This window comes from Alphaproteobacteria bacterium (assembly GCA_024244705.1).
Taxonomy (GTDB): Bacteria; Pseudomonadota; Alphaproteobacteria; order JAAEOK01; family JAAEOK01; genus JAAEOK01.
The window spans coordinates 1-40,520 of sequence record JAAEOK010000003.1 but is presented as its reverse complement, the minus strand read 5'-3'; the positions used below and the strand labels follow the sequence as shown (position 1 = coordinate 40,520).

The following is a 40,520-nucleotide window of genomic DNA, read 5'->3' as shown; positions in this document are numbered from 1 at the left end:
TTCAAACGTGGAAACCGAAACCGATCCCGAACGGACAGAAGCGCGCCGCGCCTTCCTCAAGAAGGCCGCGCTGTCGTCGGCCGCGGTGCCGGCGGTCACCCTGATGCTGTCGGCCGGCGCCAAGGCGGGCGCACCAAAGCCGGTGAGTCCGATCTAGCCGGGCCGGCGAAACCGGTCGCGCGGGATTTCGGCGATGGCGGTGATCTCGACCATCAACTCGGGATCGTAGAGCGCCGCCACCTGGACCGTCGTGGTCACCGGATAGGGCGCAGAAAAGAACTCCCGCCGCACCGCGCCCGGTTTCATGAAAGCGCCGATGTCGGTGACGTAGTGGGTCAGCGAAACGATGTCGGCCATCGCGCCGCCGACAATAGCCAGCGCGGATTGAATGTTCTCCAGTACCTGGCGGACCTGGGCCGCCATGTCGCCCCGGCCGACGACGGCGCCGTCGCGGTCGAGCGCCACCTGTCCCTTCAAATAGACGACCTGCCCGTCGCCCTGGACGACGCCCATCGAGAAGGCGCCGAAGGGCGCCCACAGATCCGGCGGATCGAAGGCGTCGATCACCGCGCCATCATCTTGGCCAGGCGCAGGCGCAGCGCGTTCAACTTGATGAAGCCCTCGGCGTCGCGCTGGTCGTAGACGGTGTCGGCCTCGAAGGTCACCATGTCCTCGCTGTAGAGGCTGTTCGGCGACTTGCGGCCGGTGACGATGACGTTGCCCTTGTAGAGCTTGAGCCGCACCGTGCCGGCGACCCGCTCTGCCGCCTCGTCGATCGCCGCCTGCATCATCGCCCGCTCGGGGGCGAACCAGAAGCCGTTGTAGATGAGCTCGGCATAGCGCGGCATCAGCTCGTCCTTGAAGTGCATGGTGCCGCGGTCGAGGGTCAGCGACTCCATCGCCCGGCGGGCGTGGAACAGGATTGTCCCGCCCGGGGTCTCGTAGACGCCCCGCGATTTCATGCCGACGAAGCGGTTCTCGACGATGTCGAGGGCGCCGACCCCGTTGCGGCCGCCGAGCTCGTTGAGCTTGGTCAGGAGCGCGGCCGGCGACAGCTTTGCGCCGTCGATCGCGACCGGATCGCCGGCCTCGAAATCGATGGTGATCTCCTCGGCCCGGTCGGGCGCCGCCATCGGCGTCACCATGCGGCTCAGGACGTGATCGTAGTCGGGTTCCTGCCACGGGTCCTCGAGCGCTTTGCCCTCGGACGAGATGTGCAGCAGGTTGGCGTCCTGGGAGAACGGCGCCTCGCCGCGCTTGTCGCGGGGGATCGGGATCTGGTGGGCGTCGGCGAATTCGATCAGCTTGGTCCGCGAATCGAGGTCCCATTCGCGCCACGGCGCGATCACCGTGATGGCCGGGTTGAGGGCGTAATAGGCGAGTTCGAAGCGGACCTGGTCGTTGCCCTTGCCGGTGGCGCCGTGGGCGACCGCGTCGGCGCCGGTTTCGGCGGCGATCTCGATCTGGCGCTTGGCGATCAGCGGCCGCGCGATCGAGGTACCGAGCAGGTAGGTGCCCTCGTAGAGCGCGTTGGCACGGAACATCGGGAAGACGTAGTCGCGGACGAACTCCTCGCGCAGATCCTCGACGAAGATCTCCTTGATGCCGAGCAGTTCGGCCTTGGCGCGCGCCGGCTCGAGCTCCTCGCCCTGGCCGAGATCGGCGGTGAAGGTCACCACTTCACAGCTATAGCGGTCCTGCAGCCAGCGCAGGATCACCGAGGTGTCGAGGCCGCCCGAATAGGCGAGCACGACTTTCTTGACGTCGCTCATGATAGCTATCCCGAAGCCGGGGTCGAAACGGCGCGCAGTATATGGATCGCACCCGGCGGAGCAAGCGTAGCGTCATTTCCCACGGTGGCGTTGGTGGTAGCGGCGCAACTTGGCGCGGTTGCCGCAGACCTTCATGTCGCACCAGCGCCGGCTGCCGTTCTTCGTCCGGTCGAGGAACACCCAGCCGCAATCGCGTCCCGGACATTGTTTGATCCGATCGCGCTCCGCCGCGCCGAAGAGCGCGATCGCGGACTCGGCGATCGGCCCCAAGACCTGCCACGCCTCGGCCTTCGCCCAGCGCCAGACAAGGCCGTCGCCGCCGGGCACGAGATCAGCTTCCGCCAAGGCACGGCGATAGGTCCGGCCAAGGGTCGCTATCGCCGGCTGCGGCGGCGCCGCGTCGGCGGCGAATGCTGCGGCGATGGCATGGATCGCCTCGCGCAGCTTGACCGCGCGGGCAACGACCTGCGCCTCTGCCCTTCGATCGATGTCGATAACCGCCGCCTGCGCGGGGGTAAGAAGGCCGGCGTGACGCGACCACAAAACCAGGTCGGCGACAGTGCGCAGATGGTCAAGATGTTGAGCGCCGCCGCGGCCGCTCGCGGTGTTGGCGAAATCGAGGCCCGAATGGCCCGCGATCAGTCCCAGGCGGGCGATCCGCGACGGTATTTCATGGGTCGGAGGCGGCGTGATCATTCTAACTGTCTATTTATGTTTTACCGGTTTTGAACCTGGTGTAGTTTACCCCCATAGCATTGTTTAGAACGCGGGTCATGGGACGGATTACGATCGTCATCGCGGCATTGGCGGCCATCGCATTGACCGGTTGCGACGACGATAGCGGCGACCGGCCCTATCTTACGTTCGCCGGCGGCGGCTTCGTCTTCAACTACAACATCGCCGAAGCGTTTTACGGCTTTGTCGCCGTCCCCGATCGGGCGATTCCGCCGGGCACGATCCTGGAGGCCCGCTTCGAGGACCCGGCCGGGGACGAGCCCTATGTGGTTACCCAGACGGCACGCGACGGAATGGTACAATATTCGTTCCGCACACCGGCGGTCAGTGGCGTCGAGGCCGGCCGCGACTACACCGTCGAATTGGATTTGCGGACGCCGGACGGCGCGTTGCTTGCCAGTTACACCAAGACCTTCCGATCCGACATCGGCCAGGACAGTCTGCCCGACCGCCCGTTGACGATCGGGCCCGGCTACCACCCGAACCCGGACTCCGGGTTGCCGCTGCCGGCGAAATGAGGCCGGCTCAGCCACGGTCATGGTCCGGCCGGGTAGTCGGTGTCAGCAGACCGTTGGGACGCCATATCATCAACCCCATCAGGACGCCGAACACCGCAACGTCGCGATAGTCGCCACTGAAATAGGCCGACCAGAAGGATTCAAGGGCCCCGAGGAGGAAGCCGCCGGCGACCGCGCCGGTAACCGACCCGAGCCCGCCGACGACGGCGGCCAGAAGCGTCTTCAGGCCGAGCACCGTGCCCATGTAGAAACTGACATTGCCGTAGTAGAGCGCGATAATGGCCCCAGCGGCACCGGCATAGGAGGCCGAGAGCAAAAAGACCACCGCCAGCACGACGTTGATATTGATGCCGCAAAGCTCGGCCATGCCGAGATCCTGCGAGCAGGCGCGCCATATCCGGCCGAACCGGTGACGCGACACCAAGCCGATCAACGCCGCCGACAGGACCAGCGAGGCGACCAAAATCACAGCCCGCATCGGCGTAATGGTGATCGAAAAACCATCCGCCTCCAAGAGCCGGATCGGGTCGCCGAGCAGCGGCTGTAGCCAGCGCTCGCGGCTGTCCCTCGCCAGGCGGACCACTTCCTCGAGGGTGATCGCGAGGCCCACGGTGGCGATCAGCATGGCCAGCGACGACGCCCGAATCAGCGGCAGAACGACACTATGTTGAACGCCGTAGCCCAGCACCGCGGTGCCGGCAATTGCATAGAGCGCGGCGAAGACGATAGTCGCTGCCAGCCCAAGCGGCGACAGGGCTGCCAGGATCGTGACCCCGGCGACGGTCATGTAGCCGGCCCACATCGCGAGCGCGCCGAAGGCCAGGTTGATGCGGTTGCATATGCCGTAAATTAGGACATAGGCGGCCGCCAGCAGGCCGTAGAAGGCGCCGACTTGAACCGCGTTCAGGCATTGTTGCAGGACATAGAGTCCACTTTTTCCCCACCCGTCGGCGGCGGCGACCGCGGCAGACGTGGGCAACAGGACGCCGGTGAGGACGACGGGAAGCACGGCGAGCAGCGGGCGGACGATGCGCATCGCCGGCTATCTGTCACGCGGCGGCTAAACCTGTCAATTGAATTTAGCCGGTTAGATCGCGTCCAATGAATTGGGCCACCTCCCGCCACGGGCCGAGATCCCAATAGGCCACAGCACGGCCCGAGGTCGACGGCAGGACGAACACCGAAGAGCCACCGATGGCATCCGCCTGGCGCCCGTAGGCGACCTTGCGGCCGAGCGTCAATTGGGCCGCGTTCTTGCTGTTGAAGGCGACCGCCCGCGGCCGCCAGCGGCGGATTTTGCCGAGCACCGCGGCCGCATCGTGGTTGGCGCGGTCGAGCTCGTGGTCGGCGCCCGACTGCGCTTTGCAGACGTCGGTCAAGCCGATTCCGAAGCCGGGCAACAGGTCGAACTCTTCGGGCGCCAACCGCCGCGGCGTCAGCCCAACCGCCGCGAGAGTGGGCCAGAAACGATTTCCAGGATGGGCATAATAGGCGCCGCGGCGTGCCGATTCGGCGCTCGCCGCCATGCCGACGATAATAAGGTCGAGGCCGGGCGCGAGAACGTCGGGCAGGACCGGTGACGGCGGTGAATTCACGAAAGCATCCTGTAAACCGGTATGCTATGCGAATTGGCCCCACGGAACCAGGAACAGGAAGAGACGAATGATCGACACCAGTCTGATGCAGGCATTCTTCGATAGCGCCGATACCGTGATCTACATCAAGGACGCCGAGGGCCGCTTTCTCTTCGTCAACCGGAAGGGGGCGGAGATGCTCGATATGAGCGCGGCGGATTGTGTCGGCCAGACCGCCTATGACCTCATTCCCAGGGACCAAGCCGACCGCGTTACCCAGATCGACCGGCGCGTCGCGGAAAGCGGAACGCCGACCAACTTCAAGGACGCCGTCAACCTGCCCACCGGACGGCGCGTCCTGCTCGATCATAAGTTTCCGGTCTCGGTCGCGGACCATCCGGGCGCCGTCGCCGGCATCGCCATCGACGTGACGGACGCGGACTGAAGCCGCTGAGCCAATCGAGCGACTGACGCGACGCCTACTCCATCGTCGGCGATCAGCCCGCCAACTCCGCCGCCATCCGGCGCCTACTGGCGCGCTCCTTAACGCTGTCCGACTTGAGCTGGCCGCAGGCGGCCATGATGTCGCGGCCGCGCGGCGCGCGCACCGGCGAGGCGTAACCGGCGTCGCGCACGATCGCGGCGAAGGCCTCGATGGCGGCCGGCGTCGCGCACTCGTGCGGCCCCCCCGGCCATGGGTTGAAGGGGATCAAATTGACCTTGGCCGGGATGCCGCGGATCAGGCGGACCAGGGCGCGGGCGTCGGCGGTCGAATCGTTGACCCCCTTCAGCATGACGTACTCGAAGGTGATGCGCCGCGTCGCCTTGCTGGTCGGATAGTCGCGGCACGCCTGCAGCAATTCGGCGATCGGATATTTGCGGTTGAGTGGCACGATCTGGTCGCGCAGCGCGTCGGTCACGGCGTGCAGCGAGACCGCCAGATTGACGCCGAGCTCGCGCCCGACACGCTCGATCAGCGGGACCACGCCAGACGTCGACAGCGTGATGCGGCGGCGCGAGATCGCCAAACCCTCGCCGTCCATCACGATGCGTAGGGCCTTGGCCACGTTGTCGTAGTTGTAGAGCGGTTCGCCCATGCCCATCATGACGATGTTCGACAGCATGCGGCCATGGACCGGGGTCGGCCATTCGCCGAGGCCGTCGCGGGCGACCATCACCTGGCCGACGATCTCGGCGGCGTCGAGGTTGCGCACCAGACGCTGGGTGCCGGTGTGGCAGAAGGTGCAATTGAGGGTGCAGCCGACCTGCGACGAGACGCACAGCGCGCCGCGGTCCCGTTCCGGGATATGGACGGTCTCCACCTCCTGCCCGTCGGCCGTGCGGACCAACCATTTGCGCGTCCCGTCGGCCGAGGCCAGGTCGCGCACGATCTCCGGCCGGCGGACGGCGTAGCGGTCGGCCAGCGCGGCGCGAAACGACTTGGCCAGGGTGGTCATGGCGGCGAAGTCGCTCTCGCCGCGATAGTAAATCCAGTGCCACAGCTGACGGGCGCGCAACGGCGGCGCGTCGAGCGTCGCCATTTCGGCGCTCAACTCGTCACGGGACAGGCCGATGAGATTGGGGCGCCCGGTTGGGTCGTTTCCACATGAACCCATAGTGTTCCGGGCCGGGCGGCCCGGCCTCCTCGAGCGTCGCCGGCGTTACTTGCAGGCGGCGCGGACCGCGTTGTAGGCGGCGGTGAATCCCTTGAGCGAATATGTATCCGTCGTCTTCGTCCCGCGTTTCGAAAAGCCGGTCACGACCATGGTCGAGCCCGCCTTCATGGCGCCGATCAGTTTCTCGTCGCTGTCGGCGCTCGCCGCCCAGGCGGTATCGTCCTGGCTGAACATCTCGAAGCGCTCGCCGGCGATCGCCGCCTCGATCGGGCTGGTCTCCTTGTAGGAGTAGCCGGTGACGATGCTGATCTGGCCGCCGTCGTAATAGTCGTCGCCTTGCGGCACCGGCTTGAACAAGGTGACGAAGGCGAGGATATCGCCACGTTTGGTGTAGTTGCCCTTCGACCTGGTCGGCTTGGTCCAGGCGAAGCAGGTCTTGTTGCCGCTGTCGGCCTTGACGTGGGCGGTCCATGCGTCGTGCCGCGACAGGAACGCGGGGTCCTGGGCCAGCGCCGGCAAGGCTATCAAAGACACGAGAAGATGAGCGAAGACGAGACGCAAAGTTTTCATGGCGCGGTCATACATTCCGGTTGTTGATCCCTATTAATCCGCATCGGCCCGTTCCCGCGCGCGGCGCAGGACGGGTTGTCCAAAAACATGGGGCGGCAGCGCTTCCCGGGCGCCACCTGGAATGAACGGCCGGTTCGCGAAGCGGCCCAGTGTGATCATCCGGTCGTACATCACGATCGCCCCGGCGACGCCGACATTGATACAGAATTTTGTCGGAATCTTGACCACAAAATCGCACCGCGCCGTCATTTCCGGCGACAAACTACCGCGTTCCGGACCGAAGATATAGGCGGCCTGTCGCGGATGGCGGAACTCCGGAAGATCGACGGCATCGTCCTGGAGCTCGACCCCGACCAAGTTGCACGCTTTCGGCAAACGCAGGGCCGCGGGGTCGTCGAACGCGTAGACCGGCAGCTCGGCAGGGGCGTCGGAGGTGTCGGACCGGCCCCCTTCCCGGGTCGAATAGACCGCCCCGACGGTAAAGAAAAAGGCGGCCTCGAAGGCATGGGCGGAACGCATCAGACTGCCCGCATTCATCTGCTTGCTGATGTGTTCGACGCCGATTCCGAAATAGCCGCGCATGTCCGGCGGAACCTTGCATAAGGCGGGCCGTGAAGGCAAGGTGTTTGCCCCTTTCTGCTCACCGGAAACCCGATGAACGAGATATCCTCCGCGCCGGTCGTGGTCGAAGTATGGCGCGGCGCGGCGATCGAGAGCCGCCATCAGGGCGCCGCCGTGGTCGCCGACGGCGGCGGCCGAATCGTCGGCGCTTGGGGCGATATCGAACGGCCGGTCTTTCCCCGCTCGGCGATCAAGCCGCTGCAGGCGATCTCCGTCGTCGACAGCGGCGCGGCCGCGACCTACGGCCTCGACGAAACCGAAATCGCGCTCGCTTGCGCGTCCCACGACGGCGAGCCGGCGCATGTCGACGCCGTCGCCCGGTGGCTCGCCCGGCTCGACCTGTCGGCGGGCGATCTCGAATGCGGGGTTCACGCGCCCTACAACGCCGAGGCCAATGCGGCCCTGGTCCGCGCCGGCCGGCCGCCGACCGCCTTGCACAACAATTGCTCCGGCAAGCACAGCGGCATGCTGACCCTGGCCCGGCACGCCAAGGCCGCGACCACGGGCTATATCGACCTCGACCACCCGGTACAGCGGGCCTGGCGGCAGGTGCTCGAGGAGATGAGCAATGTCGACCTCGCCGCCGCCCCGGCCGCGATCGACGGCTGTTCGATCCCGACCATCGCGCTGCCCCTCACCGGCCTCGCCCGCGCCGCCGCCAGATTCGCGTCGTCGGGGCCCGGCGACTCACCCTTTGGCGATGCCTGTGCCACGATCCGCCGGGCAATGGCGGCGGCGCCGTTCATGGTCGGCGGCAGCGGCCGGTTTTGCACCCGGGTCATGGAGGCTACGGCCGGCGCGGCGCTGGTCAAGGTCGGCGCCGAGGGTGTCTATTTCGGTGCCCTGCCCAAGGCCGGCCTCGGCATCGCGGTCAAGATCGACGACGGCGCCACCCGTGCCGCCGAGGTCGCGGTGGCGGCGCTGCTGGCGCGCTTCGGCGATTTCGACGACGACGGGCTGGCGGCGATCGGGGGCCTCGCCGAGGTTCCGCTGTACAACCGTCGCGGGATCCATGTCGGCGACATCAAGCCGTCCGTCGCGTGGATCGACGGTTCTTAGGAGGACTTGCATGCGGGCCATTTTGTGCACCGACTGGGGTACGCCCGACGACCTGAAGCTCGCCGATGTCGAGCCGCCGGCGCTAATGCCCGGCCATGTCCGCATCGCGGTCGAGGCGTCGGCGGTAAACTTCGCCGATACCCTGCTCATCGCCGGCACCTACCAGGAGCGTCCCGACCGGCCGTTCAGCCCCGGTCTCGAATTGGCCGGGACGGTGGCCGAAATCGGCGCCGGCGTCGCGGCGGTCGCGCCCGGCGACCGGGTCATGGCGGTGGTTCCCTATGGCGCCTTCGCCGAGCAGGTCATGGCGCCGGAGGAGAATGTCTTTCGCATTCCCGACGCGATGGATTTCGATACCGCCGCCGCGTTTCCGGTCGCCTATGGCACCTCCCATGTCGCGCTCACCGTACGGGTGCCGATCCGGGCCGGCGAAACCCTGCTCGTTCACGGTGCCAGTGGGGGTGTCGGTCTGACCGCGGTCGAGATCGGCAAGATTCTCGGCGCCACCGTCATCGCCACCGCGAGCAGTCCCGAAAAACTGGAGATTGCGAAATCGGCCGGCGCCGACCATCTGATCGATTACAGCCGCGACGACGTGGTCGAGCGGGTCAAGGCGATCACCGGCGGGCGCGGTGCCGAAATCCATTTCGATCCGGTCGGCGGCGATGCCTTTTCGGCGTCGATGCGTTGCGTCGCCTGGGGCGGCAAGATCCTGATCATCGGCTTCGCCAGCGGCAAGGTGCCGAAGATTCCCGCCAACATTCTGCTGGTCAAGGAAATCGCCGTATTCGGGTTCTATTGGGGCGCCTACCGTATCCACGCGCCGGAGATCGTGCGCGATTCCTTTGCCGAGCTCCTCGGCTGGTTTGGGGCGGGCCGGCTGCATCCCCATATCTCCCACCGCTTTCCGCTCGAACGGACCACCAATGCGCTGAAAACCGTATTGGCGCGCAAGTCCAGCGGCAAAGTCGTGATCACGATCTAGGCTTTAGGTTCCTCGCTGTTTTGACGGTCGATGGAGACCCATCGGTCAATCAAGCTGTTGCCAGCGCAGTGTACTGCTGTAGCAACCCGACCGCGATTCGTTGCCAGGAAAATTTGGGCACGATGTCGTCATAAGCCGTCCTGGCGAGGCGGGCGGCAAATCCATGGTCGTGCAGTAACCGGCAAACCGCCTCGGCAAGGGCATCGGGATCGCCACGCGGAACAAGCAGGCCCGTTCGGCCCTCGTCGACGATTTCGGAAACACCGCCGCCGTGCGTGGCAACAACGGGCACGCCACAGGCCATGGCCTCGATGATTGGCATGCCGAAGGCTTCCTCCCACAACGAGGGAAATACAAAGACCGAGGCGGACCGGTAGCGGTCGGGCAATTCGGCGAGGGGCAGCGGAGGTGAATGAACGATGGCACTACGCGCCGCCGCGTCGAGGTCGAGTAAGCGATCCTGGTAATAGCGATCCCGCCGCCCTACGGTTCGCCGGTAGAAACGGGCGCCTAGGGTCTGGCCGTAGAATGCGGCCACGTCGGCCTCGCTGGCCGGCGGACTGAGTGGCGCCCGCGCGGCGTGAGGCACGACCGCGCCGGTGCCGGAAATGCGCAATATTGTACTGGGACAGCGGGCATGGATTCGGGGCCATGCATCGACCAGAACATGAACGCCTTTTTCCGGCGACAGGCGGCCGAGATAGAGAGATTCGGTTGGGCCAGACTTGGTTTCATCGGCCGGACGGGGCGAGAATTGCTTCGAATCGACGCCGTCGTAGACGACGCCAAATGTTGGCGCGGAACCGGCCCAGTGGTCGCGCAGTCGCCCGGCGACGAATTTGCTGCACCCAACGACATGGTCGGCAGCGCGAAGACTGGCGGCGAAACGCGGATCGGATAGTCGATGCGCCTTGTCGTCATGAAAGTGGAGGATAATCTTCGCCCGCGGATGCGCACGCCGAACGATCGGCGCGAAGTGGGCAAGGCTCATGATATGGATGATGTCGATCCCCTCGCGCGCCGCATCGCGGGCGGCTGCCGTGGCGAATTGGCGGCCATAGAGCGTCGACGCGGCCGCATGAGTTGGAAGACCGGCCGCGGCGATGGCCGCATCGGCGAGGCCCCAGGCGCGGTGATTGAAGGGCAAGCGCTTGACGACAAAACCCTCGCCCGCCCACTCCCGGTCCGGTTCGCCCGGGCGCCGCCGCGCGTAGACCGTAACCTCGGCGAGCGGGGCCAGGGATCGTGCCAGATGATAGGTCACGATGCCGACCGAATCCTCGCCGTCATAGGGTAGCGGCGGTGGCGATGTCGGTTGGCCGAGAAACGCGATCTTCATGCCTGGCCGCCGTCGATTTTATGGCTGTGACCGTGTCCGGGGACTGTACACACGCCGGCGCCTCGCGAAGCAAGTCCAAATGATGGACGGCGACCGGTCCGTCACGAGCGAGGGTCGGGCCGTCTGCCGGGATCGACGAACAAGCGACGCGAGTCTTCCGCGCGTCGTGCTGTTATTATCGCGGCGGGCATCGTCCCAGGGTATCGGGAGGTCATCCCATGAATCAGAGCCTATGGAAAATGCGAAAGGCAATTACCGGTCGGATCTACCGGTCATATGTCTTCCTCGATTCGCGATGCCCGGCATTGCCTGTCCCGAAAACCCGGCCGGGCAACGTCGTAATGATCCATCCCAGACGGGCCGGCAGTACGGTATTGGGGTACATGCTGGCGGCGACGCCCGGGATCTTCTGGGATCACGAAGTCTTTGGTCCGGAGTACGGCTATTGGCGCCACCAAACGACGCCCGAGCAGTTCCTGCGCCGACGCTTGGGGCGCGCGCTGTTTCGCTCTTACGGATTCGAGTGTTCGACCGCCGAGGCACCCAATTTCGGCGCGGATTGGCCACGCGTGCTCGATAAATTGGGCGATCTCGGCATCAGTCGCTTGGTACGGCTCGAGAGACGCAATATTCTGCGCGGTATCGTCTCGAATACGATCGCGCATACCGGCGGTCGATCCAAGCTGCGTGCTCGGGCGGCCCCGATCTTTCAACCGATCCACCTCGACCCCGAGCGCGTATGGACCGCCGAGGGACAAAACGCGCTGCTGCCGGCCCTGGCCAAGGTCAGCGCACAAATGACTGGCCTCGCGCATGCGCTCGAAAATCGGCCTCACCTTTCGCTCACCTACGAGGATGATGTCGCCCGCGATCCGGTGGTTGGATATCAGCGAATCTGCGCATTCTTGGGAGTCGCCGCCGCCGATCTTGCTCCCCGGTACCGGCCGGTCAATCCATACCCCTTGAGCCGCTTGCTCACGAACTTCGAGGCGATCGCGGCGCATTTGGGCGGAACGCCCTATGCCTGGATGCTGGAGGAATAGAATCGCTTGATGGTCGCAAGCGGCCGTCGATTAGATTTGCGTTGCATGTTTGCGACTGACGCGGCCGACGACTTCCGCTTTCAACGGTGTTGCGGGGCACGGAAAGTGCAATTTCATCATCCGGGCCGGTCGGAAACTATCGTTTTCCGTGACGAAGAATTCGGTTCGGCTTTTGCGCCAACGGCGTTACCATTGCGGCGCGGCGTACCCTGGCTGCCATGCCGCGCCATCATTCACAAACCCATAGTCGAGGAGGCTTCGATGATATTTAGAAAGACCTGTTGTGTGATTGCAATCGTGGGTCTGACCGGCGCCTCCGTCGCCAGTTGCACCTGGGTCGAGGAACAGACCGGCCTCGGCCAGAAGACCCAGATCGGTGCCGCCGGCGGTGCCGCGGCCGGCGGTTTGCTGGCGGCGGCAGTCGGTGCCAGTCCCTTGGGCCTCGCCGCCGGCGTCATCCTCGGCGGTCTCGGCGGCGGTGCGATCGGTAGTTTGCTCGACGACAACGACAAGGATGAGGCGCTCAAGGCCCAGCAACAGTCGTTGGAAAAGAACAAAGCGGGCCAGACGACGACCTGGAACGATCCGAAGGACGGCGACACCGGCACCTACACGCCGCACAACACCTACACCACGAAGGATGGTCTCACCTGCCGCGATTACGAGCAGACGGTGACCATCGACGGCAAGACCGAAAAGGCCACCGGCACGGCCTGCAAGACAGCCGACGGCTCGTGGCGGGTTCACAACCCGGCCTGACCGCGTCTCCGGTCACCCCAACGGTCAAGGTTGACGACCGTTGGGGTGAACCGAACTGACCAAATCATCAATCAAGCTCTCCAGAACGGCTTGGCGGCTTCGTGGGCCGCCTCCGCGTGACCGACCCCGATGTCGCTCAGCAGCCGTCCATCGAGCTGGGCCAAGGCCCGCCGTTCGCGCGCCCGCTCCATCCACAGGAAGACCGTCGCCACCGCCGTCTCGATTCTGGCGGCAACGGTCTGCTTGGCCCGCGATAGATCGAAGGTCACCGCCGCTGTGCGCGGTGCCGGGAACCGGCCGATACCGTTGCCGGCCGTCTCGGCCGCCACCCAAAAATCAGAGAAATTATGAGAAATATTGATGTGTTTGCGCATTGGTGGTCTCCTCGTCAAAGCGCTGATCTCATTAGCTTGAAGAGGGATATAGGTCCGAATTTAGACCTGGACAAACGACGATTTCTTATATATCGGATTAGAAAAACTTATCCGTTGCCATGGCCAGACGCCTGCCGCCCTTGAATGCTTTGCGCGCCTTCGAAGCGGCGGCGCGCCACCTCAGCTTTACCCGCGCGGCGGCCGAGCTGAACGTGACCCAGGCGGCGATCAGCCATCAGGTCAAGACGCTCGAGGAGCGCCTCGGGGTCGTCCTGTTCCGGCGCCTCAACCGGGCGCTGAGGCTCACCGACGCGGGCCAGGCCTATCTGCCGACGGTGCGCGACGCCTTCGACGCGATCGCCGCCGCCACCGACCGCCTCTATGCCGACGATTCCGCCGGCCGGCTGACGGTGAGCACGCTGCATTCCTTTGCCGCCGCCTGGCTGCTGCCCCGGCTGCCGCGATTCCGCGCCCTCCACCCCGATATCGACGTGCTACTCGACGCCGAGGACAAGCTCGTCGATCTCGCCCACGCCGGTGTCGACGTCGCCATCCGCTATGGCCAGGGCGACTGGCCCGGGGTCCGCGCCGAGCTGTGGATGACCGAAGAAATCTTTCCGGTGTGCAGCCCCAGCCTGCTCGAGGGTGCGGCGCCGATGCGGGTCCCCGCCGACCTCAACCGTCACACGCTTCTGCACGACGACATGCGGGTGAATTGGGGGGTCTGGTTGCGCGCCACCGGCGCCGGCGATGTCGACGCGACGACCGGCCCGGGTTTCACCGATTCGCGGCTGGTCGTGCAGGCGGCGATCGCCGGCCACGGCGTCGCCCTGGCGCGCAGCCATCTGGTCGCCGACGATATCGTCGCCGGCCGCCTCGTGCGTCCGTTCGACGACGGGCTCCCGGCAGGCTACGCCTATTACATCGTGGCCGAACCCGGCAGTTGGGAGCGGCCCAAGGTCAAAGCGTTCCGTGATTGGCTCAAGGCCGAAGCCGCCGGCGCGCCGCTGCCCGGTCCGGCGGCGACGCCGGACCGCCTGAGCGGTCCGATCAAGACGACCTGAGCGGCCGCCCATCCGGATCGAGCTTGGCGCGCATTCACGCCGGCGGTGATGCCGGCTGCCGCCCGCGGCGGCTATGGTGCCGGATGGCGACGGTGACGACGAAGGACGCACAGACCACGGTCAGGAAGGCGGGCAGTCCGTGCGGGTCCCACAGATCCATGGCGACCCCCGCCGCCGCCGGACCGCCCATGCTGGCGATGCCCCAGATGGCGCCGAAGGCGGCATTGGCGGTGACGAGATCGGGTCCCTTGAAGCGCTGGCCCTGCAGCACCAAGGCGACCGTGTAGATGCCCGACGCGACGCCGCCCCACAGAAACAGCGCCCCATAGAGCAGCCACGGCCACATCACCACCAGCGGCAGCAGGGACACGCCGAGCGCGCTCAGCACGCCGAGGCCGCCGATCAGGCGGTAGCGGTCCATGCGGTCGGCCAGCCATCCGATCGGCCATTGCATGGCCATCGCACCGGCCAGCACAACGGTCAGCATCAGTGCCGCCGCGTTGTCGGAGTAGCCCGCGCGCACGCCATAGACCGGCAGCAGGGCGCTACCCGCGCTCTCGATCACGGCGAAGGCGAAAACCGCCATCGTCAGGCTCGGCGCGATGCGGACGAAGGTCCAGATCGAGAACGACGCATGGCCCTCGAGCCGCGGCGCCACGCTGCCGATGACGATGAACGGGATGATACCGACCAGGTTGCACAGCGCGCCGGCGACAAACGGCGCCCAGCCGTCGATCCCGGTTATCGTTATGATGATCGGGCCCAACGCGAGTCCGCCGCTGAGCGCGATGCTGTAGATCGCCATCAGCCGGCCGCGGCTGTGATCATCGGCGATCTGATTGATCCACGTCTCGCCGGCGACGAACAGGCCGGCTGCGGTCACGCCCATGAAGAAACGCAAGACGAACCAGTAATAGATCCCGTCGAACGCCTTGAGCCCGAGGATCAGCGCGGCCTCGAGGAGAATGCTACCGATCAGGAACGGTTTCAGCCCGATGGCGCGGATGGCGCGCGGCAGGAACGGCGACAGGATAATCATGGCGAGCGCCGGCATCGCCGCGTTGAGGCCGATCACGGTGCCCGAATAGCCGCGCTCTTCGAGCAGCAGCGACAGCAGCGGATAGGTGAGGCCGATGGTGACCCCGACCAGCGTCATGCAGGTTATGACGGCGGTCAGGCTGCGCCGCTTCTCGGACGCGCTGAGGGCGAGCTCGGCCATAACCGTCTACTCGGGCGGTAGCCGTCAGGTCTGCAATTCGGGCCGGTCGCGGAACTCCTCGAGCGCGACCGGATTGGCCAGCGCTTCGACGTTCTTCACCGGTCGGCCATGGACCACTTCGCGCACCGCCAGCTCGACGATCTTGTTGCTCTTGGTGCGCGGGATATCGTTGACCTGAACGATCTTCGCCGGCACATGACGCGGCGATGTATTGGCGCGGATGGTCTGACGAATCTTCTGGATCAACGCATCGTCGAGCTCGCCCCCGTCGCGGACCACGACGAACAAGACGACCCGGGTGTCGTCGTCCCAGTCCTGACCGATGACGATGCTCTCCTGGATTTCGTCGAGCTTCTCGACCTGGCGGTAGATCTCCGCCGTGCCGATGCGCACGCCGCCGGCGTTGAGCGTCGCGTCCGAGCGGCCGAAGATGACGATGCCGTTGTGCTCGGTCAGCATGACGTAGTCTCCGTGGCACCAAACGTTGGGAAAGCGGGCGTAGTAGGCGTCATGGTAGCGCGCGCCGTCGGGGTCGTTCCAGAAACCGAGCGGCATCGACGGAAACGGCTTGGTACACACCAGCTCGCCTTTCTCGCCGCGCACCGGCCGCCCCGATTCGTCGAACACGTCGGCGGCCATGCCCAGCGCCCGCGCCTGAATCTCGCCGCGCCACACGGCGCCGATCGGGTTGCCGCCGACGAAGCAGGCGAGGATATCGGTGCCGCCGGATATCGACGCCAGATGAATGTCCGCCTTGATGTGCCGGTAGACGTAATCGAAGCCCTCGGGCACCAGCGTCGAACCGGTCGAGGTCATGACCCGGAGGGTGTCGAGCTTGTGGGTCTCGGCCGGGTGCAGGCCCGCCTTGTTGCAGGCGTCGATGTATTTGGCGCCGGTGCCGAACAAAGTCATGCCGGTGGCGTCGGCGAAATCGTAAAGCACATTGCCGTCGGGATGGAACGGCGAGCCGTCGTAGAGCAGCAGCGTCGCCTCCGAGGCCAGCACCGAGGCCAGCCAGTTCCACATCATCCAACCGCAGGTGGTGAAGTAGAAGACGCGGTCGTCGCGCCGAATATCGCACAGCAGCCGGTGCTCCTTGAGGTGCTGCATGAGCGAGCCGCCGACGCCGTGGACGATACATTTGGGCACCCCCGTGGTGCCGCTGGAAAACATGATATAGAGCGGGTCGTTGAAACCGACGCGAACGAAGTCGATGGCCCCGGCTTCGCGTCCCGCGATGAACGCGTCGAGCGTCACGGCGTTGGGTATCCGCGACAGGTCCGGGTCCGCTTCGGTGTAGGGAATTACCACGACCTTCTCCACGGACGGCATCTGCGCCAGGATTTCCGGCAGCTTGGTCAGCACGCTGTGGGTCTTGCCGTTGTAGTGGTAGCCGTCGACGCAGAACAACACCCGAGGCTCGATCTGGCCGAAGCGATCGACCACACCCTGGACGCCGAAATCGGGCGAGCACGACGACCATACGGCGCCGCGGCTAGTCGTCGCCAGCATCGCCATGATGGTTTCGGGCATGTTGGCGACGATTCCGGCGACGCGGTCACCGGGGGCAATGCCGATTTCGTCGAGCGCGCGCGCCAACCGCGAAACCCCATCGTAGAGCTCGGCCCAGCTGAGCTCGCGCTTCACTTTGTCCTCGCCCCAGAATATCAGCGCCGCGCCGTCGTCGCGGCGGCGCAGCAGGTTCTCGGCGAAATTCAACCGGGCGTCGGGAAAAAATCGCGCCCCCGGCATCTTGTCGCCGTCGACGAGCACCCGCTCGCCCGGCCCGTCGCCGATGACGCCGCAGAAATCCCAGACCGCGAGCCAGAACTTCTCGATCTCGGTGATCGACCACGCCCACAGCGACTCGTAATCGTCGAGGGTGATGCCGTTCTCGGCCTCGACCTGGCGCATGAAGGCCCACAGATTGGTGCCGCGCTTGCGCTCGTCGGACGGCTGCCAAAGCGGTTGGTCCACGGTTCTTCTCCTCTCGCTCGCTGGCGGCAATGTCCTATCTATACGCCGACCCCATCGGCCGGCGAAAGGGCCTGCGTGCGGCGCGTGGCAGCGATGCGTATGCCATCCTGGTCGCCGCTACGGTGGTCGTCTACAACAACGGGATGCCGCGAACAATGGAAGATGGCGCGGGACCCCGGTCGTCGACCGAGTCCTTCATCGCCGGTGCGTTGTGGATGTTGCTGGCCGCCCTCGGCTTTGCGCTGATGTCCGGTATCATCCGTCACGTTTCGGCGCAACTGGATCCCTTCGTCATCGTCTTCTTCCGCAACCTGTTCGGGCTCATGTTCATGATGCCGTGGTTGCTGCGCAGCGGTCTTTCCGGGTTGAGAACCGGGCGTCTCAGACTGCACCTGCTGCGCGCGGTCATGGGGCTCGGCGGCATGCTGTGCTGGTTCTGGGCGCTTTCCAACATGCCGATGGCGGAGGCGGTGGCGCTCAATTTCACGGCTCCACTGTTCACCACTGTGCTGGCCATTCCGCTGCTCGGCGAGGTCGTCCACTTGCGCCGCTGGACGGCGACCATCGTCGGCTTTCTAGGGGTCCTCGTCATCCTTCGTCCCGGCATGGCGGCGATCAGCGAGCCCGCCATTGTCGTGCTCATGGCATCGGTATTCATGGCTGGCGCCGGTATCCTGATCAAGACGCTGTCGCGCACCGAAGGCGACGGCGCCATGGTCACCTATGTGGTGCTGTTCCTGACCCCGATGTCGCTGGTGCCGGCGCTGTTCGTCTGGACCATGCCGTCGTGGACCACGCTGTTGTGGCTCGCCGCGATCGGCGGCCTGGCGACTTTGGCCCACCAATGCCTGACCCGATCCTTCCGCGCCGCCGACGCTTCGGCGATCATGCCGTTCGACTATGCCCGGTTGCCGTTCGTCGCCGCCATCGGCTACGTCGCCTTCGACCAGAGCGTCGACGTCTGGACCTGGGTCGGCGGCGGCATCATCGCCGCCGCGGGCTTGTACATCGCCCATCGCGAGATCGTGCTCGGCCGCGACCCGACGGCCCCGCTCACCGTCGGCGACCGCGCCGCCAGCGGCGTCTTTCGCGGCACCCTGAAACGCTTCGGCTATTGGAAATAGGCGGAATCAGCCGCTAATTAGCGCGCATCGGCGCAATTTCTTCTAGAGCTGTACGGCCTGACAATAATCTCCCCTTGCCTCCATCTCGGCGCAAATCGCATCCGATTCGGATTCCGTGAGACCAACGCCGTAGAGATGGTACAGGGAACTGCCTCCCGCACCTTCGACGGGTGTAACCTGCGCTCTCCCCATCGCGAGCTTGGGATATGTCACGACATACGAATCCCAAGACTTCAAGGCGACTTCTGCATCATGATAACTGGCCAGGGCGACGCCGAATTTCTCATTCTGGGCCATTGGAGGTGACTCGCCGCCATCGGTTGGTTCGTCCTCTTTGACGTCTCCGACCGGGAACAACGTAACCGTTAGGTGCTCATCGTAATGGTTGTCCGCCCCGGTCGACGAATCGATCACCCAGCCAACGACCCCGCCTAGAATGAGATTTCCGAATGTTGCGCCCTCGATCTCGGAATCGATGACGTTAGATGTGTCATGGTAACCATCTTTCGAGCAGGTGACTTGAATATCGTGCTTCGTCTTCTTGACCTCGACGGTCGACGGCGTCTTTACCCGGCCAATAACCAATTCCTCGCGTTTCAGCGTGCAATCGGCCCCTTGCGGGTTTGAATCGAAGGACAGCGTCTGCGACGTACCCGAGGCGATTGACGCGCATCCTCCGGTAAGCAGCAGAAGTGGCAAAGCCAGGACAAGAAGGAATTTGTGCATTGTGGCCACCCCTATGATCATGTCCGCGAAATTCACGCAGCGACATAAATTTTGAAATCCAGCGAGCGAGCGCTGAATAACATTCAGCCCTTGGTTGCGCAATATCCAATAATACTGGAAATCTATCTAAGTTAGGACTCGCCCGAGCTGCTTGCTTCAGCCGCCCAGATGTCCCGACTTGACGTAGAGCGTGCAGCCGCCGGTCGAACGCGCGGCATGGCTGCTGCCGGCGGGATAGCGGATCCAGCTGCCGGCTTCATAGGACCCGTGTTCATCATGCAGGTCGCCGGAGACGACGAAGATCTCCTCGCCGCCCGGGTGGTCGTGGAGTGGGCTCTCGGCGCCGGGGTCGAGGCGGAACAGGCGCATCGTCTCGGGGTAGCCGTCCTCGCCGTAGAGCGGCAGGCGATAGGCGCCCGGCCCCTCGGCGGGCCGCCACTCGGCGGTGGTGGTGTCGATGTTGATCTGGCGCCGCGCCGTGCCCGGATATTGCTGTAGCTTGACGAACAGCACGCAGCCTTTCGTCGAGAACGGCGCGTGGGCGAAGCCTTCGGGATTGAGCAGATAGGTCCCGGCCGGATAGTCGCCGTGCTCGTCCGAGAACACGCCGTCGAGGACCAGGATCTCCTCGCCGTCGGGATGGGGGTGGGACGGGAAGGCGCTGTCGCGGTCGTAGCGGACGACCGACGTCACCCGGCTCGATTCCGACGGTCCGGTCAGGTCCAGTCGTTTGCGCCAAACGCTCGGGCTCGGGCTCGGCTGCCATTCGGCGCGCGCGGTGTGGACGATTGCGAGGCGGCTGAAATCGGCATTCACGCCTGTGGGCATTTGCGCGGCTCCTAAGTCGAGGCGCGGTCGAGGAAGCGGCGCGCGCGTTGCCGGTGGCGGTCGGCGATATGGGGTGCCATGGCGGTCACCGCGGCCATCATCACGGTCGCGTCATCGGTGAAGCCGAGACCGGCGATGAAATCGGGGATCATGTCGGCGGGCACGACGAAATAGGCCAGGGCGCCGATCAGAACGACCCGGACGCGGTGCGGCGTTCGCGGATCGGCGGCGCAGAAATAGGCCGACACGGCCTCTTCGGCGAACGGGATGCGGCCGGCAACACGGCGCAATTTCCGCCAGAAATCGCGGCGGACGCGCTCTTCCGCCTGTGGTCCCGAAGGGACAACCATGGGCAGTCGATGAACCTGCATGAATTGAAATATGGGATCGCGACGCGGCGGTCGCAATACGCAAGCGCTTTTGCTAGAGGTTAGCCCGCTCGGCGCCGGGGCGAACCGATGGGAACGATCGCGCCCCCGATGCGGCTTGGCCATGCCGGGCGGAATTCGAACCGGGAGGAACGGCTTATGGATGTGAAAGGACACGCGGCATTGGTCACCGGGGGCGGCTCCGGCATGGGGGCGGAGACCGCGCGCCATCTCGCCGCGGCGGGAGCCAAGGTCGCCCTGCTCGACGTCAACACCGACGGCGCCGCTGCGGTGGCCGAGGAAATCGGCGGCATCGCGGTCGCCTGCGACGTCGCCGATGCGGCCAGCGCCGAGGCCGCAATCGCAGCGGCGCGGGAGGCCCACGGCGGCGCCCGCATCCTGGTCAACTGTGCCGGCATTGCCCCGGCGGCCCGGGTCGTCGGCCGCGACGGCCCGATGCCGCTCGACGATTACGCCCGGGTCATCAATGTCAACCTGATCGGCACCTTCAACATGATGCGGCTGGCGGCCGCCGGCATGCAGACCCTCGACCCGCTGGCCGACGGCGAACGCGGGGTCATCGTCTCGACGGCGTCGGTCGCCGCCTATGAAGGCCAGGTCGGCCAGGCCGCCTACGCCTCGTCCAAGGGCGGCGTGGTCAGCCTGACGCTACCGGTGGCGCGCGAGCTCGCCCGCTACGGTATCCGCGTCATGGCCATCGCGCCGGGCCTGATCGGCACGCCGATGCTGATGGGCCTGCCCGACAATATCCGCGACAGCCTGGCCGCCACGGTGCCGTTCCCGAGCCGCTTCGGCGCGCCGTCGGAATATGCCCGTCTGGTCATGCACATCGTCGAGAACGTCATGCTCAACGGCGAGGTCATCCGCCTCGACGGTGCCATCCGCATGCAACCGAGTTAGGCTCGGTTAGGCCGGCTCCGATCGCTTAGCCTTCCCGCGCCGGCGGGATCAGGCGGCGCCAGGAATCGGGGATGCGGGCCGTGAGCCAGGCCTCGATGCGCGCCCGGCTGCGGTGGTAGCGGACGCCGAGCCACAGCACGGCGATACCGATCAGGCTGAGCACGACCGGGAACATCAGCGAATCCTCGAACAGCCCGTAGGCGACGTGGAACAGCCAGGCGAGGACCGCCAGCGAGCCGAAGATGACGAAGATCGGCCGCGCGAATAGGACCGACAGCCCGATCGACGCCACCCCGACGAGGGCGAACAGGAACTGCACCACATCGCCGGCATCGCCGTTGAACAGGGTCAGCCCGGCGAAGCCGACCCAGAAACTGAGCAGCCCGCCGAGATAGCCCCAGAACGAGAAGTCCTCGCGAGTGCGGTGGTCGAGAATCCATGACACCGCGAGCGTCGCCAGCCCGAAGACGACCGCGACGCTCTGCTGGATGGTGCCGGTGTCGCCGTCGGGGCCGAGGATATACCCTACCAAGTCGACCGAGATCAGCCACGCCGCCGCGACGATCGGCACGGCGAGGAAGGAGAAGCGGACGAAGCGGGCCATCGCCAGCCCGCTGGCCAGGGTCGCCGCTTCGATGACCAGCCGGTTCAACGTCGGGCCCGGCGCGCTCTGGCGCAGGCCCTCGGGCCACAACCCGGCCATGAATTGGACGCCGAGGATCGCCAGCGGCACCATGAATACGGCGAGCGTCAGCAGCAGCCCGCCGGCCACGCGGGTGTCGTCGCGGCGCCAGAAACGCCCGCCGGCGGCGGTGAAACAGACCCCATAGACGAGCGCCAATACCAGCAGCGAGCCGCCGCCATATTCGCGCCAGGCCAGCGTCATGAACAGGAACATGGCGACGATGACCAGCACCGCGCCGAGATAGTAGGCGACGTTGGGGACGTCGAACCGCGACTCGGCCGCATCGGCGGCGCGGTGGCGGCTCAATGCCTCCCACAACGGCGTCACTTGTTCGGTGGCGATGATGCCGTCCCGGGCCGCTTGGTCGAGATCGGCGCGGGTGATTTTCATCGGCCGGCCGTCATCCGGCGACGCGGTCGATCGCCTTGGCGAGCTTGATATCGCGTTCGCTCAGCCCGCCGGCGTCGTGGGTGCTGAGGGTGATGTCGACCCGGTTGTAGACGTTGAACCATTCCGGGTGGTGGTCCTGTTTTTCCGCGAACAACGCGACCCGGGTCATGAACCCGAAGGCAGCGTTGAAGTTCTTGAAGGTAGAGGATTTGGCGATCGCGTCCCGTCCCTCGGCCTCGGTCCAACCGTCGAGTTCGGCGAGGGCCGTCGTCCGGGCCGTGCCCTGCAGTTTATCGACCATGGGTGTGCCTCATGCGGTTGTCGCGCCGCCACAGTGACAAGCCGCACCGGCGAGATCAAGGCGGCTCGGGTAAAGACTGCCGCCCCGCCGCGCCTATTGTCCTAGCCTGCCGCATGGCCGATATTGGATTCACCGCCGTTATGCGCGCCGCCATCGAGCCCATGCTCGACGAGACCGGCGCGGCCCCTGGTATCCGCGTCCTCGATGTCGCCTGCGGCGCAGCGGCACCCGCCGCCGACGCCGCCGTCAGCCGCGGAGCGACGGTCGCCGGTATTGATCTGTCGCCGTCCAGTATCGCCGCGGCCCGGCGCGCCTGCCCCGATATCCGGTTCGAAGTCGGCAGCGCCGAATCCTTACCCTTCGGCGACAACAGCTTCGACGCGGTGATCATCAATTTGGGCGTGCTCCATTTCGCCTCGCCGGAAGCGGCGCTCGGCGAAGCCCACCGCGTCCTCGCAAGCGGCGGCAGAATCGGTTTCACGGTCTGGGCGGCGCCCGAACGCGCGCTCGGCTACGGCGTACCGATTGAGGCGCTCGAGCGCCACGGTATCGCCGATTCGGCGCCGTCGCCGCGGCGCCGGTATTTTCGCTTCGGCGACCACGACGAATGCCGGCGGGTGCTTGCCGAGGCGGGCTTCTCGGAACCGTCGATACGGGACGTCGATCGGGTCTGGCGTGCGCCGTCGGCGGCCGAAGTTTTCGAATACCTGGTCCAGGGGATCATCGTCGGCACCGCCTTGCGGGCCCAGCCGGCGCCCGCCGGCGCCGCCATTCGGGCGGCCGCGGTCAGCGGTTTCGAGGCCTTCGCCGACGGCGACGGCGACGGGGTGGCCATCCCGATGACATTGACGCTGGCCACCGCCGTCAAGCAATGAGCGCCGCCGCGGCGCCAGGATGGCAATTTCTCGCCGCCGGGCGCCGGGTGGTTTAGATTTCCGCCATGAAGAAACGCCGCCCCGCCAATGCCTGGTCGAACGCGCCCAGCCTCGACGAACTCGCGGCGATCGCCGAAACCGCGTTCGCCTCGATCCCGGAAACGTTTCGCCGCGAGGTCGAGGGCGTCGCCATCCGCGTCGCCGACTTTCCCGACGAAGAAACCGAGCGCGAGATGAATCTCGAGTCGCCGTTCGAGCTGCTCGGCCTCTACCGCGGCGTATCGATCGACCAGAAAAGCACGCTCTCGACACCCCAAGACGTCGATCAAATTTTTCTCTATCGGCGGCCGATCCTCGACTATTGGGCCGAATGCGGCGACGCGCTGGAGGATATCATCCGCCACGTCCTGGTCCACGAGCTCGGCCATCATTTCGGCTTTTCCGACGCCGATATGGAAGCCATCGAGGACGAGGCCTGAGGCCGCGATAGCCGGCTCATCGGGCGCTGCGGCGGGCCGGACCATGGATTGGTTCGACCACCATCGAGCCGCGACCGGCCGCCGGTGCACCGGCGCATCGCATTACCCGCCATCGTTGAACAACTTTTGTCTTTCCGTTCGATGAGACTAATTTCTTGCCGACGATCGACCTTGAAATTCATCGTGACTGGCATTTGGGGAGGAAACAGTGAACCGGCATCTTTATCTCGACGACAACACGCGGACGGACTTGTTGGATCGGGCTCGGGCGCCATGGCGGGCGGCGGCGTTGCTTCTTGGCGTCGCGCTGATCGCGGGGTGCGCGGCGAGCCCGGAGGATATTGCGCCCGAGTTCGTCAGCGAGGCGCAATATCAGGACCTGACATGCGAGCAGATTTCGGCCGAGCGCGCGCGCGTCGACGCGGCCTTGGTGAGCGCCACGGAAAAGCAGGAAAAGGCCAGATCAGACGACATCGCGGGGGTCATTTTCTTGGCGCTTCCTCTCGGGTCGATGAACGGACACGATGTCGAACCCGAGATCGCCCACCTCAAGGGTGAACGCGACGCGTTGGATCGCAGTGCCGAGCTTGAAAACTGTGTTTAATGAGGGGGTTGGCCTCGATTCACCCGATCCGGGCGACGGCGCGGCTGTGCGAGGCCGGGCGGCGTCGTTGATCGGCCGCTGTTAGCGCGGCGCCCAGGCTGCTGAAACGGGGAGCCGAGCCCGGCGCCTAGACCAGCTGCCGGATACGCCTTCGCAGTTCGGGCAGGACCTCGTCGTCGAACCACGGGTTCCGTTTCTGCCAGCCGCCGGTGCGCCAGCTCGGATGGGGCACGGGAATGACGTCGGGGCCGTAGTCGCGCCAGGCGCGGACGGTCTCGGTCAGCGTCTTCTTGCGCGTTGCGCCAAGGTGGTAACCCTGCGCGTATTGCCCGGCGAGAATGGTCAGCGACAGATTCGGCAGATGTCCGAGCAGGGCCTGGTGCCAGGTCGGCGCGCACTCGGGGCGCGGCGGCTTGTCGCCGCCTTTCGGCAACACGCCAGGATAGCAGAAGCCCATCGGCATGATGGCGACCCGCGCTTCGTCGTAGAAGGTCTCGCCGTCGACCGCCATCCACTCGCGCAGCCGGTCGCCGCTCTTGTCGTTCCACGGGATGCCCGATTCATGGACCCGGGTGCCGGGCGCCTGGCCGACGATCAGAATCCGCGCCTTCGCGGTCATACGCAGGACCGGGCGTGGACCGAGCGGCAGGTGAGCGGCGCAGATGCGGCACGCCCGCACCTCCGCCAGCAGGGCGTCGAGGCGTGGCGTTACCATCCTTTTGCCAGCACTTCGTCGACGTAGGCGGGGACGATGTCGGTCGCCGCGCCGTAGCGTCGCTCGGCGAACAATGAGTGGCCTTCCGACGGTTCCAGATTGAGTTCGACGGTATGGGCGCGACCGCCACGCCGGGCTTCCTCGACGAAGCCCGCGGCCGGATAAACGTTGCCCGAGGTGCCGATCGACATGAACAGGCCGCAGCCCGACAGCGCCTCATAGATGCGGTCCATGTCGAACGGCATCTCGCCGAACCACACCACATGGGGGCGCAGATTGCCCAATTCGCCGCAGGTCGAACACGACGTCGTGGTGTCGAGGTCCTCCTGCCAATCGGCGACGTTGCCGCAACTCAGGCAACGTGCCTTGCCGAGTTCGCCGTGCATGTGGATGAGGTTGCGGGTGCCGGCCAGTTCGTGCAGGTGGTCGATATTCTGGGTCACCACGAGAACGTCGCCGGGCCAGGACTGCTCGAGCCGAGCGAGCGCCTGATGGGCGGCGTTGGGCCGCACATTGTCCGCGAACAGGCCGCGCCGCCGTTCGTTGTAAAACGCCTGGACCCGGTCCGGATCGCGGACGAAGGCTTCGGGCGTGGCGACATCCTCGATCCGCACCTTCGACCAGATTCCGTCGGCATCGCGAAAGGTATCGAGGCCGGATTCCTTCGATACACCGGCCCCGGTAAGAATGACGATGGCGCTCGAACCGCCACCACGGTTGAATGGGTCCTCGTTCATCGGTCTTAATATAGCCACCGCACCAGCATGGAGGCCAATGCGATGCGAGTCCTGTTCGTCTGCACCGGGAATATCTGCCGTTCGCCAATGGCCGAGGGCGCGCTCCGCAGTGCCGTCGCGGAGGCCGGTCTCGACCGCCCGGTGGATGCCGATTCGGCGGGAACCCATGGCTACCATGTCGGCGATCCCCCCGACCGGCGGGCTCAGGCCGTGGCCCGTCAACGCGGGCACGATTTGTCGGCGCAGCGGGCGCGGCGGGTAACGCCGCGGGACTTCGAAGAGTTCGACTTCGTCGTTGCCCTCGATCGCGGCCACCATGAACAGCTCGCCGCGATCTGCCCGCCGGGGCGCGAGGACCGGATTCACCTGTTGATGGATTTTACCGAAGGGGCAAAAGGCTTCGATGTTCCCGATCCCTATTACGGGTCCGACGCGGACTTTCACCGCGCGCTCGACATGATCGAACAGGGCGTCGACGGATTGTTGGCGGCGATCCGCCGCCGGCTATGATCGATGATACCAAGGCCGACCGGGTCGAGGCGGCGCTCGGCCGGCGGCCGGTTTCGGCCCACGCTCTGTCCGGCGGTTGCATCGCCGACATCCGCCGTCTGGACTTCGCCACCGGCGACCCGGTGGTCGCCAAGATGGGAGGCGACCTCGAAACCGAGGCCTATATGCTGCGCTACTTGGCCGCGCATAGCGCGCTGCCGGTGCCGGAGATCCTTTACGCCGAGGCCGATTTTCTGATCCTCGAATACGTCGCCACCAACGGACCGCTCGACGCCGCCGCCGAGGCCCACGCCGCAGACCTGCTGGCCGCCCTCCACGACATCACCGGCGACCGCTTCGGGCACGAGCGCGATACGCTGATCGGTTCCCTGGCCCAGCCCAATCCTTGGACCCGGAACTGGGTCGACTTCTTCCGCGACCACCGCCTGCTCTCCATGGGTCGGCTCGCGCTCGACAGCGGCCGGCTGTCGCCGGCGGCGTTTGCCCGTCTCGAACGATTGTGCGCCCGCCTCGGCGAGTGGATTCCGCAGCCGGGGGCGGCGAGCCTGATCCATGGCGACATGTGGGGCGGCAACGTGTTGGTTCGCGACGGCCGCATCGCCACTTTCGTCGACCCGGCGATCTACCACGCCGATCCCGAGATCGAGCTCGCCTTCTCGACCCTGTTCTCGACCTTCGGGCGCGCCTTCTTCGACCGCTACGGCGAGCACCGGCCGCTCGCCCCCGGCTTCTTCGAGGAGCGCCGCGATATCTACAACCTCTATCCGTTGCTGGTTCACACCCGCCTGTTCGGCGGCGGTTACGCGGCTGCCGTCGAGCGCATTCTGGCGCGGTTCGTCGGCTAGGCCGCGACCCCAATCATGTCCGTGCCGTGGGTCCGTTGGCGCCGATCTAACGGGCGATGGCGCCGGCGCGGAGCCGCTCTTCGATATCTTGGAAATAGGCCCGCTTCGCGCGCGCGATCGCGCCCGTCGATTCCTCTTCGGTGTAGGCGCGAAAGGAAAGCCCATCATCGCTGACAATCGACCGGTCGAGGAACAGATGGATATGTCCGGTCGGCCGCACCGTGTGTCGCAGGAACTTTCCGTCGGTACCGGCCAGAACGAACCATTTCCGCAGGGCAAGCCGAAATATGGCATCTTCGCCGGCCACGCTGTGGCGGAATGCGTCGTGTTCGGGGAAACCGCCAATCACCTCCACGACCGCGCGCCGGGCGATGAAGTTGCTCGGCAGACTATTGACAATGACTTCGTACTGCTCGGGTTCACATGGTCTCGACAGGCCGACGAATTCGATACCGCAAGTCAGCGCCCCGATATGTGGCTCCTTGTCCAGCGCATCGATCGCCGGGCCAAAGAACTCGGGGGCGTATTCGTCGTCGCAATCGAGAAAGCACACATACTCACCGCGCGCCGCGCGTAACCCTGTATTGCGCGCACTCGCCGGGCCACAATTGTCCTGGCGCAGGAATACAACCTGGCTATGGATCGCCTGCAGGCCGCGCGCGATTTCTTCGCTATCATCGGTGGAGCCGTCATCGACGACGATGATTTCCATCTCGGCGACATCTTGATCGATGATCGATCGAACGGCGCCGGGCAAATCGGCAGCACCGTTGAAGCATGGAATAATCGTCGAGATACGAACCGGCAGCGACGGTTTCATGGCGACCTCGCAAAAGAGATTGCCCAAAGGAGAGGTCGCCGCACGGGTGTCCCGGTAGCGTCGGAGTCGGGCGGCGTTCGCGCGCCGCATCCTCTCTCCCTGAGGATCAAAACCGCAATACTACAAAATCGCTTGGCTTCAAAATACATCCGGGTCACGGGAATTGTCTTCAACCTGAACCCAGTCGTTCGCCTACACTTGCCGTCTCGACATTCGTCGATCGCGCGCGATCTCTTCGATGGCCGTGCGACCCAGGTTCCGATAACGAGTCCCCAACATGCAATAGGCCATCACTGAAAGAGAATGGAGCATCGCTCGGCCGATCCCGCTCGACGAGACGCGGCGCGCACGGGACGACGGGCAGCCATTGGCGGCGAAAATCACCGCGGCGCCTCCGAAAAGGTCACATGTGCAACCGGCCGGAAGACTGGTCGAGGACCAATGCCTCGGTGGCCGGACGAGTTTGCAGGGCTTCGATGAGCTCGCTCTCCGATACGGATTCACCGACCTTCTCGGTCCAGACCTTTAATTGCGTCAACAGGTAATCGCCGAAAGCCGTTATCATCGCCACGTTGGCGGCATCGCGTCCGCGCACCATGAGGATGCGTCCGATACGCGGCGTATTGTGTCGGGGATCGAAGGCGTACCATCGCCCTTCCAGGTAGACCTCGCTCCACGCGCAGAAATCGCCGGCGCCTTCCGCTTTCGCGCCGATATCGCTGAGATAGCCGCTCGCGTACCGCGCCGGAATGTTCATCGCGCGGCATAAGGCGATGAACAAATGAGCGAAATCGCGACATACGCCCGTACCCTCCCGAAACACGTCAACCGCGGTCTTCGTTGGCCGGCCGAACCGATACCCGAAGATGACGTGATTGTGCACCCAGTTAGATATTGCCTGAGCCCGGGCCCATCCGGGTGGCGTGGTGCCGAACATTTCCCAGGCTTTCGCGATGAACTCATCGCTTTCGCAATACCGGCTGGCCGTCAGATACGCCAGCGTCTCGACCGGAAGATCCACGATCTCGTGCTGACGCGCGTTCCAATTGAATTCATCCGGCTCGCCGGTATCCTCCACGATGCAGTCGGACCAAAGCGTCGTTGCCCCGGGCGGCGCCTGGAGACGAGCGCATCGGTTTCCGAACATGTCCGTATATTCCTCGATGGTGGTCTCGGGCTCCGTCCGAATATGATCCAATCCGATCATCCGACGATCGTTCGAAGGGTGGGGGTACAACGCCAGGAGCATAGGTGTCGGTTTCGGACAGTCGACGGCGAATTCGAAGCCAATGCGAATGAATATTGGACGTTCCTTTCGTTGGCTTGAGTGTGGTCGGTCAATTGCCTCTTTGGACGCCGGGCCGCATGCGATCATTGAAGCTCATAGCGGCCTGATAGTGGCCCGGCGAGCGTATCAGTTTCAAAGGCTCGCGGATACGCGTACCAGCGCCTATGGCCTCCACGAGATCGGCGATCCTGACCATCAAAACATAGGACCTGAAGACAAACTCAGACAGTCTCACATCACCGTCTGGCGCCATTGCTCACTTCTTGAAGTCCTGTCTACCGATACGTTTTCAGGTCTTCAGAGTCGCATCAATGGCGATGTCTCCATCCTCTATTGTCGTAAGGTGGGAAATCACCGAAAGGCGCATGACCCAACTATCACGCCATTGGGCGCCGCGGTCGAACGCATCCTGGCTAGTTTCCTGGGTTAGATACCGGCTACCCTCCGCTGGACTAGGTATCGTATAACTGGCGTTCGATTGTATGGGCGTACCCCGGAACGGCAAAGGTGCTTGGACAGACCGGCCATGAAGAATGAGACCTTCAAGATCGACGAGATCTATGTCCCGGTCAAACGGCGGAAGACGCTCGACATGAAGGTTGTAGACGAGATCGCCGAAAGCATGTTGGAAAACGGTCAATTGACCCCGATCATGGTTCGTCGGGACCGCGAGAGGTATGTGCTTATCGAGGGGTTTCATCGCCTCGAGGCAAGTAAGGCATTGGGCGAAAAGACCATTGTCGGCTATATCGTCCAGGCTCGCCCGCACTAGAACCGACGCCGAATTCACGCCGGCTACCGAATCAACTTAATTCGGATTTTCGAATCTGAAACTCCGATGCGACGCCGGATTAATCCGCGTCGAGCGGATAGGTCGCTTCGCCGCGATAGATCGCTCCGCTCTTCGACAGCAGGCTGGAGAACAGCACGAAATGATCGACGGCGAAGGGCTCGGTCGCGAACAGCGCATGGGCCGCCCGGTACTCCTCGACCCGGGACGTGTGGGCCGATTTGAGGCGGGCCAGCGTTATATGGGGCATGAATTTGCGCCGGTCGGGCGCCACGCCGATGCGGATCAGCGCCCGATCAACCTTGTCGTGCAGCGTCGACAGCGGTGCCTCACTCTCGGTCCCGGCCCACAAGGTGTGGATCTTGCGTCCGTGGCCGAACACGCCGACGCCGTCGAGGCGGAGGTCGAATTCGGACGCCCGCACGGTGGCGAGCGCGTCGTCGATCTCCTCGGCGCGGGCTTCGTCGACCTCGCCGATGAAGCGGATGGTGAGGTGGTAGTTGACGGGCGTGATCCAGCGCGCGCCGGGAATCCCGCCGTTCAACGCGGTCAGGCGCTGGCGGACGTCGGCGGGAAGATCGAGGCCGACGAAAAGCCGTATCATTTCAGCTTCCCCTGTGTGGTCACGGACAGGGCGACGGATCGTCGGCGTGAATCTCCTCGATCGCCGCCAGCGTTTCGTCGGATAGCTTGATCCCGATGCTGTCGATGTTCGCCGCAAGTTGCGCCTCGGTGGTGGCGCCGATGATGGTGCTGGTCACGAACGGCCGCGAATGAACGAACGCCAACGCCATCTGCGCCGGATCGAGACCCTGGGCCCGGGCGAGCGCGGCATAGGCCGCGGTCGCCGTCCGACCCTTCGGCGTGACGTAGCGCTTGAACTGGGGAAACAGGGTCAGCCGCGCGCCCGGCGGCGCGTTGCCGTCGATGTGTTTGCCCGACAGCACGCCCATGCCGAGGGCCGAATAGGCCATCAGGCCGCAGGATCCGCGCCACGCCACCTCGGCCAGTCCGATCTCGAAGGTGCGGTTGAGCAGGCTATAGGGATTTTGGATCGTGACCGGACGCGGCAGGCCCCGGGTTTCGGCGAGATGCAGAAAATGCATCGCCCCCCACGGCGTTTCGTTGGACAGTCCGATGGCGCGTATCTTCCCGGCCTGAGCCAGATCGGCGAGCGCGGATAGGGTCTCGTGAACCGGGATCGAGTCGTCCTCGTCATAGGAATCGTAGGACAGTCGGCCGAAGAAATTGGTCGACCTGTCGGGCCAGTGGAGCTGATAGAGGTCGATATGATCGATGCCGAGACGGCGCAGGCTGGCGTCGATGGCGGCCTCGATCTGGCGGCGGTCGAGACGCGTCTCGCCTCTGCCGAGCCAGGGAAGGTGCGTCGCGCGCCCGGTGACCTTGGTTGCCACGATGACCTGGTCGCGTTTGCCGCTCGATTTCAACCATGACCCCAGGTAGGCCTCGGTGCGGCCCTGGGTTTCGGCGCGGGCCGGAAACGGATACATCTCCGCCGTATCGATGAAATTGACGCCGCAGTCGAGGGCAAGGTCCAACTGACGATGGGCCGCCGCCTGGTCGTTCTGCTCGCCCCAGGTCATCGTCCCCAGACAGATCGCGCTGACCACGATATCGGAACGTCCAAGCGGTCGGTATTCCATGCGAATCCTATATCCGGGAGAGGCAGGCGCCGGGCGAGTCCTCGCACCATATAATACAAAGTCCGGCGATTTGAACCCAATGTCATCGGCGGATCCGTCGAGGTTGCGCGCCGCCCGCCATATTGCGGCAGTCGCGGTTTTTCCCTTACAACAGCACCCATGGCGGAGACGGCCGAGCGGCTGAAAGAGGCGCAGCGTTTGTTGCAGGCGGGTCGCCTCGACGAGGCGGCGGCACGTTTCCGTGCGTTGGCCTCGGAGCACCCGGGCGACGCCACCTTTCCCTACCTGCTCGGCGTCGCCGCCCGCGCCGCGGGTCGGCTCGACGAAGCGATCGACCATCTCGAAGCGGCCCGTGCCCTCAGCCCGGGCGATGTTCACATTCTCAATCTCCTCGCCGGCAGCCGCCAGCGCGCGGGCGACGGCTCGGCGGCGAACGCGCTCTATGCCGCCGTCCTCGACATCGATCCCGACAACGGCGAGGCGTTGTCGAGACGTGGCGACATCTGCTTTGACGGACAGGACATGGCCGGCGCGGCAATACTCTATCGCCGCGCCATCGCCGCCGGGGAGGCGTCGCCGCCCATCGCGACGCGCTACGGCGTTGCATTGGTGCAAACGGGCAACGCCGAGGCAGCGATCCCGGTGCTCGAAGACGCGGCGGCGAAGGCCCCCGACAATGCCAACACCATTCTGGCCCTGGCCGAGGCCCGATCGATCTTGTCCGACACCGAAGCCGCCCTGGCGTTAGCCCGCCGGGCGGTTGCGCTGTTCCCCGATAGGATCGGCGTGCGGATGAATGCGGCCAAGATCCTGCGCGCCCAGAACCGGTTCACCGAGGCCGTGGATAATCTCTCCTATGCGGCGGACCTGCGACCGGACGATGCCGAGATCCGCGGCCGCCTCGGACTCGCCTTGCTCGGTCAGGGGCGCGTCGGCGACGCGCTGCGCGAATTCGACGCCGGGCGCAAGATCGATCCGGTCGGTTCGGCGGCACGCAACCGCCTGCTTGCGCTGCACTATGCTCCCGATCTCACGCCGGCCACGATTGCCGCGGCCCATCTCGATTGGGGGCGACGGGTGGAGGCATCGGTCGCCACCCTGCCCGCGCGCGGGGGGGCGGGCCGCGACCCCGACCGCCGCCTCCGCATCGGCTACCTGTCGGCCGATCTACGGCGCCACTCGGTCGGCTATTTCATCGAGCCGATCCTGCGCCATCACGACCGCGACGCGATCGAACCGGTGGTGTTGTCGATGGTCCTGCGGCCTGACAAAGTTTCCGAACGCCTGCGTGGGTATTGCGCGTCGTGGCACTCGGTGGCCGGGATGACCGATGACGATTGCGCGGCGCTGGTTCGGGATCTACGGATCGATGTGCTGGTCGATCTCGCCGGCCACACCGGCGGTGGACGCCTCGATGTTCTGGCGCGCCGGCCGGCGCCGGTCCAGGTCACCTATCTCGGCTATCCCGACACAACCGGCCTGACGACCGTCGATTACCGCGTGACCGATGCCGTGGCCGACCCGCCCGGCGCCGACGGCCTCTATAGCGAGCGCCTGGTGCGGCTCCCCCATTGCTTCCTGTGCTATGGGCCGGACGCCGACAGCCCCGCGGTCGCCGCCGCACCCGACGCGGCGAACGGTTATGTCACCTTCGGTTCGTTCAACAACATCGCCAAGTTGAGCGACGCGGCGCTTGCCGCCTGGGCCCGGATTCTGGGCGAGTCCGGCGACAGCCGCTTGTTGTTGAAGACGCTCGGCCTCGCCGACGATGCCGTCCGGGCCCGCCTGGTCGACCGCCTCGCCGCCGCCGGCGTGCCGCCGGACAGGCTCATCATTCGCCCCCCGGTCGCCGGGTTCGGCGCCCATCTAGAGACCTACGCCGAGGTCGATATCGCCCTCGACACGTTTCCCTATTGCGGCACGACGACGACCTGCGAGGCGCTGTGGATGGGGGTTCCGGTCGTCAGCAGGGTCGGCGATTCGCACGTCGCTCGGGTCGGCGCGTCGTTGCTCGCGGCCGCCGGGCTCGCCGACCTGGCCGCCGCTTCGACGGACTCCTATGTCGAGACCGCGGTCGCGCTCGCCGATGACCGCCGCCGTCGCCATGAGTTGCGCCGCGGACTGCGCCCGGACCTGCAGGCTTCGCCGTTGCTCGACGGCGCCGGGTTCACCCGCCGGCTGGAGGCGGCCTATCGCGGCATGTGGCACGCCAATTGCGCGGCAACGCCGGACCCGGGGCGGTGAACGATTTGCAGCAACGCCTGGGCGGCGTCCATGAGCGCCTGCGCCGAGCCGCCTGGGGCGAGGCCGAGGAACTCCTGCGCGATCTGTTTCGCGACCATCCCAACAATGTGACGGTGCTCTATCTGCTCGGTGTCGTGGCCCGCGCCGAGAATCGTCCCGAGGAGGCGTTGCATCCCCTGGAGCGGGCGCTGGCGATCGAGCCCAGGAACACGAACGCCTGGCTGATGTACGCCGGATGCCTGAGCGCGGCCGGCCGATCGGAGCAAGCCGTCGCGGCGTGCGAAGCGGCGGTCGGCGTCGATCCCGAGGACGCGGGCGTATGCCGTCAGGCCGCCGATATTTTTTTGCAGAATAGTGCCAAGACCGCTGCCCTTCGCTGTTACCAGGGCGCCCTCGATGGCGAACCGGACGCGCCGTTCCTGGAAGCGCGGACCGGCCGCCTGTTGGCCGAGACCGGCGCCGTCGCGGACGGCCTGGCTCGCGCCGAGAAGGCCGCCGCCCGGGCTCCCGCCGCGCCCGACGTGCAGGCCGATTACGCCCGCGCCCTGATCGTCTCCGGGCGGTTCGACGATGCCGAGCGAGTACTCGATCGCGCGCGCGCGGCGGCGCCGGACGACCGCGACCTGCTCCACATACATGCCAAGACCCTGCGGCAACTTCAGCGCCTCGACGAGGCCGAGCGGACGCTGCGCAAGCTGGTCGCGATCGATCCCCGCGACGCCGCCGCCTATCGCGGTCTCGGCATGGTGGAGCTGAACCGCGGCAACATCGCCCTGGCGATCGACGCCTTCGGCCGCGCGGCAACGTTGCAACCGCGGGATTCGGTCGCCGAATCCAACGCCAACATGGCGCTGCTCTATGACGACCGGGCGACGCCGCGGGACGTCGCCGACGCTCACCGGGCCTGGGCCCGGCGTCATGCCGACCGATACGCCGCCGCGGCGCCGCCATTCGCCAACCCGCCCGACCCGGACCGCCGGCTCAAGGTCGGCCTGGTCTCCGCCGATCTGCGCACCCACTCGGTGACCTACTTCCTCGAGCCGTTGCTCGAGGCCCATGATGGCGCGGCAATCGAGATCACCTGCTTCGATTCCGGCACCGGTGGCGACGAGACCACGCGCCGCCTCCAGGCGTTGGCCGATGGTTGGCACAACATCGCCGGGGCCGCCGATGCCGAAATCGTCGAACTGATCCGCGGCCTCGGCATCGACGTGCTGGTCGATCTGTCGGGGCGGACCGTGGGCAACCGCGCCCTGGTCTTCGCCGCGCGCGCGGCGCCGGTACAGATCGCCTATCTCGGCTATCCGGCGACCACCGGGCTGACGACGATGGACTACCGGCTGACCGACGCCGTCGCCGACCCGCCCGGTGCCACAGAGGCGTGGCATAGCGAGACCCTGCTGCGGCTCGAGCCCTGTTTCCTCTGCTACCGCCCGCGCGCCGACGCGCCGCCGATCGCGCCGCCGGCGATGGCCGCCGCCGGTTCTCCCACCTTCGGCTCGTTCAACAACACGATGAAGCTGAGCGAGACCACCATCGCGCTGTGGTCGGCGGTGCTGGGCGCGGTGCCCGCGGCGCGCCTGGTGGTGAAATTCGGCTTCCTCAAGGCGCCCGAGGTGCGCCGGTCTTTGATCGCGCGTTTCGCCGATCATGGGATCGACGCGGAGCGGCTCGACCTGCGTGCCGGCGGCGACGAGCCGCGGACCCATCTGGCCGCCTACGGCGACATCGATATCGCCCTCGACCCGACGCCCTACAACGGCACCACGACGACCTGCGAAGCGTTGTGGATGGGGGTGCCGGTGCTGACCGTTGCCGGCGCGGCGCATGTGTCGCGGGTCGGCGCCTCGATCCTCACCGCCGCCGGTTTGCCGGAGCTGGTGTGCCGGGACGGCCCCGATCTGGCCCGCCGGGCGGCGGAGTTGGCCGCCGCGCCGGAAAGGCTCGCCGAGCTGCGCCGTACCATGCGCGAACGGCTCGACCGCTCTCCGTTGACCGCCGGGCCCGGCTTCGCGCGCCGTTTCGAGGGCGCCGTGCGTACGGCCTGGCGCGCCTGGTGCACCCGCGCCGAGGACTGAAACCGGGACGGCGCCTAAAACTTGCGGTCGAGGCGGCTCTTGCCGCTGACGATGCGCAGGGTCGCGTTCAAGGTATCCTCGTCGTTGTCGAAGCCGCCGTGGGTGGTGCTCTGCGCGGCCACGGCGATCGTGTCGGCGTCGCCCACGGAATAGGCAACCGCCTTCTCGTTCTCGAACACGCGCCCGCCGAGCACGCGCTTGATCGCCCGGTCCTTGGTCAGGAACGCCTCCATGCCGAGCAGCGGCGTCTTGCGCTCGGTTTCGAAGGCTTCCGAGACCAGATAGAGCAGGCTCTTGTTGTAGACCGGTCCGACGCTGTCGCCCCGTTCCGATTTGTCGGTCAGGTTGAACAGGGTCAGCCGCTCGATCGACCCGCGATGCGGCAGGACCTTGTCCCTGAACAGTTGGGTGGTGCAGGCCGGGGCATAGAAGGTGAGGCTCTTGATCGGGATGCCGAGCGCCGCCAGCGCGGGCACCAGATGGCCATGGAAGATGCTGCCCGCGCTGTGGCCGACGAGGTGGAGCTCGGGCGCCGGGTCGAGGCCGTCGAGGCAGGCCTTGAGGCGCTCGGCGGTGACTCGAGCTCCGCCATCGGGGGCCGCGGCGGCGGCCGCGTTCTGCTTCATCTGGCTCCACACCGGGCGGCCCAGGCCGCGCGCGCCCAGTTCCACCGCTTCGTCGACCAAATCCTGAAAGCGGTCCTTGAAGTCGTCGCGCCAGCCTTCGAAGCGGCCGCGGCGGAAGGCGTCCTGGACGATGCCGCGGATCGAATCGACGAGCCCCGATTCCCACATGAAATGGATCGGATAGATCTTGTTGGCGAGGAAATAGGGCAGCAGGCTGGCGATGCGCGACGCCGACGCCTTTTCGTCGTTCAACCCGCCATGGGCATAGAGCAGCAGCCGCGCCCGCCGGCCCCAGCCCTCCGCCGCCGTCTTGAAACCGGCGAGCACGACGTTGTCGACGTCCGCCGCCTCGGTGGCGTAAATCCCGGTCGCCGAAAACGCGCCGTCATTGCCGAGATTGACGAAGTGCGGCCGGATCGTGCTGAGCACCACCGATTCGTGGGGGATATAATCGAACTCGGCGATCCGGCTGTCGACCGCGCCGGCTTCCATGGCCAGGCTCGCGGTCGGCACGCCGAGCCGGGCGACCCAGCAATCGTAACCGTTCTCCAGCCAGTCGTCGTAGTCAATATGGCAGAACCCCTTCAGTCCCCATTTCGGGCCCCACGAATTCTGCACCCAGAACCCGGTCTCGTCGTAGCCGACGATGGCGAAGGCATGGCCGCCGATCAGGCGCTTGCGATAGGGAATCCGCCCGCTCTCGGGGTCGACCTGGCGCCAGCCCTCGTGGACCGACGCGCTGGCATAGAGGATGCCGGCCTCGTTGAGCGCGCTGTGCATCTGGTTGAGGTGGAGGTGGCGGACCCGCAGATAGGCGCCGAGCGGTCGGCGCAACGCCGCGAACTGGCGCTCGGGGGTCAGCCGCCCGGGATCGCGCTCGTCGTAGGGCCACCCGCCCCACGAGCAGACGCCGTGCCGCAGCCAGCCCTTCATCGCGCCGCGGATGCTCGAGCCGCTGTAGTTCTCGCCCTCCCATTCGTCGTAGCGCTTGGCCATCTCGTAGAGCATGCGCGCGCTGACGCCGTTGTTCTTCTTGCGCAGCTCCTGGCGCCGCGTGTCGTCGATATCGGACCGGTTGTAGAACAGGAAGTTGACCACGGCGGCGAGGCCGAAGCCGGTGCAGGCTCCCTCCTTGCCCTGGTCGAGCACGATGGGTACCCGGCTGCGGTTGTCGATCTCGAACGGCAGCTCGCTCAGGCTGCCTTCGTACATCAGGTCGCGGAGGTCGAGAGGGTCCTTGGTGACGCCCTCATAGACCCGTTCTTGGTTGTCGTCGCTCATGGTCGTCTGCCCCTCCGCTTACGACCCCGTCGCGCCCACCACCGGCAAAAGCGACTATAGCACGGTAGGCGGCCGCGCCCACTGGCCATCTTGCTTGATCCATGTCTACCTTCAATCCTCGGCCCCTAATCATTGCGCGCCTTATTGGCGGATGGTTTAACCATAGCGGGAAGCAAGAATTCGGCGAGGGGCCGCGGAGGCAAGAATGCGACCAGCGAATAAAGAGTATCAGTATGAAGTTGATCAGTGCAGCGTCAGCGATAAAGCGTTGCTCACTGAGTTTCGAGCAAAACGTTCAGAATGGAAAAGCTGGCTCGAACGCGATGTCCACCACAATATCTGGGGCCAAATTCACGCGATAATGTGGAATGATGCGGCGTACCGCTCACTTAATGAAGCACGCCGCTTTGCGTCCGCAAATGAACCCACTGCTGCAGTCAACGGCATGTTCGGCGAGCTTGTGGATCGTGGGTATGTATCAACCCAGGTTCTCGACCTCTGCAAAATCACCGATAGATCAAACAATGATCCTAAGAAAGGCGTTATTTCACTGCGGCGTTTGCTCGACGATATCAGAGAACATCGCCGCCTACTAACGCGCGAAAATTTCGTGGCATACGATGGTCTACCATATGATTATGCTGCGGCTGGACAAGCGTATTTTGAAAGTCTGGCTCCCAAAGAGCGCGGCAAGGCGAGATGGGTCGCTACTAGAGGGCCAGACGCCTGGGGCATGTCGGAGAGAGTGCACAATGCCTTCGACAAGCTTTCAGGCATTGTAGCCGAGAATAGAACACGAACAGATCTCATCCACGAAGAAGTGTTCGTGAACGTCGATGCGTGGTTCGACTTGCCGATATTGCGCAAGTTGCGCACTTATCGAAACAAATATATTGGCCATGCTGCTGACGCGATTTCACGCGATATTGAACCTCTGGACCGGCTTGGCTTGTCACTCGACGAAATTGCGGATGCGCAACGTGTTGTTATCAGGATTGCGACCGCTATCGGGTCCAGCATTCTCTATGATTGTGCACTTGGCGGAGTGGTTCCGACACCACAATTCAACCAATTCGAAAACTTAGAAAAGCCGGTCATTCCTGCCGTCAATATGGAAGAAATCGGGACGTGGTGGCACGGACATGAGCGTGAGCGCCAATCTTGGCTGAACGAGCAGTTAGATTTGATCACCGGGGAGGTAAGAAGGACAACTTAGGCCCATTTGTGTTAGGTGTTATTCGGTGATGATTGGCTCTTCTAGCGTGCTTTAACAACGACCCAATCTCGAAGAATGCGTCGGCAACTCGCGAAGGCTGCCCCCGTGCATCAGGTCGCGCAGGTCGAGGCGGTCCCTGGTGACGCCCTCGCAGACATGTTCTTGATTGTCGTCGCTCATAGTTGCACGCCGCTCTGCTCACGACCCCGTCACGCTCACCACCAGCGGAAGCGGCTATACCACGGTTGACGGTTGCGGTCGCCGGGGGATGGGCGATTCCAGATCTCGCATTCAACCCAAATGAGACCCTAATCCTAGCGTGCTCTAACGCTTAGAATTAATCGCGACGCGGAGCATGACTTACGAAATCACGCTCATTCTGCGACAGAATTTTCTCTTGCCTGTGTCATTCGAGTTGCGCCGCCAGTATTTTTTGATTTTCACAACTTTGCAGAGTTCGTGGCGGGTTTTCGATTGCATCGATCCGCAATGTCCCTAGGTTTGGTCAACGTATCGGGACGTCATTAGGTGTTCGAATTTGCTTATCCGACCGCGGCTTACCGATTACTACGGAATTCTTCTCTCACAGTCGGAGCTGGATTTCCCTATCCCGTTTTTGGACGAGGATATTCCACTCTATCTTGATCCGTTCATGCTGTGGCGGTCACCTTCCCAACAGGATCAGGCGTTGCATACCGCGCTAATTAATGCATTCAACCACCTCGGCTACTTGCAAAGGCAGGGTGAAGAGGAAAAAGCGATTGCCATCTTGATCGCCGCATCTGAGTGCGACGAAGTAGGGCTAGGCTCGTCCGCCAATCGTCGGGGAAAGCGCTTAGGGCGAGAGAAGGCGGTGGAAATTCTTTCGCTGTTCAAGAACATTCCACATTACACGAATAGAGGATTTCGACACTTCGAAGAAATCCAATTCTACGTCAATGGCGTCTCTAAGGATCGAATTAGCGACATTAGTTGCAGCTTTATTAAATCCTTTCTCATCGATTTTACTATCGATCAATGTTTGCGGCTTGGAATTCCAACTAATACCAAGTCTCTGTGAGTGGGACTCATATAGGGGCTTTCCGGAACGGTGTTTTTCTGATTCAAGATGGCAAACGGATGGAGGTTTGCCATGGGTTCTCCGGTTTCACTTCGAGACGATTTTGGTGCGGCCGGACTT

44 protein-coding genes are annotated in these 40,520 nt (G+C 65.0%); 20 read left to right on the top strand and 24 right to left on the bottom strand.

Annotated features, from left to right (window positions below):
• Positions 1–157, top strand: a 157-nt coding sequence (locus GY791_00970; GenBank protein MCP4326996.1) for a hypothetical protein, incomplete at its 5' end; no start/stop codon positions are given.
• Here GY791_00970 and GY791_00965 read toward each other — a convergent pair.
• The 3 genes from GY791_00965 to GY791_00955 form a co-directional block, all read right to left on the bottom strand.
• A complete protein-coding gene (locus GY791_00965; protein MCP4326995.1) occupies positions 154–567 on the bottom strand; it encodes a RidA family protein in 414 nt (137 codons plus the stop codon). The genes GY791_00970 and GY791_00965 overlap by 4 nt on opposite strands.
• Positions 564–1,775, bottom strand: a complete 1,212-nt coding sequence (locus GY791_00960; protein MCP4326994.1) for an argininosuccinate synthase — start codon at positions 1,773–1,775, stop codon at positions 564–566. Before GY791_00960 ends, GY791_00965 begins: the two co-directional genes overlap by 4 nt.
• A gap of 69 nt (positions 1,776–1,844) precedes the next feature.
• Positions 1,845–2,468 carry a hypothetical protein gene (locus GY791_00955; GenBank protein MCP4326993.1) on the bottom strand — a complete coding sequence of 208 codons (624 nt, stop codon included), beginning with the start codon at positions 2,466–2,468 and terminating at the stop codon, positions 1,845–1,847.
• Between the two features lie 77 nt (positions 2,469–2,545).
• Between GY791_00955 and GY791_00950 the strand changes: the two genes are divergently transcribed.
• Positions 2,546–3,025 carry a hypothetical protein gene (locus GY791_00950; GenBank protein MCP4326992.1) on the top strand — a complete coding sequence of 160 codons (480 nt, stop codon included), beginning with the start codon at positions 2,546–2,548 and terminating at the stop codon, positions 3,023–3,025.
• Positions 3,026–3,032: 7 nt separating this feature from the next.
• Here the strand turns inward: GY791_00950 and GY791_00945 are convergent, their stop codons facing one another.
• Together GY791_00945 and GY791_00940 are read right to left on the bottom strand one after the other, a co-directional pair.
• The gene (locus GY791_00945) at positions 3,033–4,061 is read right to left on the bottom strand and encodes a branched-chain amino acid ABC transporter permease (GenBank protein ID MCP4326991.1); all 1,029 of its coding nucleotides are present in this window, start codon (positions 4,059–4,061) and stop codon (positions 3,033–3,035) included.
• Between the two features lie 43 nt (positions 4,062–4,104).
• Complete coding sequence (locus tag GY791_00940) at positions 4,105–4,551, bottom strand: mismatch-specific DNA-glycosylase (GenBank protein MCP4326990.1); 447 nt, start codon at positions 4,549–4,551, stop codon at positions 4,105–4,107.
• A 136-nt stretch (positions 4,552–4,687) separates the two neighbouring features.
• Between GY791_00940 and GY791_00935 the strand changes: the two genes are divergently transcribed.
• Positions 4,688–5,044, top strand: a complete 357-nt coding sequence (locus GY791_00935; protein ID MCP4326989.1) for a PAS domain-containing protein — start codon at positions 4,688–4,690, stop codon at positions 5,042–5,044.
• Between the two features lie 52 nt (positions 5,045–5,096).
• Here GY791_00935 and rlmN read toward each other — a convergent pair whose 3' ends face one another.
• The 3 genes from rlmN to GY791_00920 are packed head-to-tail and all read right to left on the bottom strand — an operon-like array spanning position 5,097 to position 7,367.
• On the bottom strand, positions 5,097–6,215 hold the full coding sequence (gene rlmN / locus GY791_00930; protein MCP4326988.1) for a 23S rRNA (adenine(2503)-C(2))-methyltransferase RlmN: 1,119 nt from the start codon (positions 6,213–6,215) through the stop codon (positions 5,097–5,099).
• Positions 6,216–6,260: 45 nt separating this feature from the next.
• Positions 6,261–6,785 (bottom strand): hypothetical protein, encoded by a 525-nt coding sequence (locus tag GY791_00925; GenBank protein MCP4326987.1) that lies wholly within the window; start codon positions 6,783–6,785, stop codon positions 6,261–6,263.
• 33 nt (positions 6,786–6,818) lie between these two features.
• Complete coding sequence (locus GY791_00920) at positions 6,819–7,367, bottom strand: RNA methyltransferase (GenBank protein ID MCP4326986.1); 549 nt, start codon at positions 7,365–7,367, stop codon at positions 6,819–6,821.
• A 72-nt stretch (positions 7,368–7,439) separates the two neighbouring features.
• On the opposite strand from GY791_00920, the gene GY791_00915 reads away from it, so the two are divergent.
• Both GY791_00915 and GY791_00910 read left to right on the top strand, forming a co-directional pair.
• Entirely contained in the window at positions 7,440–8,465 is a 1,026-nt protein-coding gene (locus GY791_00915; GenBank protein ID MCP4326985.1) for an asparaginase, read from the top strand.
• 10 nt (positions 8,466–8,475) lie between these two features.
• Positions 8,476–9,450 carry an NADPH:quinone oxidoreductase family protein gene (locus GY791_00910; GenBank protein ID MCP4326984.1) on the top strand — a complete coding sequence of 325 codons (975 nt, stop codon included), beginning with the start codon at positions 8,476–8,478 and terminating at the stop codon, positions 9,448–9,450.
• A gap of 49 nt (positions 9,451–9,499) precedes the next feature.
• Here GY791_00910 and GY791_00905 read toward each other — a convergent pair whose 3' ends face one another.
• Positions 9,500–10,789, bottom strand: coding sequence for a glycosyltransferase family 4 protein (locus tag GY791_00905; protein ID MCP4326983.1), 1,290 nt, complete (start codon positions 10,787–10,789; stop codon positions 9,500–9,502).
• 341 nt (positions 10,790–11,130) lie between these two features.
• On the opposite strand from GY791_00905, the gene GY791_00900 reads away from it, so the two are divergent.
• Both GY791_00900 and GY791_00895 read left to right on the top strand, forming a co-directional pair.
• Positions 11,131–11,832, top strand: a complete 702-nt coding sequence (locus tag GY791_00900) for a hypothetical protein (protein MCP4326982.1) — start codon at positions 11,131–11,133, stop codon at positions 11,830–11,832.
• A 261-nt stretch (positions 11,833–12,093) separates the two neighbouring features.
• Entirely contained in the window at positions 12,094–12,591 is a 498-nt protein-coding gene (locus GY791_00895) for a hypothetical protein (GenBank protein ID MCP4326981.1), read from the top strand.
• Positions 12,592–12,662: 71 nt separating this feature from the next.
• Here the strand turns inward: GY791_00895 and GY791_00890 are convergent, their stop codons facing one another.
• Positions 12,663–12,965: a DUF1127 domain-containing protein gene (locus GY791_00890; GenBank protein ID MCP4326980.1), complete on the bottom strand. Its 303-nt coding sequence runs from the start codon at positions 12,963–12,965 to the stop codon at positions 12,663–12,665.
• A 119-nt stretch (positions 12,966–13,084) separates the two neighbouring features.
• Here GY791_00890 and GY791_00885 point away from each other — a divergent pair, with 119 nt between their 5' ends.
• On the top strand, positions 13,085–14,029 hold the full coding sequence (locus GY791_00885; protein ID MCP4326979.1) for a transcriptional regulator GcvA: 945 nt from the start codon (positions 13,085–13,087) through the stop codon (positions 14,027–14,029).
• Positions 14,030–14,063: 34 nt separating this feature from the next.
• On the opposite strand, the gene GY791_00880 is transcribed toward GY791_00885, so the two are convergent.
• Together GY791_00880 and GY791_00875 are read right to left on the bottom strand one after the other, a co-directional pair.
• Entirely contained in the window at positions 14,064–15,248 is a 1,185-nt protein-coding gene (locus tag GY791_00880; GenBank protein MCP4326978.1) for an MFS transporter, read from the bottom strand.
• Positions 15,249–15,272: 24 nt separating this feature from the next.
• Positions 15,273–17,225, bottom strand: a complete 1,953-nt coding sequence (locus GY791_00875) for an acetoacetate--CoA ligase (GenBank protein ID MCP4326977.1) — start codon at positions 17,223–17,225, stop codon at positions 15,273–15,275.
• Positions 17,226–17,254: 29 nt separating this feature from the next.
• Here GY791_00875 and GY791_00870 point away from each other — a divergent pair, with 29 nt between their 5' ends.
• A complete protein-coding gene (locus GY791_00870) occupies positions 17,255–18,349 on the top strand; it encodes a DMT family transporter (GenBank protein ID MCP4326976.1) in 1,095 nt (364 codons plus the stop codon).
• A 42-nt stretch (positions 18,350–18,391) separates the two neighbouring features.
• Here the strand turns inward: GY791_00870 and GY791_00865 are convergent, their stop codons facing one another.
• From GY791_00865 to GY791_00855, 3 genes are all read right to left on the bottom strand, one after another.
• Positions 18,392–19,096 carry a PEGA domain-containing protein gene (locus tag GY791_00865; GenBank protein ID MCP4326975.1) on the bottom strand — a complete coding sequence of 235 codons (705 nt, stop codon included), beginning with the start codon at positions 19,094–19,096 and terminating at the stop codon, positions 18,392–18,394.
• A 135-nt stretch (positions 19,097–19,231) separates the two neighbouring features.
• Positions 19,232–19,903 (bottom strand): cupin domain-containing protein, encoded by a 672-nt coding sequence (locus GY791_00860; GenBank protein ID MCP4326974.1) that lies wholly within the window; start codon positions 19,901–19,903, stop codon positions 19,232–19,234.
• Positions 19,904–19,914: 11 nt separating this feature from the next.
• Positions 19,915–20,253, bottom strand: a complete 339-nt coding sequence (locus GY791_00855; protein MCP4326973.1) for a DUF1232 domain-containing protein — start codon at positions 20,251–20,253, stop codon at positions 19,915–19,917.
• Positions 20,254–20,430: 177 nt separating this feature from the next.
• Between GY791_00855 and GY791_00850 the strand changes: the two genes are divergently transcribed.
• On the top strand, positions 20,431–21,192 hold the full coding sequence (locus GY791_00850; protein ID MCP4326972.1) for an SDR family NAD(P)-dependent oxidoreductase: 762 nt from the start codon (positions 20,431–20,433) through the stop codon (positions 21,190–21,192).
• A gap of 25 nt (positions 21,193–21,217) precedes the next feature.
• Here GY791_00850 and GY791_00845 read toward each other — a convergent pair whose 3' ends face one another.
• Positions 21,218–22,267 (bottom strand): DUF2157 domain-containing protein, encoded by a 1,050-nt coding sequence (locus GY791_00845; protein MCP4326971.1) that lies wholly within the window; start codon positions 22,265–22,267, stop codon positions 21,218–21,220.
• Between the two features lie 10 nt (positions 22,268–22,277).
• Positions 22,278–22,568 (bottom strand): 4a-hydroxytetrahydrobiopterin dehydratase, encoded by a 291-nt coding sequence (locus GY791_00840; protein MCP4326970.1) that lies wholly within the window; start codon positions 22,566–22,568, stop codon positions 22,278–22,280.
• Positions 22,569–22,681: 113 nt separating this feature from the next.
• On the opposite strand from GY791_00840, the gene GY791_00835 reads away from it, so the two are divergent.
• The 3 genes from GY791_00835 (at position 22,682) to GY791_00825 (ending at position 24,526) form a co-directional block, all read left to right on the top strand.
• Positions 22,682–23,443, top strand: coding sequence for a methyltransferase domain-containing protein (locus tag GY791_00835; GenBank protein ID MCP4326969.1), 762 nt, complete (start codon positions 22,682–22,684; stop codon positions 23,441–23,443).
• Between the two features lie 65 nt (positions 23,444–23,508).
• Positions 23,509–23,922 carry a metallopeptidase family protein gene (locus GY791_00830; protein ID MCP4326968.1) on the top strand — a complete coding sequence of 138 codons (414 nt, stop codon included), beginning with the start codon at positions 23,509–23,511 and terminating at the stop codon, positions 23,920–23,922.
• 208 nt (positions 23,923–24,130) lie between these two features.
• Complete coding sequence (locus GY791_00825) at positions 24,131–24,526, top strand: hypothetical protein (GenBank protein ID MCP4326967.1); 396 nt, start codon at positions 24,131–24,133, stop codon at positions 24,524–24,526.
• Between the two features lie 127 nt (positions 24,527–24,653).
• Here the strand turns inward: GY791_00825 and GY791_00820 are convergent, their stop codons facing one another.
• Together GY791_00820 and cobB are read right to left on the bottom strand one after the other, a co-directional pair.
• On the bottom strand, positions 24,654–25,241 hold the full coding sequence (locus GY791_00820) for a uracil-DNA glycosylase family protein (protein ID MCP4326966.1): 588 nt from the start codon (positions 25,239–25,241) through the stop codon (positions 24,654–24,656).
• Positions 25,235–25,978 (bottom strand): NAD-dependent protein deacylase, encoded by a 744-nt coding sequence (gene cobB / locus GY791_00815; GenBank protein MCP4326965.1) that lies wholly within the window; start codon positions 25,976–25,978, stop codon positions 25,235–25,237. The genes GY791_00820 and cobB overlap by 7 nt, the downstream gene beginning before the upstream one ends.
• Positions 25,979–26,020: 42 nt before the next feature.
• On the opposite strand from cobB, the gene GY791_00810 reads away from it, so the two are divergent.
• Entirely contained in the window at positions 26,021–26,488 is a 468-nt protein-coding gene (locus GY791_00810) for a low molecular weight phosphotyrosine protein phosphatase (GenBank protein ID MCP4326964.1), read from the top strand.
• Positions 26,485–27,333 (top strand): fructosamine kinase family protein, encoded by an 849-nt coding sequence (locus GY791_00805; GenBank protein MCP4326963.1) that lies wholly within the window; start codon positions 26,485–26,487, stop codon positions 27,331–27,333. The genes GY791_00810 and GY791_00805 overlap by 4 nt, the downstream gene beginning before the upstream one ends.
• A gap of 46 nt (positions 27,334–27,379) precedes the next feature.
• Here the strand turns inward: GY791_00805 and GY791_00800 are convergent, their stop codons facing one another.
• Positions 27,380–28,243 carry a glycosyltransferase family 2 protein gene (locus tag GY791_00800; GenBank protein ID MCP4326962.1) on the bottom strand — a complete coding sequence of 288 codons (864 nt, stop codon included), beginning with the start codon at positions 28,241–28,243 and terminating at the stop codon, positions 27,380–27,382.
• 313 nt (positions 28,244–28,556) lie between these two features.
• On the bottom strand, positions 28,557–29,456 hold the full coding sequence (locus tag GY791_00795; GenBank protein ID MCP4326961.1) for a transglutaminase family protein: 900 nt from the start codon (positions 29,454–29,456) through the stop codon (positions 28,557–28,559).
• Positions 29,457–29,967: 511 nt separating this feature from the next.
• On the opposite strand from GY791_00795, the gene GY791_00790 reads away from it, so the two are divergent.
• The gene (locus tag GY791_00790; GenBank protein MCP4326960.1) at positions 29,968–30,213 is read left to right on the top strand and encodes a ParB N-terminal domain-containing protein; all 246 of its coding nucleotides are present in this window, start codon (positions 29,968–29,970) and stop codon (positions 30,211–30,213) included.
• Positions 30,214–30,292: 79 nt separating this feature from the next.
• Here GY791_00790 and thpR read toward each other — a convergent pair whose 3' ends face one another.
• Both thpR and GY791_00780 read right to left on the bottom strand, forming a co-directional pair.
• Positions 30,293–30,835, bottom strand: a complete 543-nt coding sequence (gene thpR / locus GY791_00785) for an RNA 2',3'-cyclic phosphodiesterase (protein MCP4326959.1) — start codon at positions 30,833–30,835, stop codon at positions 30,293–30,295.
• A gap of 19 nt (positions 30,836–30,854) precedes the next feature.
• A complete protein-coding gene (locus tag GY791_00780) occupies positions 30,855–31,895 on the bottom strand; it encodes an NADP(H)-dependent aldo-keto reductase (protein MCP4326958.1) in 1,041 nt (346 codons plus the stop codon).
• Between the two features lie 159 nt (positions 31,896–32,054).
• On the opposite strand from GY791_00780, the gene GY791_00775 reads away from it, so the two are divergent.
• Complete coding sequence (locus tag GY791_00775; protein MCP4326957.1) at positions 32,055–34,139, top strand: tetratricopeptide repeat protein; 2,085 nt, start codon at positions 32,055–32,057, stop codon at positions 34,137–34,139.
• Positions 34,136–36,217 carry a tetratricopeptide repeat protein gene (locus tag GY791_00770; protein MCP4326956.1) on the top strand — a complete coding sequence of 694 codons (2,082 nt, stop codon included), beginning with the start codon at positions 34,136–34,138 and terminating at the stop codon, positions 36,215–36,217. The genes GY791_00775 and GY791_00770 overlap by 4 nt, the downstream gene beginning before the upstream one ends.
• A 14-nt stretch (positions 36,218–36,231) precedes the next feature.
• On the opposite strand, the gene GY791_00765 is transcribed toward GY791_00770, so the two are convergent.
• Complete coding sequence (locus GY791_00765; GenBank protein ID MCP4326955.1) at positions 36,232–38,124, bottom strand: C1 family peptidase; 1,893 nt, start codon at positions 38,122–38,124, stop codon at positions 36,232–36,234.
• Between the two features lie 205 nt (positions 38,125–38,329).
• Here GY791_00765 and GY791_00760 point away from each other — a divergent pair, with 205 nt between their 5' ends.
• Both GY791_00760 and GY791_00755 read left to right on the top strand, forming a co-directional pair.
• Positions 38,330–39,340 carry a hypothetical protein gene (locus GY791_00760; protein ID MCP4326954.1) on the top strand — a complete coding sequence of 337 codons (1,011 nt, stop codon included), beginning with the start codon at positions 38,330–38,332 and terminating at the stop codon, positions 39,338–39,340.
• Positions 39,341–39,878: 538 nt separating this feature from the next.
• Positions 39,879–40,400 carry a hypothetical protein gene (locus GY791_00755; GenBank protein MCP4326953.1) on the top strand — a complete coding sequence of 174 codons (522 nt, stop codon included), beginning with the start codon at positions 39,879–39,881 and terminating at the stop codon, positions 40,398–40,400.
• Positions 40,401–40,520 lie beyond the last annotated feature (120 nt).

Bases quoted from the DNA above. Each gene is read 5' to 3' on its own strand.
- GY791_00955 (MCP4326993.1), bottom strand. From the start codon at position 2,468: ATGATCACGCCGCCTCCGACCCATGAAATACCGTCGCGGATCGCCCGC.
- GY791_00950 (MCP4326992.1), top strand. From the start codon at position 2,546: ATGGGACGGATTACGATCGTCATCGCGGCATTGGCGGCCATCGCATTG.
- GY791_00945 (MCP4326991.1), bottom strand. From the start codon at position 4,061: ATGCGCATCGTCCGCCCGCTGCTCGCCGTGCTTCCCGTCGTCCTCACC.
- GY791_00940 (MCP4326990.1), bottom strand. From the start codon at position 4,551: ATGGCGGCGAGCGCCGAATCGGCACGCCGCGGCGCCTATTATGCCCAT.
- GY791_00935 (MCP4326989.1), top strand. From the start codon at position 4,688: ATGATCGACACCAGTCTGATGCAGGCATTCTTCGATAGCGCCGATACC.
- rlmN (MCP4326988.1), bottom strand. From the start codon at position 6,215: ATGGGTTCATGTGGAAACGACCCAACCGGGCGCCCCAATCTCATCGGC.
- GY791_00925 (MCP4326987.1), bottom strand. From the start codon at position 6,785: ATGAAAACTTTGCGTCTCGTCTTCGCTCATCTTCTCGTGTCTTTGATA.
- GY791_00920 (MCP4326986.1), bottom strand. From the start codon at position 7,367: ATGCGCGGCTATTTCGGAATCGGCGTCGAACACATCAGCAAGCAGATG.
- GY791_00915 (MCP4326985.1), top strand. From the start codon at position 7,440: ATGAACGAGATATCCTCCGCGCCGGTCGTGGTCGAAGTATGGCGCGGC.
- GY791_00910 (MCP4326984.1), top strand. From the start codon at position 8,476: ATGCGGGCCATTTTGTGCACCGACTGGGGTACGCCCGACGACCTGAAG.
- GY791_00905 (MCP4326983.1), bottom strand. From the start codon at position 10,789: ATGAAGATCGCGTTTCTCGGCCAACCGACATCGCCACCGCCGCTACCC.
- GY791_00900 (MCP4326982.1), top strand. From the start codon at position 11,131: ATGATCCATCCCAGACGGGCCGGCAGTACGGTATTGGGGTACATGCTG.
- GY791_00895 (MCP4326981.1), top strand. From the start codon at position 12,094: ATGATATTTAGAAAGACCTGTTGTGTGATTGCAATCGTGGGTCTGACC.
- GY791_00890 (MCP4326980.1), bottom strand. From the start codon at position 12,965: ATGCGCAAACACATCAATATTTCTCATAATTTCTCTGATTTTTGGGTG.
- GY791_00885 (MCP4326979.1), top strand. From the start codon at position 13,085: ATGGCCAGACGCCTGCCGCCCTTGAATGCTTTGCGCGCCTTCGAAGCG.
- GY791_00880 (MCP4326978.1), bottom strand. From the start codon at position 15,248: ATGGCCGAGCTCGCCCTCAGCGCGTCCGAGAAGCGGCGCAGCCTGACC.
- GY791_00870 (MCP4326976.1), top strand. From the start codon at position 17,255: ATGTCCTATCTATACGCCGACCCCATCGGCCGGCGAAAGGGCCTGCGT.
- GY791_00865 (MCP4326975.1), bottom strand. From the start codon at position 19,096: ATGATCATAGGGGTGGCCACAATGCACAAATTCCTTCTTGTCCTGGCT.
- GY791_00860 (MCP4326974.1), bottom strand. From the start codon at position 19,903: ATGCCCACAGGCGTGAATGCCGATTTCAGCCGCCTCGCAATCGTCCAC.
- GY791_00855 (MCP4326973.1), bottom strand. From the start codon at position 20,253: ATGGTTGTCCCTTCGGGACCACAGGCGGAAGAGCGCGTCCGCCGCGAT.
- GY791_00850 (MCP4326972.1), top strand. From the start codon at position 20,431: ATGGATGTGAAAGGACACGCGGCATTGGTCACCGGGGGCGGCTCCGGC.
- GY791_00845 (MCP4326971.1), bottom strand. From the start codon at position 22,267: ATGAAAATCACCCGCGCCGATCTCGACCAAGCGGCCCGGGACGGCATC.
- GY791_00840 (MCP4326970.1), bottom strand. From the start codon at position 22,568: ATGGTCGATAAACTGCAGGGCACGGCCCGGACGACGGCCCTCGCCGAA.
- GY791_00835 (MCP4326969.1), top strand. From the start codon at position 22,682: ATGGCCGATATTGGATTCACCGCCGTTATGCGCGCCGCCATCGAGCCC.
- GY791_00830 (MCP4326968.1), top strand. From the start codon at position 23,509: ATGAAGAAACGCCGCCCCGCCAATGCCTGGTCGAACGCGCCCAGCCTC.
- GY791_00820 (MCP4326966.1), bottom strand. From the start codon at position 25,241: ATGGTAACGCCACGCCTCGACGCCCTGCTGGCGGAGGTGCGGGCGTGC.
- cobB (MCP4326965.1), bottom strand. From the start codon at position 25,978: ATGAACGAGGACCCATTCAACCGTGGTGGCGGTTCGAGCGCCATCGTC.
- GY791_00810 (MCP4326964.1), top strand. From the start codon at position 26,021: ATGCGAGTCCTGTTCGTCTGCACCGGGAATATCTGCCGTTCGCCAATG.
- GY791_00805 (MCP4326963.1), top strand. From the start codon at position 26,485: ATGATCGATGATACCAAGGCCGACCGGGTCGAGGCGGCGCTCGGCCGG.
- GY791_00800 (MCP4326962.1), bottom strand. From the start codon at position 28,243: ATGCGGCGCGCGAACGCCGCCCGACTCCGACGCTACCGGGACACCCGT.
- GY791_00790 (MCP4326960.1), top strand. From the start codon at position 29,968: ATGAAGAATGAGACCTTCAAGATCGACGAGATCTATGTCCCGGTCAAA.
- thpR (MCP4326959.1), bottom strand. From the start codon at position 30,835: ATGATACGGCTTTTCGTCGGCCTCGATCTTCCCGCCGACGTCCGCCAG.
- GY791_00780 (MCP4326958.1), bottom strand. From the start codon at position 31,895: ATGGAATACCGACCGCTTGGACGTTCCGATATCGTGGTCAGCGCGATC.
- GY791_00775 (MCP4326957.1), top strand. From the start codon at position 32,055: ATGGCGGAGACGGCCGAGCGGCTGAAAGAGGCGCAGCGTTTGTTGCAG.
- GY791_00765 (MCP4326955.1), bottom strand. From the start codon at position 38,124: ATGAGCGACGACAACCAAGAACGGGTCTATGAGGGCGTCACCAAGGAC.
- GY791_00760 (MCP4326954.1), top strand. From the start codon at position 38,330: ATGCGACCAGCGAATAAAGAGTATCAGTATGAAGTTGATCAGTGCAGC.